50 protein-coding genes (2 of these 50 cut by a window edge) are annotated in these 55,907 nt (G+C 72.6%); 15 read left to right on the top strand and 35 right to left on the bottom strand.

Translation table 11 applies throughout. The annotated features are described in order from the left end of the window. The 3 genes from ACFFF6_RS05260 to ACFFF6_RS05270 all read right to left on the bottom strand — a co-directional run. On the bottom strand, positions 1-870 hold the 5' portion of the coding sequence (locus tag ACFFF6_RS05260; RefSeq protein WP_376978874.1) for an acetolactate synthase large subunit. The gene continues 888 nt to the left of window position 1, outside the view; only the first 870 of its 1,758 coding nucleotides appear in the window; its start codon is at positions 868-870; the stop codon falls past the left edge of the window. A gap of 287 nt (positions 871-1,157) precedes the next feature. Further along, a complete protein-coding gene (locus ACFFF6_RS05265; protein ID WP_376978876.1) occupies positions 1,158-1,817 on the bottom strand; it encodes a LuxR C-terminal-related transcriptional regulator in 660 nt (219 codons plus the stop codon). Then, positions 1,814-3,043: an ATP-binding protein gene (locus ACFFF6_RS05270; RefSeq protein ID WP_376978878.1), complete on the bottom strand. Its 1,230-nt coding sequence runs from the start codon at positions 3,041-3,043 to the stop codon at positions 1,814-1,816. The genes ACFFF6_RS05265 and ACFFF6_RS05270 overlap by 4 nt, the downstream gene beginning before the upstream one ends. Positions 3,044-3,155: 112 nt before the next feature. Between ACFFF6_RS05270 and ACFFF6_RS05275 the strand changes: the two genes are divergently transcribed. The 5 genes from ACFFF6_RS05275 to cobA are packed head-to-tail and all read left to right on the top strand — an operon-like array spanning position 3,156 to position 9,501. Further along, on the top strand, positions 3,156-4,499 hold the full coding sequence (locus tag ACFFF6_RS05275; RefSeq protein ID WP_376978880.1) for a PspC domain-containing protein: 1,344 nt from the start codon (positions 3,156-3,158) through the stop codon (positions 4,497-4,499). Then, positions 4,496-4,801, top strand: a complete 306-nt coding sequence (locus ACFFF6_RS05280) for a hypothetical protein (RefSeq protein WP_376978882.1) — start codon at positions 4,496-4,498, stop codon at positions 4,799-4,801. The genes ACFFF6_RS05275 and ACFFF6_RS05280 overlap by 4 nt, the downstream gene beginning before the upstream one ends. A gap of 46 nt (positions 4,802-4,847) precedes the next feature. Next, the gene (nirB, locus tag ACFFF6_RS05285) at positions 4,848-7,511 is read left to right on the top strand and encodes a nitrite reductase large subunit NirB (RefSeq protein ID WP_376978884.1); all 2,664 of its coding nucleotides are present in this window, start codon (positions 4,848-4,850) and stop codon (positions 7,509-7,511) included. After that, the gene (locus ACFFF6_RS05290; protein WP_376978886.1) at positions 7,508-7,936 is read left to right on the top strand and encodes a nitrite reductase small subunit NirD; all 429 of its coding nucleotides are present in this window, start codon (positions 7,508-7,510) and stop codon (positions 7,934-7,936) included. The genes nirB and ACFFF6_RS05290 overlap by 4 nt, the downstream gene beginning before the upstream one ends. After that, positions 7,933-9,501 (top strand): uroporphyrinogen-III C-methyltransferase, encoded by a 1,569-nt coding sequence (cobA, locus tag ACFFF6_RS05295; RefSeq protein ID WP_376978887.1) that lies wholly within the window; start codon positions 7,933-7,935, stop codon positions 9,499-9,501. The genes ACFFF6_RS05290 and cobA overlap by 4 nt, the downstream gene beginning before the upstream one ends. A 61-nt stretch (positions 9,502-9,562) precedes the next feature. Here the strand turns inward: cobA and ilvD are convergent, their stop codons facing one another. After that, positions 9,563-11,395 (bottom strand): dihydroxy-acid dehydratase, encoded by a 1,833-nt coding sequence (gene ilvD, locus ACFFF6_RS05300; protein ID WP_376978888.1) that lies wholly within the window; start codon positions 11,393-11,395, stop codon positions 9,563-9,565. Between the two features lie 109 nt (positions 11,396-11,504). Here ilvD and ACFFF6_RS05305 point away from each other — a divergent pair, with 109 nt between their 5' ends. After that, positions 11,505-12,365 carry a helix-turn-helix transcriptional regulator gene (locus tag ACFFF6_RS05305; protein ID WP_376978890.1) on the top strand — a complete coding sequence of 287 codons (861 nt, stop codon included), beginning with the start codon at positions 11,505-11,507 and terminating at the stop codon, positions 12,363-12,365. 34 nt (positions 12,366-12,399) lie between these two features. Further along, positions 12,400-13,206 carry a carbon-nitrogen hydrolase family protein gene (locus ACFFF6_RS05310; RefSeq protein WP_376978892.1) on the top strand — a complete coding sequence of 269 codons (807 nt, stop codon included), beginning with the start codon at positions 12,400-12,402 and terminating at the stop codon, positions 13,204-13,206. Between the two features lie 119 nt (positions 13,207-13,325). Here the strand turns inward: ACFFF6_RS05310 and ACFFF6_RS05315 are convergent, their stop codons facing one another. Together ACFFF6_RS05315 and ACFFF6_RS05320 are read right to left on the bottom strand one after the other, a co-directional pair. Next, positions 13,326-14,540 carry an aminotransferase class I/II-fold pyridoxal phosphate-dependent enzyme gene (locus ACFFF6_RS05315; RefSeq protein ID WP_376978893.1) on the bottom strand — a complete coding sequence of 405 codons (1,215 nt, stop codon included), beginning with the start codon at positions 14,538-14,540 and terminating at the stop codon, positions 13,326-13,328. 43 nt (positions 14,541-14,583) lie between these two features. Next, a complete protein-coding gene (locus ACFFF6_RS05320) occupies positions 14,584-15,117 on the bottom strand; it encodes a mycothiol transferase (RefSeq protein ID WP_376978895.1) in 534 nt (177 codons plus the stop codon). 130 nt (positions 15,118-15,247) lie between these two features. Between ACFFF6_RS05320 and ACFFF6_RS05325 the strand changes: the two genes are divergently transcribed. Beyond that, positions 15,248-15,709, top strand: coding sequence for a VOC family protein (locus ACFFF6_RS05325; protein ID WP_376978897.1), 462 nt, complete (start codon positions 15,248-15,250; stop codon positions 15,707-15,709). A gap of 78 nt (positions 15,710-15,787) precedes the next feature. Here the strand turns inward: ACFFF6_RS05325 and gatB are convergent, their stop codons facing one another. The 11 genes from gatB to ACFFF6_RS05380 form a co-directional block, all read right to left on the bottom strand. After that, positions 15,788-17,299, bottom strand: coding sequence for an Asp-tRNA(Asn)/Glu-tRNA(Gln) amidotransferase subunit GatB (gene gatB / locus ACFFF6_RS05330; RefSeq protein WP_376978899.1), 1,512 nt, complete (start codon positions 17,297-17,299; stop codon positions 15,788-15,790). Further along, entirely contained in the window at positions 17,296-18,816 is a 1,521-nt protein-coding gene (gene gatA / locus ACFFF6_RS05335) for an Asp-tRNA(Asn)/Glu-tRNA(Gln) amidotransferase subunit GatA (protein ID WP_376978901.1), read from the bottom strand. The genes gatB and gatA overlap by 4 nt, the downstream gene beginning before the upstream one ends. A gap of 3 nt (positions 18,817-18,819) precedes the next feature. Continuing rightward, a complete protein-coding gene (gene gatC / locus ACFFF6_RS05340) occupies positions 18,820-19,116 on the bottom strand; it encodes an Asp-tRNA(Asn)/Glu-tRNA(Gln) amidotransferase subunit GatC (RefSeq protein WP_376978903.1) in 297 nt (98 codons plus the stop codon). A gap of 32 nt (positions 19,117-19,148) precedes the next feature. Next, positions 19,149-19,952 (bottom strand): GNAT family N-acetyltransferase, encoded by an 804-nt coding sequence (locus ACFFF6_RS05345; RefSeq protein ID WP_376978905.1) that lies wholly within the window; start codon positions 19,950-19,952, stop codon positions 19,149-19,151. Positions 19,953-19,990: 38 nt separating this feature from the next. Beyond that, a complete protein-coding gene (locus tag ACFFF6_RS05350; RefSeq protein ID WP_376978906.1) occupies positions 19,991-20,818 on the bottom strand; it encodes a helix-turn-helix transcriptional regulator in 828 nt (275 codons plus the stop codon). A 9-nt stretch (positions 20,819-20,827) separates the two neighbouring features. After that, a complete protein-coding gene (locus ACFFF6_RS05355; protein WP_376978908.1) occupies positions 20,828-22,132 on the bottom strand; it encodes a TRAP transporter large permease in 1,305 nt (434 codons plus the stop codon). Beyond that, positions 22,132-22,632 (bottom strand): TRAP transporter small permease, encoded by a 501-nt coding sequence (locus tag ACFFF6_RS05360; protein ID WP_376978910.1) that lies wholly within the window; start codon positions 22,630-22,632, stop codon positions 22,132-22,134. The genes ACFFF6_RS05355 and ACFFF6_RS05360 overlap by 1 nt, the downstream gene beginning before the upstream one ends. Further along, positions 22,629-23,627, bottom strand: coding sequence for a TRAP transporter substrate-binding protein (locus tag ACFFF6_RS05365; RefSeq protein ID WP_376978912.1), 999 nt, complete (start codon positions 23,625-23,627; stop codon positions 22,629-22,631). Before ACFFF6_RS05365 ends, ACFFF6_RS05360 begins: the two co-directional genes overlap by 4 nt. 294 nt (positions 23,628-23,921) lie before the next feature. Then, positions 23,922-25,145 (bottom strand): hypothetical protein, encoded by a 1,224-nt coding sequence (locus ACFFF6_RS05370; RefSeq protein ID WP_376978914.1) that lies wholly within the window; start codon positions 25,143-25,145, stop codon positions 23,922-23,924. A gap of 172 nt (positions 25,146-25,317) precedes the next feature. Then, positions 25,318-25,848, bottom strand: a complete 531-nt coding sequence (locus ACFFF6_RS05375; protein ID WP_376978916.1) for an adenylyl-sulfate kinase — start codon at positions 25,846-25,848, stop codon at positions 25,318-25,320. Next, positions 25,841-28,480 (bottom strand): NAD-dependent DNA ligase LigA, encoded by a 2,640-nt coding sequence (locus tag ACFFF6_RS05380; RefSeq protein WP_376978918.1) that lies wholly within the window; start codon positions 28,478-28,480, stop codon positions 25,841-25,843. Before ACFFF6_RS05380 ends, ACFFF6_RS05375 begins: the two co-directional genes overlap by 8 nt. Before the next feature lie 80 nt (positions 28,481-28,560). Here ACFFF6_RS05380 and ACFFF6_RS05385 point away from each other — a divergent pair, with 80 nt between their 5' ends. Beyond that, on the top strand, positions 28,561-29,118 hold the full coding sequence (locus tag ACFFF6_RS05385) for a GNAT family N-acetyltransferase (RefSeq protein WP_376978920.1): 558 nt from the start codon (positions 28,561-28,563) through the stop codon (positions 29,116-29,118). On the opposite strand, the gene ACFFF6_RS05390 is transcribed toward ACFFF6_RS05385, so the two are convergent. Next, a complete protein-coding gene (locus ACFFF6_RS05390) occupies positions 29,087-30,016 on the bottom strand; it encodes a LysR substrate-binding domain-containing protein (protein WP_376978922.1) in 930 nt (309 codons plus the stop codon). The genes ACFFF6_RS05385 and ACFFF6_RS05390 overlap by 32 nt on opposite strands. A gap of 70 nt (positions 30,017-30,086) precedes the next feature. On the opposite strand from ACFFF6_RS05390, the gene ACFFF6_RS05395 reads away from it, so the two are divergent. Further along, on the top strand, positions 30,087-31,166 hold the full coding sequence (locus ACFFF6_RS05395) for a YeiH family protein (RefSeq protein WP_376978924.1): 1,080 nt from the start codon (positions 30,087-30,089) through the stop codon (positions 31,164-31,166). A 115-nt stretch (positions 31,167-31,281) separates the two neighbouring features. Here the strand turns inward: ACFFF6_RS05395 and ACFFF6_RS05400 are convergent, their stop codons facing one another. From ACFFF6_RS05400 to ACFFF6_RS05440, 9 genes are all read right to left on the bottom strand, one after another. Then, entirely contained in the window at positions 31,282-32,400 is a 1,119-nt protein-coding gene (locus tag ACFFF6_RS05400; protein WP_376978926.1) for a hypothetical protein, read from the bottom strand. Continuing rightward, entirely contained in the window at positions 32,397-33,482 is a 1,086-nt protein-coding gene (mnmA, locus tag ACFFF6_RS05405; protein WP_376978928.1) for a tRNA 2-thiouridine(34) synthase MnmA, read from the bottom strand. The genes ACFFF6_RS05400 and mnmA overlap by 4 nt, the downstream gene beginning before the upstream one ends. Positions 33,483-33,704: 222 nt before the next feature. Beyond that, positions 33,705-34,880: a cysteine desulfurase family protein gene (locus ACFFF6_RS05410; protein WP_376978930.1), complete on the bottom strand. Its 1,176-nt coding sequence runs from the start codon at positions 34,878-34,880 to the stop codon at positions 33,705-33,707. Next, positions 34,877-35,800 (bottom strand): hypothetical protein, encoded by a 924-nt coding sequence (locus tag ACFFF6_RS05415; protein ID WP_376978931.1) that lies wholly within the window; start codon positions 35,798-35,800, stop codon positions 34,877-34,879. Before ACFFF6_RS05415 ends, ACFFF6_RS05410 begins: the two co-directional genes overlap by 4 nt. A 7-nt stretch (positions 35,801-35,807) precedes the next feature. Continuing rightward, the gene (locus ACFFF6_RS05420; RefSeq protein ID WP_376978932.1) at positions 35,808-36,809 is read right to left on the bottom strand and encodes a vWA domain-containing protein; all 1,002 of its coding nucleotides are present in this window, start codon (positions 36,807-36,809) and stop codon (positions 35,808-35,810) included. Next, complete coding sequence (locus ACFFF6_RS05425; RefSeq protein WP_376979322.1) at positions 36,806-37,822, bottom strand: vWA domain-containing protein; 1,017 nt, start codon at positions 37,820-37,822, stop codon at positions 36,806-36,808. Before ACFFF6_RS05425 ends, ACFFF6_RS05420 begins: the two co-directional genes overlap by 4 nt. Beyond that, the gene (locus tag ACFFF6_RS05430; protein WP_376978934.1) at positions 37,819-38,331 is read right to left on the bottom strand and encodes a hypothetical protein; all 513 of its coding nucleotides are present in this window, start codon (positions 38,329-38,331) and stop codon (positions 37,819-37,821) included. Before ACFFF6_RS05430 ends, ACFFF6_RS05425 begins: the two co-directional genes overlap by 4 nt. Next, on the bottom strand, positions 38,318-39,214 hold the full coding sequence (locus tag ACFFF6_RS05435) for a DUF58 domain-containing protein (RefSeq protein ID WP_376978935.1): 897 nt from the start codon (positions 39,212-39,214) through the stop codon (positions 38,318-38,320). Before ACFFF6_RS05435 ends, ACFFF6_RS05430 begins: the two co-directional genes overlap by 14 nt. Positions 39,215-39,229: 15 nt before the next feature. After that, entirely contained in the window at positions 39,230-40,303 is a 1,074-nt protein-coding gene (locus ACFFF6_RS05440) for an AAA family ATPase (protein WP_376978936.1), read from the bottom strand. Between the two features lie 175 nt (positions 40,304-40,478). On the opposite strand from ACFFF6_RS05440, the gene glgX reads away from it, so the two are divergent. Genes glgX through glgB form a run of 3 tightly spaced genes read left to right on the top strand, consistent with a single transcriptional unit; the run spans position 40,479 to position 47,116 of the window. Beyond that, the gene (gene glgX / locus ACFFF6_RS05445) at positions 40,479-42,737 is read left to right on the top strand and encodes a glycogen debranching protein GlgX (RefSeq protein WP_376978938.1); all 2,259 of its coding nucleotides are present in this window, start codon (positions 40,479-40,481) and stop codon (positions 42,735-42,737) included. A gap of 51 nt (positions 42,738-42,788) precedes the next feature. Then, positions 42,789-44,867: an alpha-1,4-glucan--maltose-1-phosphate maltosyltransferase gene (locus ACFFF6_RS05450; protein ID WP_376978940.1), complete on the top strand. Its 2,079-nt coding sequence runs from the start codon at positions 42,789-42,791 to the stop codon at positions 44,865-44,867. A gap of 44 nt (positions 44,868-44,911) precedes the next feature. Further along, positions 44,912-47,116 (top strand): 1,4-alpha-glucan branching protein GlgB, encoded by a 2,205-nt coding sequence (gene glgB / locus ACFFF6_RS05455; RefSeq protein ID WP_376978942.1) that lies wholly within the window; start codon positions 44,912-44,914, stop codon positions 47,114-47,116. Positions 47,117-47,208: 92 nt separating this feature from the next. On the opposite strand, the gene ACFFF6_RS05460 is transcribed toward glgB, so the two are convergent. From ACFFF6_RS05460 to ACFFF6_RS05470, 3 genes are read right to left on the bottom strand one after another with little or no spacing between them, the layout of a single operon-like run. Further along, positions 47,209-48,090 (bottom strand): co-chaperone YbbN, encoded by an 882-nt coding sequence (locus ACFFF6_RS05460; RefSeq protein WP_376978944.1) that lies wholly within the window; start codon positions 48,088-48,090, stop codon positions 47,209-47,211. A 35-nt stretch (positions 48,091-48,125) separates the two neighbouring features. Beyond that, positions 48,126-49,214 carry a DUF8094 domain-containing protein gene (locus ACFFF6_RS05465; RefSeq protein ID WP_376978946.1) on the bottom strand — a complete coding sequence of 363 codons (1,089 nt, stop codon included), beginning with the start codon at positions 49,212-49,214 and terminating at the stop codon, positions 48,126-48,128. Further along, the gene (locus ACFFF6_RS05470) at positions 49,211-50,071 is read right to left on the bottom strand and encodes a hypothetical protein (RefSeq protein ID WP_376978948.1); all 861 of its coding nucleotides are present in this window, start codon (positions 50,069-50,071) and stop codon (positions 49,211-49,213) included. The genes ACFFF6_RS05465 and ACFFF6_RS05470 overlap by 4 nt, the downstream gene beginning before the upstream one ends. 138 nt (positions 50,072-50,209) lie before the next feature. Between ACFFF6_RS05470 and nucS the strand changes: the two genes are divergently transcribed. Both nucS and ACFFF6_RS05480 read left to right on the top strand, forming a co-directional pair. After that, the gene (gene nucS, locus ACFFF6_RS05475) at positions 50,210-50,920 is read left to right on the top strand and encodes an endonuclease NucS (RefSeq protein WP_376978950.1); all 711 of its coding nucleotides are present in this window, start codon (positions 50,210-50,212) and stop codon (positions 50,918-50,920) included. A 15-nt stretch (positions 50,921-50,935) separates the two neighbouring features. Beyond that, on the top strand, positions 50,936-52,174 hold the full coding sequence (locus ACFFF6_RS05480; RefSeq protein WP_376978952.1) for an N-acetylglucosamine-6-phosphate deacetylase: 1,239 nt from the start codon (positions 50,936-50,938) through the stop codon (positions 52,172-52,174). Positions 52,175-52,489: 315 nt separating this feature from the next. Here ACFFF6_RS05480 and ACFFF6_RS05485 read toward each other — a convergent pair whose 3' ends face one another. The 5 genes from ACFFF6_RS05485 to atpA form a co-directional block, all read right to left on the bottom strand. Continuing rightward, positions 52,490-52,927: a DUF2550 family protein gene (locus tag ACFFF6_RS05485; RefSeq protein ID WP_376978954.1), complete on the bottom strand. Its 438-nt coding sequence runs from the start codon at positions 52,925-52,927 to the stop codon at positions 52,490-52,492. A 19-nt stretch (positions 52,928-52,946) separates the two neighbouring features. Further along, the gene (locus ACFFF6_RS05490; protein ID WP_376978956.1) at positions 52,947-53,219 is read right to left on the bottom strand and encodes a F0F1 ATP synthase subunit epsilon; all 273 of its coding nucleotides are present in this window, start codon (positions 53,217-53,219) and stop codon (positions 52,947-52,949) included. Continuing rightward, on the bottom strand, positions 53,216-54,673 hold the full coding sequence (atpD, locus tag ACFFF6_RS05495; RefSeq protein WP_376978957.1) for a F0F1 ATP synthase subunit beta: 1,458 nt from the start codon (positions 54,671-54,673) through the stop codon (positions 53,216-53,218). Before atpD ends, ACFFF6_RS05490 begins: the two co-directional genes overlap by 4 nt. A 52-nt stretch (positions 54,674-54,725) precedes the next feature. After that, positions 54,726-55,640 carry a F0F1 ATP synthase subunit gamma gene (locus ACFFF6_RS05500; protein WP_376978959.1) on the bottom strand — a complete coding sequence of 305 codons (915 nt, stop codon included), beginning with the start codon at positions 55,638-55,640 and terminating at the stop codon, positions 54,726-54,728. A 72-nt stretch (positions 55,641-55,712) separates the two neighbouring features. Continuing rightward, positions 55,713-55,907 carry the final stretch of a F0F1 ATP synthase subunit alpha gene (atpA, locus tag ACFFF6_RS05505; RefSeq protein WP_376978961.1) on the bottom strand. The gene runs 1,428 nt beyond the window's last position, so only the last 195 of its 1,623 coding nucleotides appear in the window; its start codon lies beyond the right edge, outside the window; the stop codon is at positions 55,713-55,715.

The following is a 55,907-nucleotide window of genomic DNA, read 5'->3' on the forward strand; positions in this document are numbered from 1 at the left end:
GCGGCCGGTGACGCGGTCGTCGAAGCGGGCGCCGATCGCGATGATCAGATCCGCCCGCTGCAGCGCGGACACCGCGGAGACGGAGCCGTGCATGCCGGGCATGCCCAGGTGCTGGGGATGCGAGTCCGGCAGGACGCCGCGGCCCATGAGCGTGGTGACGAAGGGGGCTCCGGAGACGTCCACCAGATCCCGGACCTCCGCCCAGGCACGCCCACGCAGCACGCCGCCGCCCAGCAGGAAGACGGGGCGCTTCGCCTCGAGGATCAGCTGCGCGGCCTCGCGGATCTGCTTGTTGTGCGGGGACGGGGCGGCACGGTAGCCGGGCAGGTCCAGCTCCTCGGGCCAGGAGAACTCCGTGGTCGCCTGCTGGGCGTCCTTGGTGACGTCCACGAGCACGGCGCCGGGACGGCCGGTCGAGGCGATGTGGAAGGCCTGCTTGATGACCGAGGGGATCTGCGCCGGATCGCTGACCAGGAAGTTGTGCTTGGTCACGGGCATCGTCATCCCGACGATGTCCGCCTCCTGGAAGGCGTCGGTGCCGATGAAGCTCGAGCCGACCTGCCCGGTGATCGCCACCATCGGGATCGAGTCCATCTGGGCGTCGGCGATCGCGGTGATCAGATTGGTGGCGCCGGGACCGGAGGTCGCCAGGCACACGCCGACCTTCCCGGTCGCATGCGCGTAGCCGCTGGCCGCGTGCCCGGCGCCCTGCTCGTGGCGGACCAGGATGTGGCGGAGCTTCTCCGCGTCCATCAGCGGGTCGTAGGTGGGCAGGATCGCGCCGCCGGGGAGGCCGAAGACGACCTCGGCGCCGGCGTGCTCGAGCGATCTGATCAGTGATTGGGCACCGGTGACGGTCTGGGCTGTCATCGGATCTCCTTCGGTCGTCGCGGGTGGGGCACTGCAGTCGGTCGGGCTGTCGTCCTGCTCGTCCCCCGCTCGCTCCCCGGAGGGAGAGGTCCTCCCGTGCGGGCACGAAAAAGCCCCTCGGCCTGAGGGCTCTCGAGGGGCGCGCGGGACGACTCGTGGTCGGACGTGGCGTCAGCCGCGCTCGATAACTACGAGAAGGATCGTCTGCATGCCGCCACTGTAGTGACCCGTCGCGCGCTCCGGCAAGGAGTCCGCCATCCGGACAGGTCCGAGGGGCCGGGCCCGGGCTAGAGCAGGCGGCGGGCGAGCGCCCAGCGGGTCAGCTCGTGCCGGGAGGAAAGCTGCAGCTTCCGCAGGACGCTCGACACATGGGTCTCGACGGTCTTGACGGAGATGAACAGTTCCGCCGCGACCTCCTTGTACGCGTATCCCTGGGCGATCAGGCGCATGACCTCTTGCTCGCGGCCCGTCAGCCGGTCCAGCTCCTCATCGGTGCGCGCGGTCTCCCCGCCGACCGCCCCGAAGGCGTCGAGCACGAAGCCCGCGAGGCGGGGCGAGAACACGGCATCGCCGCCGGCGACGCGGCGCAGGCCCTCGGACACCTCCGGTCCCGAGGAGCTCTTGGTCAGATAGCCCCGGGCCCCGGCCCGGATGACCCGGACGACGTCGTCCGCCGCATCGGACACGCTCAGGGCGAGGAAGACGACGCCGGGGGCCTGACCGGCGCTGCGCCGGACGACCTCCGCTCCGCCCCCGCCCTCGCCTCCGGGCAGGTGGACGTCCAGCAGCACCGTCCGGGGCCGCAGGCGCACGATCTCCCGCACGGCCCCGTCGACGTCTCCGGCCTCCCCGAGCACCTCGATGTCCGGGTCCAGGTCCGCGCGCAGACCGGCGCGGAAGATCGAATGGTCATCGACGATCAGGGTCGTGAGCGGGGATGTGGTCATCTCTCCTCCTCGGAGACGGTCGTGGACGCGGGGACGCGCGGCAGGGTCAGGACGACGCGGGTGCCCGTGCCGCCGGGGCCTCGACCCAGGCGGGCGCTCCCGCCGCTGCGGTGCATGCGTCCGATGATCGAGGCGCGCACCCCGTACCGCTCCGCGGGGACCTGGTCGAGGTCGAAGCCTGGCCCCCGGTCGGAGACGGTGATCTCGATCCGCTCCGCCGAGGCCTCGGCGTAGACGCTCACGGTGCCGCCGGCGTGCCGGGCGGCGTTCAGCATCGCCTCGCGGGCCGCGGCCACGAGCGGCTCCGGCGCGACGGGCACGGGGACGCCGGTCGTCACCACATCGATCCGCACGGCGTGGTCCTCCTCGCAGCGCCGCGCCGCGGCGATCAGCTCGGAGGCGAGATCGCCCCGCCCGGGGGCGGACTCCGTGAACAGCCAGGCCCGCAGCTCCTGCTCCTGGGCACGGGCCAGGCGCGAGGCCTCCGAGCCCGGTCCGGCCTTCTGCTGGATCAGGGCGAGCGTCTGGAGCACCGAGTCGTGCAGATGCGCGGCCACCTCCGCCCGCTCGAGCTCCCGCGCATGGGCGGCCCGCTCCTCGGCGAGGTCCCGGGCGAGGCGCAGGGCGCCGGGGGCGACGGCGACGCCGATGCCGAGCAGCACGGCCGCCGCGGCCACGAGGACGGTCCAGACGTTGGGATCCTGCTCGGACAGGAAGAACATGAGCACGCCGAGGACCACGAGGGCGAGAGCGCCCATCGCCCGTGCGGGGCGCGATGAGCGCCCGGCGATCTCGCCGCCGCGCATCTCGCCCACCTGCCGCCATGCCAGGCCCACCCCCACCAGCACCACCACCGCGGGGATGACGGAGGCCAGCGGGACGGGCGCGCCCAGGCGGGAGGCGATCATGGCGCCGCCGGCCACGAGCAGCGCCAGACCCAGCAGGATCTCGGCGACCGGGGCGCGGCGGACCGCGCCCGGCACGGCGGCGCTGCGGGCGGGCCGATCCGGCACGGCGGCCTGCCCCGCTCCGCTCGGGGCCAGGGGCGTGGTCGCCCACAGCCAGGCGTACAGGAGCAGACCGGCCCCGCCGCACGGCACGAGCACGCAGAGGATCCCCCGCACGAGGGAGGGCGGGCACCCCAGATGCGCGGCCAGGCCCGCGCAGACGCCGCCCACGGCGTGCACGCGGGGCCGCAGGATCCTGGGGGCCGACGATGCGATCACCGGTCCATATAAGCAGGCTTCCCGCCCCGGCCGGCCGCCGGAGCCGGATCCCGGGGTGTTCTCAGGGGCATCCCCGATGGTTCCCGGGCGCGGGATCAGGAACGCTGTACCCATGACCACGTCCCATGACCCCGGAAGCTCCACGGACCGCGAGGAGCCGCGCCCGCCCGGACCCGGCGGCTTCTTCAGCTGGATCCGCTCCATCCATCTGCGCCGCGGGCACGACCGCTGGATCGCCGGCGTCTGCGGCGGCGTCGCCGAGCGCACCGGGCTGGACCCGATGCTCGTGCGCGGGATCGCCCTGGTGGTGGCCCTGCTGGGCGGTCCCGTCCTGATCCTGTACGCCATCGCCTGGCTGCTGGTCCCCGATGCGGAGGACGCGATCGTCCTCGAGCGGACGATCGGAGGGATCTTCGATCCGGTGCTCCTCGCGATCGCCGGACTCGTCGTCCTGGGCTCGCTGCCGCTGGGACAGGGCCTCTGGTGGCGCGGCGCCCCCGCCTGGTGGGGCATGCCGGACTGGCTCGAGCGGATCCTCGCGACCGGCTGGACCGTCGTGCTGCTCGCCGTCGTCGTCTGGCTCGTCGTCGTCCTCGCGCGCCGGTCACGGCCCGGCGAGATGCGCATGCCCACCGCGAGCACCGCTCCTCGCACGGACCCGCCGCCGATGCCCCGGGCCGCCGCCCCGGCTCCCGCGAGCGGTGCAGCGCGCCCTGATCCCGCCGTGCTGCGGGCCGAGGCGCAGCGGCGCAGCGCCGAGGCCCATCGTCGTCACCAGGAGCGCATGCGGGAGCGCAACGCCCGCTGGCGCGCCCGTCAGCCCTCCGCCGCGCTGCTCGCGGTCAGCCTGGGGCTGGCCCTGGTCGCCGGTGCTCTCGCGGCCCTGTCCGCGACGCTGTACGGCTGGACCGCGCAGCCCTGGGTGCTCGGGCTCGCCGTGTTCCTCGCCGTGGTCGCGATCGCGATCGTGGTCGCCGGCATCCGGGGGCGCGAGAGCGGCTGGCTGGGCCTTTTCGCCTGGATCGCCGTGATCGGTCTGGTCCTCACCGCGGTCGTCCCCGCCGGGACGCGCATCTCCCCCTTCGGCGACACGATCTGGGAGGTCGCGGCGGACGCATCGCCCGGCCCGGAGCGGTTCGCGATGATCGCCGGGAGCCCGACCCTCGACCTCACCGGGATCACCGACCGGTCCCCCGAGCAGGTGGAGATGTGGCTGGGCGCCGGCTCGGCGCACGTCCTGCTTCCCGCCGACGAGCCCGTGCGGGTCGAGGTCGACGGACTCGTCACCGGGATCGAGGCGCCGGAGGGCCAGGACTCCCGCGGCTCGGGGACGCTGCTCGCCTCGAGCACGATCGAGAGCCCCGCCGCCCGCAGCGCGGCGGAGGAGGACATCACCACCGTGCACGTGCGGATGCTGCTGGGCTCCGCCGACATCGAGATCCAGGAGGCATCATGACCGAGCACCCGCCCATCCCCGCGACGCCGCCCGAGCCCGCGACAGCACCGGATCCCGCGCTTCCGCCCCGCGTCCAGGGACCGCTGTTCAGCACCATCCTGTGGGGCCTGGTCCTGCTCGTGTTCGCCGCCGCCGTGCTCGCCTCGCTCCTGCCCGGGCTGTCGTGGGACCCGGCTGTGCTCGCGATCGGCGCCCTTGTCGCGCTGGGCCTGCTGCTCCTCCTCGCGGGGCTCGCCGCCGCCCTGCGCCGCGACCCCGGACCCGGGACCAAAGCCCCTGGTGACGGCCCGGACCACCCCTAGCATCGAAGGGTCCTCGCCGTTCCGCCCGAGAGGTCCGTGAGCACCCATGAGCACCGTCCCCGCCACCTCCCCGCTGTCCCCCGCCCCCTCGGCCCCGCCGCTGGAGGGCGAACGGATCCTCGTGATCGGCGGCGGGATGACCGGTCACCGCCTCGTCTCGCGCCTGCGAGCCCTCGACCCCGAGGGCACCTGGCGGCTGACCCTGCTCGGAGAGGAGCCTCGGCCTCCCTACGACCGGGTCCACCTGTCGAACTGGTTCGTGGGACGCAACCCCGAGCTGCTGACGCTCGACCCGATGGTCTGGGACGATCCGCGCATCACGCTGCGGACCGGCGATCCGGCGGCGAGCATCGACCGGGAGGCCGGCACCGTGACCACCGCCTCCGGTGCCGTCGTCCCCTACGACCGGCTCGTGCTCGCCACCGGCTCCTGGGCCTGGGCTCCGCGGGCCGAGGGCAGCGACCTGCCCGGCACCTTCTCCTACCGCACCCTCGAGGACGTCGAGCGCCTGGCCGAATGGACGGCTCTGCGCGGCGCCGCCCTCGGGCGCCCCGCGCGCGGCATCGTCGTGGGCGGGGGCGTGCTCGGCCTCGAGGCGGCCGCGGCGCTCACGCGCCTCGGCGCGGAGGTGACCGTGGTCGAGTTCGCGGACCGGCTGATGGCGGTCCAGCTGGACCAGGGCGGCGGCGAGATGCTCCGCCTGCTCATCGAGGACCAGGGCATCGCGGTGCGCACCGGTGTGGGCGCGGCCCGCTTCCTGCCCGCGGGGGACGGCCCCATCGGCACCGCGGAGCTGACCGACGGCACCTCCCTCCCGGCCGACGTCGTCGTCTTCTCCACCGGCATCCGCCCGCGCGACCGCCTCGCCCGCGAGGCCGGGCTCGCGATCGGCGAGCGCGGCGGCGTCGTGGTGGGCGACTCGTGTCAGACCTCGGACCCGCAGATCTGGGCCATCGGCGAATGCGCCTCCTTCCAGGGCTCCTGCGCCGGGCTCATCGCCCCGGGCAATGACATGGCCGATGTCGTGGTCGATCGCTTCCTCGGCGGCGAGCGCACGCATCGGCGCGCCGAGGACGGCACGAAGCTCAAGGGCGTGGGCGTGGACGCCGCGGCCTTCGGGGACGTCAATGCCGTCACGGCGGGCGCGCTCGAGGTCAGCTTCGTCGATCCGGTCCACCGCATGTACCGCAAGCTCGTCATGTCCGATGACGCGCAGGTGCTGCTGGGCGGTGTGCTGGTGGGCGACATCTCGCTGTTCTCGCAGTTGCGGCCGATGATCGGCCGCCGTCTGGGCGCGGACCCGTCGGCGCTGATCGCCCCCGAGGGGACCGCGATGAGCGACATGGACCTGCCCGATGACGCGGTGGTGTGCTCCTGCAACAACGTCGCCGCGGGGACGATCCGGTCCGCCGTGACCGAGCAGGGCGCCCGCACCGTCGGGGCGATCAAGGCGTGCACGAGCGCCGGGACCGTGTGCGGCTCGTGCGTGCCCACGCTGACGAAGCTGCTGAACACGGAGCTGGAGAAGAACGGCATCACCGTCTCCCGCGCCCTGTGCGAGCACTTCCCGGTCTCCCGGCGCGAGCTCTACCAGCTGGTCAAGGACGGCGGCCACAGCACGTTCTCGGAGATCGTCGCGGCGTTCGGGACGGGCCGCGGGTGCGCGGTGTGCCGCCCCACGGTGGCCTCGATCCTGTCGACTCTGGGCTCGACCTCCGGGCAGCTCCACAGCCCGGTGGGCACCCAGCTCGGGGCGCTGCAGGACACGAACGACCACGTCATGGCGAACATCCAGAAGGACGGCACCTACTCGGTGATCCCGCGGATGCCGGCCGGGGAGGTCACCCCGGAGCAGCTGCTCGTACTCGCGCGGGTCGCTCAGGACTACGGGCTCTACCTCAAGCTCAACGGCGCCCAGCGGATCGGCATGTTCGGGGCGCGCCTGGATCAGCTGCCCGCGATCTGGCGGCGGCTCGTCGACGCGGGCCTCGAGTCCGGCCACGCCTACGGGAAGTCGCTGCGGATGGTGAAGTCCTGCGTGGGCCGCACCTGGTGCCGCTTCGGAGTGCAGGACTCGACGACCATGGCGGTCCGCCTCGAGAGGCGCTACCGGGGGCTGCGCTCGCCGCACAAGATCAAGGTCGGCGTCTCGGGCTGCGCGCGCGAGTGCGCCGAGGCCCGGGCCAAGGATGTCGGCGTGATCGCCACGCACAAGGGCTGGAACCTGTACGTCGGCGGCAACGGCGGGGTGCAGCCGGCCCATGCGCAGCTGCTCGTCGAGGACCTCGACGACGAGGCGCTCGTGCGCTGCATCGACCGCTTCCTGATGCTGTACGTGCAGGAGGCGGACCGCCTCCAGCGCACGGCGCGCTGGGTGGAGGAGCGCCCCGGCGGCCTCGAGGAGCTGCGCCGGGTGATCGTCGAGGACTCCCTCGGCATCGGCGAGGATCTCGAGGCGCAGATGGAGCGCCACGTCGAGACCTACACCGACGAATGGGCGCAGACCCTCGAGGACCCCGAGCGGCTGAAGAAGTTCGTCAGCTTCATCAACGCACCGGACGTGTCCGATCCGGACCTCGCCTACGTCCCCGAGCGCGGGCAGGTCCGCCCCGCCGGGCCCGGCGACCCGATCTCCGATCCCGATCCGCGCCGGGCACGTGACCTGGTGCTGCAGAGCATCGCCGGACCCGAGCAGGAGGACCTGTCATGAGCATCGAGAACCCGTCGGCTCCGGGAATGGTGGAGGTGTGCGCGGTCGCGGACCTCGCACCCGAGCGCGGCTGCGCGGCGCTCGTCGCCGGACGGCAGGTCGCCCTCTTCCTGCTCGAGGACGGAACGGTGCACGCCGTCCAGCAGCGCGACCCGTACTCGGGGGCCAATGTGCTCTCCCGCGGGCTGGTCGGCAGCCATGCGCTGCCGGCACCCCCGGGAGAGGAGCCCCGGGTCGTGTCCACGCTCTCCTCCCCCATGTACAAGCAGGTCTGGGATCTCGGCACCGGTGCGGTCCTCGACGCCGGCGGCGGGCAGCTGCTGCCGATCGCCGTGCACGACGCCGAGGTACGGGCGGGCCGGGTCCTGGTCTCCGTGCAGCCGCGCCCCCTCGTGGAGGCCGAGGAGCCTGAGGAGGACGCATGAGCGGGACGCTTCCCGACGTCGCCGCGCTCTCGGGCGCGGTCCTCGGGCCGGGGCAGGTGGCCCTCGTCGGTGGGGGCCCCGGGGCGCTGGACCTCATCACGGTGCGGGGTCTCGCCCTGCTGCGGCAGGCCGACGTCGTGATCGTGGACCGTCTGGGTCCGTCGACGCTGACCGGTCTACTGGGCCCGGACGTGCAGGTCATCGAGGTCGGCAAGGCCCCGGGCCGGCACACGATGCAGCAGCGTCGGATCGGCGAGCTGCTGGTCGCGGAGGCGGAGGCCGGGCACCGGGTGGTGCGGCTCAAGGGCGGGGACCCGTTCGTGCTGGGCCGCGGCGGCGAGGAGGTCCTGGCCTCCCGGGCCGCCGGCATCGACGTGCAGGTGGTGCCGGGGGTGACCTCCGCGATCGCGGGTCCCGCCGCCGGGGACGTCCCGGTCACGCATCGGGGCGCCGCCGTCGCGACGCACATCGTCAACGCCCATGGCGACCTGGGACCGGCGGATCTCGCGGCCCTGCGCGATCCCGGCACCACGACCGTGCTCATGATGGGCGTGGAGTGGCTGCCCCGGCTGGTCGCGCAGGCGCTGCTGGCCGGGATCGACGCGGACACGCCGGTCGCGGTCGTGCAGGAGGCGACGCTCCCGGGGCAGCGGACCGTCCGCGGGGGCATCGGGACGATCGTGGAGGTCGTCCGGGCGGCCGGGATCGGCTCCCCCGCCGTGATCGTCGTGGGCCGCACCGCCGCCGAGGGCTTCCTGGCGCCGCCGCGTCTCGAGGAGCCCCGCCGCGGCTCCGGGCGCGAGGCGCTTCCGCCCGAGCCCTCCCCCGCTGCGAGACGGCCTGCATCGGGGCCGGTGCTCATCGGCTGCGCCCACGGGACGCGCAGCCGGGCCGGGCGCGACGTGGTCCGTGCGCTGCTGATGCGGGTGCGCGCGCTGCGGCCGGACCTCCCGGTGCGGGAGGCGTACGTCGACGTGCAGCTGCCCGCGGTCGGCGACGCGGTCCGGGAGCTGGCGGCCCCGCTCTCCGAGGTCCGCACCCGGGAGCCGGAGGCGCCGACCGCGGTGGTGGTGCCGCTGCTGCTCTCGACCGGCTTCCATGTCGCCGAGGACATCGGCGGGGCGGTGGCCGGTCGGTCCGCGGTCGCGACCGAGCCGCTGGGGCCCGACCCCCGCCTCGCACAGGTGATGGCGCAGCGCCTGGCCGAGGCCGGGCTGGAGGACCGGGACGCGGTGGTGATGGCCGTGGCCGGGACCCGGCAGGCGGCCGGTCAGACGATGGCCGAGCGCATGCAGGTCCTGCTCGCCCGCGAGCTGGGGCGGGAGGTGCACCTCGGCTTCATCGCCGCGGCCCGGCCGGACGTCCCCGCGGCGATCGACCGGGCCCGCGCCGCCGCGGCCCCCGCCGGCGGCCGGGTCGTGATCGCCCCGTACCTGCTGGCGCCCGGGTTCTTCCACGACCAGCTCGCCGAGGCCGGGGCCGATGCGGTCGCCGCGCCGCTGGGAGAGCATCCACTGGTCGCCGACGTGGTCCTCGACCGGTACGCGGCGGCGCTCGGCGAGTAGACCACGGCGGCGGCCCCGCACGCAGCAGGGCCGCCGCCATCGCGGTCGGGGTCAGGGCCGGTCAGTCCAGCGGTCGCCGGGTCGCACCGTACGTCGCCGAGCGCACCAGGTGCGCATACACCTTGAGCGCCTGGGTGACCGTGCGGTCGCGGTTCTTCGGGCGCCACGGCAGCGGGCCCATGGCCGCGCGGCGCCGGTCCAGCTCCTCCTGCGGCACGTCGAGCTCGAGCAGGCGCTTGTCGACGTCGAGGATGATGCGGTCGCCGTCCTCGATCAGGCCGATGGTGCCGCCCTCGGCCGCCTCCGGGGAGATGTGGCCGATGGAGACGCCGCTCGTCCCGCCGGAGAAGCGGCCGTCGGTGATGAGCGCGCAGTCGCGTCCCAGGCCCCGCCCCTTGAGGAAGGACGTCGGGTAGAGCATCTCCTGCATGCCGGGGCCGCCCTGCGGGCCCTCATAGCGGATGACGACGATGTCCCCGGCCTTGACCGTCTTGTCGAGGATCTTCTGGACCGCCTCCTCCTGGGACTCGCACACGACCGCGACGCCCTCGAAGTGGAAGAGGTCCTCGGTGATGCCGGCGGTCTTGATGATCGCGCCGTCCTCGGCGAGGTTGCCCTTGAGCACGCACAGGCCGCCGTCCTTGGTGAAGGCGTTCGGCACGGAGCGGATCACGCCGTTCTCGTCGTCGACGTCCAGCTCCTCCCACATGTTCGTGGTGGAGAAGGCCTGGGTGGTGCGCACGCCGCCGGGGGCCGCGTGGAAGAAGGCGCGGGCCTCCTTCGTGACGCTGCCGCCGCGGATGTCCCAGTCCGCGAGCCAGCTCTGCAGGTCCGGGGAGTGCACGGAATGGACGGAGTGGTCCAGCAGGCCGGCGCGGTCCAGCTCGCCGAGGATGGCGGGGATGCCGCCGGCGCGGTGGACGTCCTCGATGTGGGCGGTGCCGTTGGGGGCGACCTTGGACAGGCACGGCACCGAGCGGGAGAGCCGGTCGATGTCGTCCAGGCCGAAGTCGATCTCGCCCTCGATGGCGGCGGCGAGGATGTGCAGCACCGTGTTGGTGGAGCCGCCCATGGCGACGTCCAGGCTCATGGCGTTGGTGAACGCGGCCTTGGTGGCGATGTTGCGCGGCAGGACGGACTCGTCGTCCTCGCCGTAGTAGCGCCGGCACATCTCGACGATGGTGCGGCCCGCGCGCAGGAACAGCTCCTTGCGCAGAGCGTGGGTCGCCAAGGTGGTGCCGTTGCCGGGAAGCGAGAGGCCCAGCGCCTCGGTGAGGCAGTTCATGGAGTTCGCGGTGAACATGCCGGAGCAGGAGCCGCAGGTCGGGCAGGCGTTGTCCTCGATCTCCGCGAGCTGGGCGTCGGTGACCGAGTCGTCCACCGACAGGGAGATCGCGTCGACGAGGTCGAGGCGGTGGTCGACCACGCCCTCGACGGGCTTGCCGGACTCCATCGGCCCGCCGGAGACGAAGATGACCGGGATGTTCAGGCGCATGCCGGCCATGAGCATGCCCGGGGTGATCTTGTCGCAGTTGGAGATGCACACGATCGCATCGGCGCAGTGGGCGTTGACCATGTATTCGACGCTGTCGGCGATCACGTCGCGGCTGGGCAGCGAGTAGAGCATGCCGCCGTGGCCCATGGCGATGCCGTCGTCCACGGCGATGGTGTTGAACTCGCGGGCGATGCCGCCCGCCTCCTTCACCGCACCGGCGACGAGGTCGCCCATGTTCTTGAGGTGGACGTGGCCGGGCACGAACTGGGTGTACGAGTTGGCGATCGCGATGATCGGCTTCCCGAAGTCCGAGGTCTCCATGCCGGTGGCGCGCCACAGGGCGCGGGCGCCGGCCATGTTGCGGCCGTGGGTCGAGGTGCGGGAGCGAAGCTGGGGCATGAGAACCATTAGGCCACGCCAGCGCTGGGAGCACCAAGACGGTCTCACTCCTAGTACTGGGACTGATAGGTTTCGTGGCCCGGGACAGATGCGGCAGGAAGGAGCGCCGATGCCGACCGCCGACCCGCTGCGCAGGGAGCTGGGCGCGTTCCTGCGGGGACGTCGCAACGCCGCCGTGCGCGCCGACTACGACCTGCCGCCCGTGGGCCGCCGGCGCACGACGGGGCTGCGCCGCGAGGAGATCGCCTTCCTCTCCGGGGTGTCCGTGACGTGGTACACGTGGCTCGAGCAGGGCCGGGACATCAACCCCTCCCGGCAGGTGATCGACGCGGTCGCGCTGAACCTGCATCTCACCCAGGCCGAGCACGACTACGTGCTGGGTCTCGCGGGCTTCTCTCCGCACCCGCGACCGGTGCTCGCCGAACCGGAGCCGGTGCCCGGCCATGTGCAGCTGCTGCTGGACGCCCTGGACCCGGCGCCGGCCTTCGCGCTGACCCCGCACTGGGATCTCGCCGCCTGGAACACCGCCTACCAGGGCCTGTTCCCGGGCGTGCTCGACACCCCGCCGGAGCGGCGGAACCTGCTGCTGTTCATCTACCTCGACCCGCGGGTGCGCTCGATGCTGCCCCAGTGGGAGGACACCAGCTCGCGGTTCCTGGCCGAGTACCGGGCCGAGTCCGGCGGGCGGGTCTCCGGGGCGGAGCACGTCCGTCTGGTCACGCATCTGCGTGCCGAGAGCCCGGAGTTCGCGCGCGCCTGGGATGCGCAGGCGGTCGAGCGCTTCGCCTCGCGCCGCCGCGTCTTCGAGCACCCGGAGGCGGGACACCTCGAGTTCGAGCAGGTGAACCTCCTCCCCCAGGACGCCCCCGAGCTGCGGATCATCAGCTACCTGCCGGCGGCCGGCACGGACGCCGCGCGGCGCGTGGAGCTCCTGCAGGAGCTGGGACGCGACCGCGGGGACGGGGCATGAGGACCGTTCGGCGCCTCTGCCGTAGCCTCGCAGCATGACACCTGCCTCCGTCCTGCGCGCCGCCGCCGTCCAGCTCTCTCCCGGCGAGGATCTCGCCGCGAACCGCGCGGCCGCCTCTGCCGCGGTCGCCGACGCCGCCGAGCGCGGGGCCCGCCTGGTCGTGCTGCCGGAGTACGCCCAGTTCTTCCATCCGGACCTCGCGGGCCACGCCCCCGCGGCGGCGGAAGCCCTCGACGGCCCCTTCGCGACAGCTCTGCAGGAGGTCGCCGCCCAGGTGGGCGCAGTCGTCGTCGCCGGGCTCGTCGAGCACACCGAGGACGGCGGTGTGGCCAACACGCTGATCGCCGTCGACGGCGCCGATGTCCTCGCGACCTACCGCAAGGTGCACCTGTACGACGCCTTCGGCACCCATGAGTCCGACTGGTTGATGGCAGGAGAACCGGACCAGACCCCGGTGCTCGACGTCGACGGACTGCGCATCGGCCTGCAGACCTGCTACGACCTGCGCTTCCCCGAGTCCTCGCGGCGCCTGGTCGACGCCGGGGCGGAGGTGCTCGTCGTCCCGGCCGAGTGGGTGCGCGGGCCGCAGAAGGAGCATCACTGGCGCACCCTGCTGACCGCCCGGGCCATCGAGAACACCGTGCACGTGATCGCCGCCGATCACGCCCCGCCCGTGGGCGCCGGCTGCTCGATGATCCTGGACCCGATGGGCGTCACCCTCGCGAGCCTCGGCGAGCAGCAGGGCACGGCTGTCGCCGACCTCGATCCGCAGCGCACCGCGGACGTGCGCCGCACCAACCCGAGCCTCGCGAACCGCCGCTACCGCATCATCCCTCGCTGACGGTGCGGGCGGGATCCCCTCCTCCGATCGTCCGGAGACCCTTCGCGACCGGGCGGACCGCTCCCGGACCCCGCAGAGCGTGACCGCGCCGTCCCGACCCGTCGATCGAGCACGCGCAGCTATGCGCGCAGCGACCGCAGCCGTGCGGCCGCGTCCTCCAGCACCGCATCGGACTTGCAGAACGCGAAGCGCAGGATGCTGCGCAGGTCCGTCCGCTCGCTCCGCGCGAAGGCGGACAGCGGCACGGCCACCACCCCGACCCGCTCGGGCAGATCCCGGGCGGCCGCCACCGCATCGGGCAGGCCCAGCGGCGCGGCATCGGCGAGGGCGAAGTATCCGGAGGCGGGGACGGTCACGGTGAAGCCCGCCTCCTCGAGCGCATCCACCAGCAGGTCCCGCTTGGCGCGGTAGCTGCCGCGCAGGCCCGTGAAGAACGGGTCCGGCAGGCGCAGACCGGTCGCGACCGCGGGCTGGAACGGCGCCCCGGAGACGAAGGTCAGGAACTGCTTCACGGCCATGACCTGCTCGATCAGCCGTGCCGGGCCGCTGACCCAGCCGATCTTCCAGCCGGTCACGCTGAAGACCTTCCCGGCGGAGGAGATCGACAGGGTCCGCTCGGCGGCGCCGGGCCGCGTCGCGATCGGCACGTGCGGGACGTCGTAGGCGAGATGCTCGTAGACCTCGTCGGTGACGATGAGCGCGTCGTGCCGGTGGGCGAGGTCGACGATGCGGTCCAGCAGCTCGAGGCCGAGCACGGTGCCCGTCGGGTTGTGCGGGGAGTTCACGAGGATCATCCGCGTGCGAGGCCCGACCGCCGCGCTCAGCTCGTCCAGATCGGGCTGGAAGTCCGGCGCGCGCAGCGGGACGGGCACGATCCGCGCCCCCGCGAGCGCGGCGAGGGCGACATAGGCGTCGTAGTAGGGCTCGAGGACGACGATCTCGTCCCCGGCCCGCAGCTGCGAGAGGAGGGTCGCGGCCAGGGCCTCGGTCGCCCCGGCGGTGACGAGGATCTGCTCGGCCTGGAGATCGAGCCCGTAGAAGCGACGCTGATGCTCGGCGATCGCGGCGAGCAGGTCGGGTTCGCCGCGACCCGGGGAGTACTGGTTCACGCCCTCGCGGATCGCACGGATCGCCGCCTCGGTGACCTCCGCCGGGCCGGCATGGTCGGGGAAGCCCTGGCCCAGGTTGAGCGCACCGGTGCGGTGGGCGAGCGCGGTCATCTCCGCGAAGATCGTCGGCGCCGGGGAGCCGTCCGCGCCGAGAAGTCCGGCAGCGGCGGCGGCGCGGCGCCAGGGGGCATCGGCTGCATCGGCGGGAGCGTGTGCGTCGTTCACCTGCGCCACGCTACGGGACGCGCCGCCGCGAGGACGGGGCCGCTCACGGCGGGTCGTTGCCCACCAGGCCGTCGATCGCCTCGCGGATGATGCTCGTCTGCCCGGTGTGCAGGAGGTTCTCCTCGAGGATGTCCACCAGGCGACGACGCCTGCTCACGACCCAGCCGGGATCGTCGGTGCAGGCCACATCCAGCCCGCCGTCGGCGACGAGCCCTGCCCATTCGGCGCGGCAGCGGGCGATGGTCCCGTACCAGAGCTCGTAGAGCTCCTGCGGGCTCGCGTCGAGCGCATCCGTCCATTCGGCGTCGTACGACTCCCAGGGCCGGTCTCCTCGCGCCGGCGGGCCGGGCTCGCGGCCCGCCGCGGAGGCGGTCCACATCTCCTCGACCTTCGCGAGATGGACGAGGGTCCCCGCGATGCTCACGCCCGAGGGCGGATGCTTCGCGTACAGCTGCCGCGCGTCCAGACCGCCGGACTTCCAGGCGAACTGCCGGTGCACCCGGTCCAGCGCGAACAGCAGCATCGCCGCCTCGGGGCCCTGCAGGCACTCCTGGATCGGGATGTCGGTGTAGTCCATGCCGGGACACTACTCCCCGGGATCCGCTCGGACGAGGGCCCGCGATCTGCGGACAGCTCCTGTCCGCCCGGTACGCGAGGATGGGCTCGAACGACGGACCGCACAGACCGCCCTGTCCGATGGAGGAACCATGAGCGCCACGATCCAGATCACCCTCGACGCCCGCGATCCCGCGGCCCTCTCGGCGTTCTGGAAGGAGGTGCTCGGCTACGTGCACCCCGGCCCGCCCGGGGTGGAGCTCGCCCCGGGGGACGATCCGCTCGCCGCCTGGGCCGCGTTCCTCGAGCGCTCCGGCGTGCCCGAAGAGCAGCGCAACAGCGCCTCCGCCCTGGAGGACCCCGAGGGCCATGGCCCTCGGTTCTTCTTCCAGCGCGTGCCCGAGGACAAGGTCGCGAAGAACAGGGTCCACGTCGACGTGCGCACCGCCGAGGGGCTGCAGGGGGACGAGCGCATGGCCGTCCTCGAGAAGGAGTGCGAGCGCCTCATCGCCCTGGGCGGTCGGCGCCTGAGCCGGTTCGAGCCCGAGGCGCCGATGAGCGCCGGCTTCATCGTCATGGCCGATCCGGAGGGCAACGAGTTCTGCCTCGACTGATGAGCGGCTCCCGCCCTGCCTGTGCAGGGCGGGAGCCGCTCATGTCCCGTGCACGACCATCGCCGGCCGTGCGGGCGCTCAGCCCTCCGTGACGCCCAGCTTCTCGAGGATGATCTCGCGGACGCGGGCGGCATCGGCCTGGCCGCGGGTCGCCTTCATGATCGGGCCGATGAGGGCGCCGATCGCCTGGACCTTGCCGCCGGTGATCTTCTCGACGACACCGGGGTTGTCGGCGATCGCCTGGTCGACAGCGGCGGTGAGCACCGAGTCGTCGGAGACGACCGCGAGGCCCTCCTTCTCGACGATCGCGGCGGGATCGCCGGCACCGCCCAGGACCTTGCCGAGCACCTGCTTGGCGATCTTGTCGTTGATCTTCTTCCCGTCCACGAGGCCCTGCAGCTCCGCAACCTGCGCGGGGCTGACGCCGAGGGCGTCGAGCTCGACCTCGCGCTCGTTGGCGACGCGGGCCAGCTCGCCCGTCCACCACTTGCGCGCGCTCGGCGCGGAGGCCCCGGCGGCGACGGTCCGCTCGATGAGGTCGAGGGCGCCGGCGTTCAGCACGTCCCGCATCTCGAGGTCGGTGAAGCCCCATTCACCCAGCAGCCGGCGGCGGCGCGCCGCCGGAAGCTCCGGCAGGGAGGCGCGGATCTCCTCGACCCATTCGCGGCTCGGCGCGACCGGGACCAGGTCCGGCTCCGGGAAGTAGCGGTAATCCTCGGCATCGGACTTCACACGGCCCGAGGAGGTGTGCCCGGTGTCCTCATGGAAGTGCCGGGTCTCCTGAATCACGGCCCGCCCCGCGTCGAGCACCGCCGCCTGGCGGGAGATCTCGAAGCGCACGGTCCGCTCGATCGACCGGAACGAGTTGACGTTCTTGGTCTCGGTGCGCGTGCCCAGGGGCGCCTCGGGCGAGGTGCGCAGGGACACGTTCACATCCGCGCGGACGTTGCCGCGCTCCATGCGCGCCTCGGAGACGTCGAGAGCCCGGAAGATGTCCCGCAGCGTCCGCACATAGGCGGCGGCGACCTCCGCGGCCCGCTTCCCCGTGCCGGGAATCGGACGCGTCACGATCTCCACCAGGGGCACGCCCGCGCGGTTGTAGTCCACGAGGGAATGGGTCGCGCCCTGGATGCGGCCGGTGGAACCGCCCACATGGGTGTTCTTCCCGGCGTCCTCCTCCATGTGCGCGCGCTCGATCTCGACGCGGACGATCTCCCCGTCCTCGAGCTCCACGTCGACCCAGCCGTCGTGCGCGATCGGCTCGTCGTACTGGGAGGTCTGGAAGTTCTTCGTCAGGTCCGGGTAGAAGTACTGCTTCCGGGCGAAGCGGCAGGACTCCGCGATCTCGCAGTTCAGCGCCAGACCGATCCTGATCGCGTACTCGACGGCCTTGCGGTTCACCACCGGCAGCGTGCCCGGCAGGCCCAGGGACACCGGGGTGATCGCGGTGTTGGGCTCCGCGGCGAAGATGTTCGGTGCACCGTCGAACATCTTGGTGGCAGTGCCCAGCTCCACATGGACCTCGATGCCGAGCACCGGGTCGTAGCGGTCCAGGGCGTCCTCGAGGTCGACCAGCTCCACGGCGCTCATCGGGCGCTCCCTTCGTTCGATGCGCTCAGCTCCGGGGCCTTGGCCAGCAGCGGGCCGCCCCAGGCGTCCTCGAGCAGCGCCTCGAGGGCGCCGCCCACGCGGTACAGGCGGTCGTCGGCCCGGGCCGGGGCGAGGAACTGGATGCCCGCGGGCAGCCCGTCCTCCGCCAGGCCCGAGGGCAGCGAGATGCCGGGGACGCCCGCCAGGTTCGCGGGGATCGTGGCGATGTCCCCCAGGTACATGGCCAGCGGGTCCGAGGTCTTCTCCCCCAGGCCGAAGGCGACGCTCGGCGCGGTCGGGGAGGCGAGCACGTCGACCTTCTCGAAGGCGGCGGCGAAGTCGCGCTGCACCAGGGTGCGGACCTTCTGGGCGCTGCCGTAGTAGGCGTCGTAGTAGCCGGCCGAGAGCGCGTAGGTCCCCAGCAGGATGCGGCGCTTGACCTCGTCGCCGAAGCCCTGGCCGCGGGTCGCCTTCATGACCGCCTCCGCCGTCGGCGACTCCTCGGGGACGACCCGCAGGCCGAAGCGCATGCCGTCGAACTTCGCGAGGTTCGAGGACGCCTCGGAGGGCATGATCAGGTAGTAGGCGCCCAGGGCGTAGCGGAAGTTCGGGCAGGACAGGCGGATGATCTCCGCGCCGGCCTGCTCCAGCTTCTCCAGCGACTCCTCGAAGCGGGCCCTCACCAGGGGGTCGAAGCCCTCGCCCTCGAGCTCCTCGATCACGCCGATGCGCAGGCCCGTCACGTCCTTGCGACGCGCCGCCTCGGTGAAGGAGGCGAAGCCGCCGTCCAGGGAGGTGGAGTCGCGCGGATCGTGCCCGGCGATGAGCTCGTGCAGCAGCGCCGAGTCCTCGACGGTGCGGGTCACGGGGCCGGCCTGGTCCAGGGAGCTCGCCATGGCGATGAGGCCGTAGCGGGAGACGGAGCCGTAGGTGGGCTTGACGCCGACGGTGCCGGTGACGGACGCGGGCTGGCGGATCGAGCCGCCGGTGTCGGTGCCGATCGCGAGCGGCGCCTCGTACGCGCCGACCGCGACGGCGCTGCCGCCGCCGGAGCCGCCGGGGATGCGCTCGCGGTCCCACTGGTTGCGGGTGGGGCCGTAGGCGCTGTTCTCCGTGGAGGAGCCCATCGCGAACTCGTCCATGTTCGTCTTGCCGAGGATCGGCAGGCGCGCGGCCCGCAGCTTCTCGACGAGGGTCGCGTCGTACGGCGGGATCCAGCCCTCGAGGATCTTCGAGGCGGCCGTGGTGGGGATGCCCTGGGTGACCACGACGTCCTTGACGGCGATCGGCACGCCCGCGAGCGGGTGGAGCTCCTCGCCGGCGGCGCGCGCGGTGTCGACCTCGCGCGCGGTGGCGAGGGCGTCCTCGCTGCTCACGTGCAGGAAGGCGTTCAGGTCGCCGTCGACGGCGGCGATGCGGTCCAGGTGGCCGCGGGTGAGGTCCTGCGAGGACACCTCGCCGGCGCGGAGCGCGGCGGCCTGCGCGGCCGCGGAGGCGCGGATGATCTCAGCGGTCATGGGTCACTCCTCCCCCAGGATCTGCGGCACGCCGAAGCGGCCGTCCTCCGGGTCGGGGGCCCCGGACAGGGCCTCCTCCTGCGTGAGGGTCTCGGTGACGACGTCCTCGCGGAAGACGTTCGTCATGGGGATGGGGTGGCTGGTGGCGGGCACGTCCGCGGTGGCGACCTCCGACACGGATGCGACAGCGTCCATGATGGCGTCGAACTCCCCGGCGAAGCGGGAGATCTCGTCATCGGTCAGCTGGATCCGTGCGAGGTCGGCGAGGCGTGCGACGTCGTCTCGTCCGATCGTTGGCATGGCTCCAGTCTAGGTCGCCCGCGGCGCCCGCCTCACCGCAGGCGGTAGTGATACCCGCCGAAGCGGGTGAAGCCGAGCCTCCGGTACAGGCGCAGAGCCGCGGGGTTGTCGGTCTCGACCTCGAGCAGCGCCTGCTCGGCGCCGGCCTCCGCGGCGGCCGCCAGGAGCGTGTGCATCACGGCGCGGCCGAGGCCCCGGCGTCGATGCCGCGGATCCGTGGCCACGCAGTTCACGATCGCGCAGCGGCGGCGCCCCTGGTCCACGAGAGCGGCCCTGCCCACCGCGACCGCCCCCTTCGCCGCCTCGCCGTCATCCACGGCAGGAAGGGCCGCGTGGATCGCCGGGGTGCCGGCGAGGATGTCACGGACGGTATCGCGAGCGCGCGCTCCTTCCCGGGAGAAGAGCCGCCAGCCGGAGGCGAACCAGTCCTCGGGCAGGGGGCCGATGTCGATCCGAGCCGTCGGATCGGCTCTCGGCAGGTCGCTCCCGAGGAGCGGGAGGGCCAGCAGGTCGCAGGAGGGGCCGGTGCCATAGCCGCGTGCCGCGAGGAGCGCGTCGAGGCCGAGCGGCTCCATGTCCTCGAAGACCCGGAACACGGGCGCCTGCGCGGACAGCGCGCACAGCTGCTCGATCCGGTCGATGGCCGATCCGAGGGCCGCGGGATCGCGCGGCGCGTCCAGGGCCACGGCGCTGTTGGCACGACGGGTGATGCCCCGGGAGCGCAGCAGGGCGAAGCCCTCGGCGTCGATGCGGGCGAGGGGACGCCAGCCGCCGAGGAGGGTCTCGACGAGGCGTGCCCCCTGCGGGGCGTCAGGGGCGGCGGGACGGCGCGGCATCGGGCGATCCTATCCGGGCCGGTGCACCGGCTGCGCCCCTAACCGGGCCGGTGCACCGGCCGCGCGCGCCGCTCCTCGCGCGGGGTGATGCCGGTGCGATCGCGGAACACCCGGTTGAAGTGGGTGACGTTGCGGAATCCGACCTGCGCCGAGATCTCCCCGATGGGCCGCTCCGTCTCCTGCAGGAGGCGGCGCGCCTGGTCGACGCGGAGGGCGTTGACATAGGAGATGACCGTGGTGCCGGTGTGGCGGCGGAACTCCCGGGCCAGGTGGAAGCGCGAGACGTAGAAGATCTCTGCGAGGTCCTCCAGCTCGATGTGCTCGGTGTAGTGCTCGTGCAGGTGACGGATGATCGCGGCAGCACGGGCCTCCCGTTCCGCCGCGATCGCGTCGATCTCCTGCTGCCGCTGGAGGACCACGAGCAGCTGGGTCAGCAGCAGGCCCATCTCGTCCTGGGCGCGGTCGCCGAGCCCTTCCTGCAGCTGGATCATGCGCCGCACGATCAGGGAGACCGTGGAGGCGTCGGCGGCCCCGGGGCGGCACACGCGCACCTGGGCCAGGGCCCGTCTGCGCACGTCCTCGAGCAGCACGGCCTCCGGCAACCCGTAGACGACGACCCGCCGGAACGGCACCCCCGGCGGGCTGTAGGAGAAGTGCTCGTCGTGCGGCGGGAAGGTGATGATGTCCGGGGTCGTGATGCGGTGCACCTGCCCGCCCGACCAGTGGTCGCGCTGGCCGGCCTCGAGCACGTAGGCCTCGAGGAACTCGTGGCGGTGCGGGCGGTCCATGTTGTCGTCGACGCCCTGGACCCGGGCGACGGCGACCTGCCTCCCGCCCGCCATGAGCTCCGCGGCGATGTCCTGCATGGGATGCGCCTAGCCCAGCAGCCCCAGCATGCCGGGGATGCCGAGGGACAGGACCGGCACGTAGGTGATGAGGACGAGGAGCCCGACCAGTGCGAGGACCTGCGGGATCAGACGCGGCACCACGGACTCGATGGTGGTCCCGGAGACCCCGGTCGCCACGAACAGGACCGATCCCACCGGCGGGGTCATGGTCCCGATGCACATGGCGAGGATCAGCACCATGCCGAAGTGGACGGGGTGCATGCCCAGGTCGGTCGCGATCGGCAGGAAGATCGGGGTGAAGATCAGGATCGCCGGGGTGATGTCGAGGAACATCCCGACGATCAGCAGGATCACGAGCATGAGCGCGAAGATCAGGATCGCGTTGCTGGTCGCGCCGAGCAGGGCGCTCGTGATCGCGCCCGGGATGCCGGTGAAGGCCATCACCCAGGCCATCGCGGAGGAGGCCGCGATCAGCAGCATGACCACGCCCGTCGAGCTCACGGTGCGGCGCGCGATCTGCACGAGCGCCTCCCGGTCCAGCGCCCGGTAGAGGAAGGAGAGCACCAGGCAGTAGACCACGGCGACGGCCGCGCCTTCGGTCGCGGTGAAGGCGCCGGCGATGATGCCGCCGACGACGACGATGACCAGCAGCAGCGAGGGCACCGCGCGCAGCAGGACGACCAGCGCCTCGCGCGGGGTGACGCGCTGCGTGCTGCGGTAGCCGCGGCGGCGGGCGACGATGAACGCGACGACCATGACGACCAGGCCCATCAGGATGCCGGGGACGTACCCGGCCATGAACAGGGCCGAGACGCTGACCCCGCCGGCGACGGTGGCGTAGATGATCGCGGCGGTCGTCGGCGGGATCAGCAGCCCCACGGAGGCGGAGGCGATGTTCACGGAGGTCGAGTAGGCCGGGTCGTAGCCCTCGGCGCGCTGCCGCTCGTGCAGGGTGCCGCCGATCGCGGCGGCCGAGGCGACGGCGGACCCGGAGAGCGAGCCGAACAGCATGTTCGCGAGCACGTTCGTGTGGGCGAGGGAGCCGGGCACGCGGCCGGCGATCACGAGCGCCAGATCGATGAGGCGCTGGGCGATGCCGCCGTTGTTCATGATGTTGCCGGCGAGGATGAACAGGGGCACGGCCAGCAGCGAGAAGCTCTCGACCCCCAGGTTCATCTGCTGGCCCACCACGTAGGTCGTGGCCGTCCAGGGAAGGATCAGCAGCGCGGTGGAGAACGCGGACACGAGGATGCTCGCGGAGATCGGCACGCCGAGGAAGAGCAGGACGAGGAAGATGCCGAAGAGCGCTCCGGCAGCCAGCAGCGGATCCATCAGGACTCCTCCATCGGGGTCGAGTCGACGTGATCGCGCACGTCCTCGACGATGTTGACGATCTGGACGAGGGCGATGAGCGCGCCGGAGATCGGCGAGATCAGGTACACGAGGCCGCGGGAGATGCCCAGCAGCGCGGAGATGTCCTCGCGGGACTCCCAGGCGAGCATCCCGCCGCCGATCCCGAGGAGCAGCACGGCCAGAGCGAGGATGAGCACGTCGGTGGCGAGGATGAGGATGCGGCGGCCGCGCTGCGGGAGGCGGTCGCGCAGCAGGACGAGGCCCATGTGGTCGCGGTGCAGGCAGGCGTAGGCGGCGGCGATGAAGGACACCCAGATGAGGGCGTAGCGCACGAGCTCCTCGGTGAAGGCGACGGGGCTGCCCAGCACGTATCGGGAGAAGACCTGGATGAGCACCAGGGCCGTCATGATCGCCAGGAGCGCCATCGCGGCCCAGACGAGGCCGGAGCTGAGCCCGCGGCGCAGGGACGAGATGGTCATGCGGATCCCTCCTGGAGGACGCGGTCGATGGTGTCGATCAGCTCGGCGACCTCGGCGTACTCGGTCGCGAAGCTCTGCGCGACCTCGGCGGTGGCCTCCTGGAAGGCGGTGCGATCGACGTCGTCGAGGAACTCGACGCCCATGGCGATGGCGTCCTCCTCCGCCTGGGCGACGCTCTCCGCCCAGGCGTCGCGGTGGGCGAGGCTCGAGGCGCGGGCGGCGTCGACGACGAGGTCCCGGTCCTCCGGGGAGAGCCGTTCCCAGGCGGCGCTGCTGATGAGCAGGACGTCGGGAATGCAGGTGTGGCGGGTCCGCGAGAAGACCTTCGCGACCTCGCCATGGGCGCTGTCGGTGAGCACGGTCTCGTTGCTCTCGGCGCCGTCGATGAGGCCGGTCTGCAGACCCGTGTAGGTGTCGCCGAAGGACATGACGACGGGCGCGCCGCCGAGGCTCTTCATCATCTCGGTCTGGGAGCGCATGTCCTGGATGCGGAACTTGAGCCCGCGGAGGTCCTCGGGGGTGAGGATCGGCGTGCTCTTCGTATAGAAGGACCGCATCCCGGAGGTGTAGTGGGTCAGCCCGATGAAGCCGAGGTCGGCGCTGGAGCGGTAGAAGTCCTCCATCTCCGGGGAGTCCATGACGGTGTGCATGTCCTCCTCCGTCTCGAAGAGGAACGGCAGGCCGAACGTGTGGTAGCCGGCGTGCAGGCTCGCCAGGCTCGGGCTGGCCGCGCGGACCAGGTCGATGATCCCCTGGCGCATCTGCCCGATCACGGCGCCCTCGCTGCCGAGCTGCCCGCTCGCGAAGATCTCGACCGTGATCCGGCCGGAGCTGCGCTCGGCGAGGTCATCGGCGAAGCCGCGGATGGCGACCGAGGTGGGGTGCTTGTCGCTCAGGCTGTGGGCGAGGCGGAGCACGACGGGCGTGTCCGGACCGCCGGCGGCCGGGGTGCGGGCGGTGCAGGCGGCGAGCGGCGCCGCCAGGGCGAGCGGCACCGCCAGCGCCGTTCGTCGTCTCGGTCTCGGACCGTGGTGCGGCGTTCTCATGCTCCCGTGCATGACGCATCCCTCCATCGGAATCGCGGGTTCCGCCGGGTATGCGGCCGGTGCGCTCCCCGCGTCGGGAGGCTCCAGCACGGATCGTGCGCAGGGGCGGAAGGTTCCCTTCGAGGGTATGGGCGGGCCGTCCGCTTTTCCTTGACGTTTCGTGTTCTCCCGGCCCGCGGAGTGGACATATCGTGCTCCCTCGTCCTGCGGGAGGGGTGCTCGGCGCGGAGAGCCCGGCGCGGATCAGGAGCTGTAGTCCGCCTGCTTCACGGCGAAGACGGTGCGATCCCCGACCTCCTCGCGCAGGCTCCACAGGAGATCCGGCCCGTCCGGGTCCTCCCAGTAGCTGAGGGACTGCCCCCACGAGACCCAGGCGTAGGAGGACATGGCCCCCTTCCCGGTCCAGTGATGGAGGGTCTTGCGCCGGGAGTCGTTGAACCACCAGCGGCGGTTGTGGGAGCCGACGCCGTTGAGGTTCTGCAGCGGGACCTCGAGCGCCTCGGTCGCCGCGGTCCGCGCGGCGAAGGTGTCCGTGCCCGGGGCGAAGGGGAAGCGGACGGCGCGGGTCGTCCCGCCCGGGTACTGCGGGCAGGAGTCGCAGCGGTACTCGGTGGCGACCAGGGAGCGATCCGCCCGGTCCAGCGAGATCGTCGAGAACAGCAGGGGCTCGGTCCCCTCCGCGGTGCGTCGCCGGATCGTGCCGACCTGGGGCAGGGCGAAGGCGTGCCGATGGGCACGGAATGCGCCGTCCACCCGCCCGATGTCCGCATGAGGCCCTGCGGTGTCCGCGCGGAGGATGCGCCGCATGTCGAAGACCCGCAGGCCCTTCTCGGTGTCCGCGACGTAGAGGTGGTCGCCGAACCAGACGATGCCGCCGGCGTGCACGGGCACGTCGCGGAAGCTGGGCTGTGCCGGGGTGCCGGTCGGCTCGACGAGGAGCACGCGCCGGTACCGGTTCGGGTGGTCGGCGTCCCAGTCGATGAGGGTGATCCGGCTGCCCTTCGGGGACTTCTCGTAGAAGCTGACCGCGATCAGCTGGCGTCCCCCGTAGCGGCCGCCGTCCGCGGCGCCGACGGCGTCGCGGCTGGTGGCGATCCCCTGCGGGTAGGTGCTCTCGTCGTCCTCGTCGCCGGGGGCGAAGCGGAAGCCGTGGACCTGTCCGGTGATCGCACGGGCCGGGGTCCGCCGATGGTTCGCGGCGTCCATGACCTCGCCGATGCTCGCGCGTCCTGCCTGGGCCAGGAGCGCGTCGACGCGGAGATCGTCCTCGGACTCGACCTCGAGGACGAAGTCGGAGGCGAGGATCCGTTCGGGGCCGTCGGCGGCGAGCGCCGGCGCGGCGGTCAGGGTCGCGGAGCCGGCGCCGAGCAGGGTGCTCGCGCCGAGCAGGCCGGCGCCGCGCAGCAGGGAGCGCCGGCCGAGGGCGGGACGCGGGGGGAGGTCGGGGTTCTGGTCGGTGGTGCTCATCCTCGAGCTGCCTTTCCTCGCCTGCGGTGAAGCAGTGGTGCAGTGGGCGGGCATCCACCGTGGCAGGACGCGGGGCGCATGTCGAGGGATCGCCGCGGATCCCCTCCGAAGGTCGGGGATCCGCGGGCCGTGACCCCACGACGGACGGATTCCCCGGCCCGGCCGATCGTCGTCAGTCCCAGCCGACCTCAGCGAGCACCCGTTCGGCGACGGCCGAGGGCGCCTCCGCCGCGACGGGGACGACGTGGTCGGCGACCGCTCCGGCGATGAGGATCGCGTCGAGCTCCCCGCTGCGGGCCAGGTGCCACTCCCGGGCGGCGCCGGGCTCATGCCGGCTGCGGAGCCGTTCCCGCACCCGGTCGAGCTCCACGGCGAGCCGGCAGACGACCGGGGCCGTGCCGCCCAGGGCGCGTGCGAAGTCCGCCCGCTTGTCCTGGTCCTCGAGCACGCCCGCGAGGACGAGGCGTCGTGCGCCGGCCCGGCGGTAGTTCGCCGCCACGTCCCGCAGGTTCGCCATCTGCACGGCTTCGCCGAAAGGGTCCGCGGGCGGATGCGGCCACTGCCGACGGATCTCGTCGAGGTCGATCACCGCATGCGGTATCCCGCGATCCTGCAGCAGCTCCCCGATCGCGAAGGCGGTGGTCGTCTTCCCGGCGCCGACCGTGCCGGTGAGCAGCAGGGTCTCCGGAGCGTCCTCAGGCATCCTCCCGCACCGCCTCCTGGTCGTCGGGCTCCTCGATCCGACCGGAGTCGGGACCGGGGGTGCCGCTCGCCTCGGCCTCGGCATCCTGGCCCACCGCGGTGTCGTCCTCCGGGGCCGGCAGCGCGTCGAGGCCTCCCTCGAGGATGGCGCGGAACCCGGCCTCGTCCGTGATGGGGACACCGAGGTCGCGGGCCTTGTCCGCCTTCGAGCCGGCGTTCTCGCCCACCACGACGACATGGGTCTTCTTGGACACGGAGCCGGAGGCCTTGCCGCCGCGGGAGATGATCGCCTCCTTCGCGCCGTCGCGCGTGAAGCCCTCGAGACCGCCGGTCACGACCACGGTGACGCCCTCGAGGGTGCGGACGAAGCCCTCCTCGACGTCGTCGGCCATCCGGACGCCCGAGGCCGCCCAGGCATCCACGAGCTCCCGGTGCCAGTCGACCTCGAACCACGCCCTCACGGCCTCGGCGATGATCCCGCCGACGCCGTCGGTGTCGGCGAGCTGCTCGACGCTCGCCTCGCGGATCGCGTCCATCGTCCCGTAGGCGGTGGCGAGCGACCGCGCGGCGGAGGGGCCGACGTGACGGATCGACAGGGCCACGAGCACGCGCCACAGCGGCTGGGACCGCTTCTGGGCGAGCTGGGCGATGAGCTTCTCGGTGTTCGCCCCGGGGGCGGGCTCCTTCGTGAGCGTCCAGCCGCCCTTGGTCTTGTAGTGCTTCCACAGGGGCCGGGACCAGAAGGCGGGAGTCACGGTCCAGTCGCCGGTGGGCTCGCCGTCGCGGCGCACGGGCTGCCAGACGTCGACATCCTCGAGGAGGCCGGTGGTCAGGTCGAAGAGGTTCGCCCCGGTGGTGACGACGGGCTGCTGCGGCGGGGGCAGGAGGTGCTCCTGCTCGGCCGTGATCCGCAGCATCGGCACCCCGCTCGGGTCCGTGCCGGGCACGCCGTTGCGCAGGGTGACGAAGGCCGGGCTGTCCAGGTCCGCCGGGTCGCGCAGGGGAAGGAACACGGCGTGCCCGGCGCGGAGGGCGGCGAGCGCCTCGGGACGGCGCTTGTCCGGGTCCGTCAGGGCGATCGCGCTCTCCTCGCCGAGGGAGTCGATGTCGAAGGCACCCCGGGAGGCGGCATGCTCGATGCGCCCGGTGACCTGGGCCGGGCAGTCCTTCGTGTTGGGGCAGCGCCAGTCCTTGTCGCCCTCCTTCTCCGGGCGGATCTCGGTGCCGCAGGCCGGGCACGCGGTCGGCATGACGAAGGGCGTCTCGCTGCCGTCGCGCAGCGCGAGGACCGGGCCGACGATCTCCGGGATGACGTCCCCGGCCTTGCGCAGGATGATCGTGTCCCCGATCAGCACCCCCTTGCGCTCGACGTCGAACTGGTTGTGGAGGGTCGCGTACTCGACGGTCGAGCCGGCGACGGCGACGGGCTCCATCACGCCGAAGGGCGTGACCCGTCCGGTGCGGCCCACCTGCACCTGGATGTCCAGCAGACGGGTGGTGACCTCCTCCGGCGGATACTTGTAGGCGATGGCCCAGCGGGGGGCGCGGGAGGTGGAACCCAGGAAGCGCTGCTCGGAGAAGGCGTCGACCTTGATGACGATGCCGTCGATGTCGTGCTCGACGTCGTGCCGGTGCTCCCCGTAGTGGTCGACGAACTCGAGGACCTCCTCGACGCCGTCGAGCACCTTCATGTAGCGGCTGGTCGGCAGACCCCAGCTCGCGAGCAGCTCGTAGATCTCCGACTGGGACCCGACCGGCGGGTCGGGCCAGGCGCCCACCCCGTGCACGGTCAGCGAGAGCGCGGCCAGACGGGCCGTCCCGGCCTCGAGCTCGAGGCCGTCCTTGCGGTCCACCAGCTGCCGCAGCCCGCCCGCCGCGGCGTTGCGCGGATTCGCGAAGTAGGGGAACCGGCGCTCGGCCCGGCGATGCTCGAGCTCCTCGTCGAAGGCGCGACCGGAGGCGGCCCGGGACTCCCAGCGCAGGCGGGCCTCCGCGACGGCGCGCTCGCGCAGCTCCTCCTGCAGGGCGTTCAGCCGGGCGAAGTCCGCCGTGGAGATGAACACCTCGCCGCGCACCTCGACCAGGGCGGGGTGCCCCTCGCCCGCCAGGCGCTGCGGGATCTGGCGGATGTGGGCGGCGTTGAAGGTGACGTCCTCACCGGTGCGGCCGTCTCCCCGGGTCGCCGCGGAGGTGAGGACCCCGTGCTCGTAGCGCAGGGAGATCGCGAGGCCGTCGATCTTCAGCTCCGTGAGCCAGCGCACGCTCCCGCCCAGCTCCTCGCGCGTCTTGACGCACCAGTCCTGCAGCTCCTCGCGAGAGAACACGTTGTCCAGGCTCAGCAGGCGCTCGGCATGCTCCACCGGGGCGAGCTCGCTGCTCACGGCGCCACCGACGGTGCGCGTGGGCGAGTCCTCCCGGGCGAGCTGGGGATGCTCCGCCTCGAGGGCGCGCAGCTCCTGCTCGAGCTGGTCGTACTCGGCGTCGGACAGCGTGGGGGCGTCGTGGACGTAGTACTCCTCGCGCGCCTGCTCGATGCGCGCGGTGAGGGCGGCGATCCGCTGCTGCGCGCCGTGGTCCGTGGACGGCGGCGCGGGCGTGGACTCGGGCTGGGGCTCCGGCTGGGTCTGGCTCACACGCCCATTGTTCCGCACGGGACGGACATCCGCTCCCCCGGGGAGGGAGAGGGAGGGAGGGCGCCCTCTACGCTGGGGGGATGAGCATCCCCCACTCCGCGGACCGCCGGGAGATCCGTCTCGCCGGTCCGGACGACGTCGCCGCTCTGCACGGGATCGAGGCCGCGGCCGACGCCCTCTTCGAGGACCTCTTCGGCCCGGCGCCCTTCGGCGAGGACTCCGCGGCCGACGGCGCCGAGCGGATGGCCGAGCCGGGCTTCGTGCTCGTCGCCGCCGAGGAGCCCGGAGGACCGGCGATCGGCTTCGCCCATGTGCTCGCACCGCTGCCCGGACTTCCGGCCGATGCGCATCTGGAGCAGCTCGCGGTCGACCCGGCGCATCTGCGACGCGGACACGGACGCGCGCTGGTCGAGGCCGCGGTCGCGGAGGCGGCCGCGCGCTCGGCGGTGCGGATGACGCTGCGCACGTATCTCGACGTGCCCTGGAACGCCCCGTTCTACGCGGCCTGCGGCTTCATCGCGATCGACCCGATCGACGCGGCGATCCATCGGCAGATGATCCGGACGGAGGAGGAGATCGGCCTGTTCGCGCACGGCCCCCGCACCCTCATGGCCCGGGATATCGACCCGCCTCGCTGAGGGCCTGCAGCGCTCCGTCCAGCCGCGCGGGCCGCGGCCCGTCCCACACCGCCCGCAGCGCGCGCTGCAGCGCGAGCCCTCGCACCGGGATCCGCACCAGGCGGCCCTCGCGCAGGTCCGCGGCGACCACGAGCTCGCTCAGCAGCGCCGGGGCGGTGCCGGCGGCCGCCGAGGTGCGCACGGCGGCGTTGGAGTGGAGCACCAGCGCCGGGGCGACCACCGGCAGCGGGGCGAGCGCTCGCGCGAGGACGTCCCGCGTCCCGGATCCCTCCTCCCGGACGATGAGCGGCGTGCCCGCGAGCTCGGGCCCGCCCACCCCCTCGCGACGGATCAGCGGATCCAGGGCCCAGGGATGCTGCGGGGCGACGACCGCGACCAGGCGGTCCGTCCCGATCACCGTCGAGCCGAGACCCGTGGGCTCATCGGCCCCCTCGATGAATCCGAGGTCGGCCCGCCCCCGCCGCAGCGCCGCGAGCACCGCCTGGGTGTTGGCGACCTCGAAGGAGATGGGCACGTCCGGCAGGTCCACGGCGAGGGCGGCGAGGAAGACGGGCATGAGGTGCTCCGCGATGGTCTGGGAGGCGAGGATCCGCACGCGGCCCTGGCCGGTGGCGGCCCGGACCTGCTCGACGAGGGCGTCGGTCGCGTCGAGGACCCGCCGGGCGTGCTCGATGGCGACCTGGCCCGCGGGGGTCGGCTCGCTCCCCCGCGCGCCGCGCACCAGCAGGCGGGTGCCGAGCCGGCGCTCGAGCCGTGCGAGGCTCCGGGAGGCGTTGGGCTGCGCCAGGCCCAGCGCGCTCGCCGCCGCGGAGAGGCTGCCGAGCTCGGCGATCGTCACGAGCAGCTCGAGCGCATCGAGGTCGAGGCGGGAGGTGCGGGTGAGGGACGACGTGGACATATCGCCGATGATATGGCTCTTGGCGGATTGCGGTCTACCGGTCCGGCCCGAGCCCCGCGAGGCTGGACGCATGCCCGTGACAGAACCCCCCGATACCGTGTCCCCGCCGGCCTCGGACCCGGCCGTCCCCGCCCCCGCACGCCGCACCGCGGTGCTCCCGGGTCTGATCCTCAGCCTGGCGATCGGCGCCGCCGCGGTCGGCGTCTCCACGCTCGTCCCGGCGGCCTCCGCCGCGCTCATCGCGATCGTGCTCGGCGCGCTCGGCGCCAATCTCCGCGCGCTGCCGGCCGCGCTGAAGCCGGGCCTGGATCTGAGCGCGAAGACCGTCCTGCGCATCGGGATCGTGCTGCTGGGCCTGCAGCTCGCCCTCGGCGACGTGATCGCGCTGGGTCCGGCCACGCTGCTGGTGATCGTGGCGGTCGTCGGGCTCGGGATCGGCGGCGGACTGCTCCTGGGCCGTCTGCTCCGTCTTCCGAGGGACCTGACCATCCTCATCAGCTGCGGCTTCTCGATCTGCGGAGCGGCCGCGGTCGCCGCCGTCAGCGGGGCGCTCGGCGGCCGGGAGGACGAGGAGGCGACCGAGCGCCTCGAGACCCGCACGGCGACGGCCGTCGCGCTCGTCGTCGTGTTCGGGACGCTCATGATCCCGCTCCTCCCGCTCGCCGCCCGCCTGCTCGACCTGGATGCGGCCGTCGCCGGTACCTGGGCCGGCGCCTCGATCCACGAGGTCGCGCAGGTCGTGGCCGCCGGCAGCATCCTGGGCGGGCCCGCGCTCGATGCCGCGGTGCTCGTGAAGCTGGGCCGCGTGCTGCTGCTCGCCCCCGTCATCGCCCTGCTCGCCCTGAGCCTGCGCTCGGGAGGGCGCGGCGATGCGACCGCCCGGGGGAAGCGCCCCCCGCTCGTGCCGCTCTTCGTGATCGGCTTCCTCGCCGCCGTCCTGCTCCGCTCGATCGGGATCGTCCCGCTCCCCGTGCTCGACGCCGCGCAGCTGCTGCAGGCGGTGCTGCTGGCCGCGGCCATGTTCGCGCTCGGCACCGGGGTGCGCATCAGCCTGCTGCGCCAGGTGGGCGGGAGGCCCGTGGTCCTCGCCGTCCTGCTGACCCTGCTGGTCGCGGCGATCGGCCTGGCAGGGGCGATGCTGGCCCGCTGAGGTCGGAGCCCGGACCGCGCCGAGGGGCACGTCCTCTCCGGTGGTCCGGCGAGCCGACCCGCGCCGCGGCCGCGGCGCCCGGATCAGGTCGCGACGGAGCGACCTGGCCCGGACGTCATCCCTGCACCCGCTCCGCCCAGGCGGGAGCCACCCGCAGCACCCGGACGAGGTCCGGCTCCGTGAGCAGGCTCGATCGCGAGGGCTCCGCGCCCGGATCCTCCTCCCGCCGCAGCGGCCGATGCGCGAGCAGCGTCATCCCGGTCAGCTCGCGATCGGCGTAGCCGAGACGTCGGAACGACTCCCCCAGCAGGTCGAGGGCCGGCTCGACACGCGCGGGATCCACGACCGCGGCGAGCTCGACGCCCTCCTCGCGTGCCTGCGCGAGACCCTCCCACAGCCGCCGCCCGGCGCCGCCTGCGAGCGGACCGATCTCCTGCGGCGGGACCGCGAGCGACCGGGCCCCCGCCGTCCGTGCGGCCTCCAGCGGCTCGGCGAGCGCCGGCAGCAGGAACCGCACCCGTGCGGGACCGGTCGGCTCCGGCGCGGGCCAGGCGGCGTCGAGAGCCTCCAGGAAGGAGCGCCACAGGCCGCCGATCTCCGGGGCCGGCAGAGCGGGGTAGCGGCGATAGCCCGAGGGCGTGGGCACCAGTCCCTGATGCACGGCGCGCACGGCGTCCTCGCGCAGCAGCAGGCGCGGTCGCGCGCCGGGGACGATGGCGGCGACCCGTGCCAGCTGCTCGGCGACGCCCTCGGCCAGCAGCACGGGCAGGTCTCGCAGCGCCCCGCGGTCGGCGAGGGTCCGCTCCCCCGAGGCGAGGAAGGTCGCGGCGGCGAGGCTGACCGGTCCGAACGTCGTGAGCACGAGCGGCCCCTCGTAGCCCAGCAGTGCGAAGCGGGCGTCCTCCGTGGTGCGTGCCCGCAGCTCCTGGGCGCGGCGCCAGGCATGGCCCGCTCCCGGCCCCACCCGCCAGCCGTAGGAGGTGAGGTCGCCGGTGGCTCCCGCCAGCAGGGCGAGGGAGGCGGGCAGCAGCTGGTCGGCGCTCTCGGTGCCGAGCGCGGCAGGCAGGAACAGCTCCGTCGCGATCTGCTCCTCGAGGTCGTCGCCCAGCAGCGCGCGCAGGCGGGTCAGCGCCTCGAGCCTGCCCTCCCCCGGGGCGGGGGCGAAGGTCCCGTCTCCGGCGATCCCGACCAGGGGCATGCCCGCGCTCTGCGCCCGCGTGCCGTGCGCGCTCACGCCCGGCGCTCCAGGGTCGCGGAGGCGATCACGCGGTCCCCGTCGTACAGGACGAGCGCCTGCCCCGGGGCGACGCCGCGCAGCGGCACGTCGAGGGCGACCTCGAGCAGTCCGTCCCCGACGGGCAGGGCCGCGATGCGGGCGGGGACCGCCTCGCCGTGCGCGCGGATCTGGGCGCTGACCACCCGGCCCTCCGCCAGGGGCTCGAAGACGAGCAGGTCTCGGGCCAGCAGAGTGCGGGTCGAGAGCAGCTCCGCCGCCCCGACCACGACCTGACGGGTCTCGGGCCGCACATCGAGCACATAGCGGGGTCGCCCGTCGGCCGCCGGACGGTCCAGGCCCAGGCCCTTGCGCTGGCCGATGGTGAAGCCGTGGGTGCCGCGGTGCGTGCCGAGCACCTCGCCGCCGGCGTCGAGGATCTCCCCGGGCGCCTCGCCCAGGCTGCGCTCGAGGAAGCCGCGGGTGTCACCGTCGGCGATGAAGCAGATGTCGTAGCTGTCGGGCTTCGTCGAGACGCCCAGGCGCCGCTCCCGGGCCTCCGCGCGCACGGCCTGCTTGTCGGGCATGTCGCCGAGGGGGAAGAGGGAGGAGCCGATGGCCTCCGGCCCCATCACCGCCAGCACGTAGGACTGGTCCTTGGCGCTGTTGCGGGAGCGGTGCAGCGAGGGCGCTCCCCCCGGGCCCTCGGCGCGGATCGAGGCGTAGTGGCCGGTGCAGACGGCGTCGAAGCCCAGCGCCTTCGCCCGCTCCAGCAGGGAGGCGAACTTGATCCGCTCGTTGCAGCGCACGCACGGGTTCGGGGTGCGCCCGGCCGCGTACTCGGCCAGGAAGTCCTCCACCACGAGGTCATGGAAGTCGTCGGAGAGATCCCACACGTAGTACGGGATGCCGATGCGCTCGGCGGCGACGCGGGCGTCGGAGGCGTCCTCGACGGTGCAGCATCCGCGCGAGCCGACCCGCGTCTGCGAGCGGTCCTTCGACAGGGCCATGTGGACCCCGACCACCTCGTGCCCGGCCTCGACCGCGCGGGCCGCCGCCACGGCGGAGTCGACGCCGCCGCTCATCGCCGCCAGGACCTTCATCGGGATCCTCCTCCTACCACGGTGCCTCCGTGCTCGCTGCGGGCCGATGCGCGGGCCCGGCCACGGAGTCTATGCGCCGTGGCCGAGCGGCTCCGGCCGCGCGTGATCCGGGGAACACCGAGGACGGGGCACGTCGGCGGCGGACCGCGGAGCAGGTGCCCGCGGAGCAGGGGCCGGCGGAGCTCCGGGCGTGGTGCGCCGCCTGCGGCGCCCCGGGCCGGCTCAGCACAGGGCGCCCACCGCGCGCGCTCTCTCGAGCGCCTCCGGCAGCCCGGCCAGCAGCACGTCCACGTCCTCGGGCACCGATGTCCATCCGAGCGAGAAGCGCAGCACGCCGAACCCCTGCTGGGGAAGACCCATCGCCTCGAGCACGTGGCTGCCGCGATGGACGCCGGCGCTGCAGGCGGAGCCCCCGGAGGCGTCCACGCCGCGCTCGTCCAGCAGGAACAGCAGCGCGTCCTGGTCCGCCCCGGGGAAGGCGACGTGGACGATGTGCCCTGCCTGCGGGACCTCGGCCGGGGCGGTGAGACGGGCGTCGGCATCGAGACGGGCGATTCCCTCCCTCAGACGGTCGGCGAGGCCGCGCAGGCGCGCGGACTCCGTCTCGGCCTCGGCGAGCACCTCGTGGAGGGCGGCCGCGAAGGCGGCCGCCTGCGCGGCGTCGAGGGTGCCCGAGCGCACGCCGCGCTGCTGCCCGCCCCCTGTGGACAGGGCCACGAGCGGGACCCCGGGATCTGCGACCAGCAGGCCGACTCCGACCGGAGCGCCGATCTTGTGCCCCGACAGCGACATGAGGTCGACCGTGCCGGGCTCGGGCAGGGGGACGTGCCCGAGGGCCTGGACGGCGTCGGTGTGGACGATGCCGCCCCGGGCCCGGGCGCGCTCCGCGATCGGGTCGAGGTCCTGACGGATACCGGTCTCGTTGTTCACGAGGGCCGCGCTGAGGACGCTCACCGCTCCGTCGGCGAGATGCTCCTCCAGGGCGGGGAGGTCGATCGCCCCGGCACCCGTCACGGGCAGCTCGCGGGTCTCGATGCCGGGCCCCAGGGAGCGCGCGGTCTCCAGCACGGCGACGTGGTCGCTCGCGCAGACGGCGACGGCGCGCCGGGCGGGATCGGCCTGCTGCGCGGCGAGCGCCGCGCCGCGGATCGCGATGTTGTCCGCCTCCGTGCCCCCGGAGGTGAGGATCAGCCAGGAGCGCCTCACCCCGAGATCCGCGGCGATCGACTCGAGCGCCTCGTCGAGCACCGCGCGGGCGCGGCGACCCGAGCCGTGGACGGAGGTGGGGTTGCCGAGCACCGCGGATGCCTCGAGGAAGGCGTCGCGGGCCGCGGGCCGCAGAGCGGTCGTCGCCGCATGGTCGAGGTAGGCACGGCGGGCGAACCGCGGACCGGTCACCAGGGGCGCTCCGGATCCTGGGGCGTGCCCGGATCGGAGGACTCCCCGTCGCCCTGGTTGGCCTCGCGGTTGCGCTCCTCGAGCTCGTCCTCCTTGGGATTGCCGGAGGTCTCGCCCTGGGTCGTCGCCTCCTCGGGGTCACCCGTCCCCTCGGGATCCTCGTGCTTCGGGGAGCCCGGATCCGGCGGGGAGCCCTGTCCCTCCTGACCGCCCTCCTGTCCGCCCTTCTCGCGGGCGTCGGGATCGTTCCCGGCCTCCTCGTCGGCCTTGCGGCGCTCCTCCTCGACGCGCTCGTGGTTGCCGTCCGTGGTCTCCTGGTCCTCGTTGCCGGTGCCGCTTCCGCCGGAGCCCTCGCCCTCGCCGCCGCCACCCTGGCCCTCGCCCTCGCCCCCGCCGCCGCCGGAGGCGCAGACGTACAGCATCTCCTCGGCCTCGAAGAGGCGGTCGGCGCGCTCGGCCGGATCCTCGATGAGCACGGCCTGGCGCTCGATGGAGATCGCGAGGTTGTTGAGGATCTTGCACTGGGCGTGCATCGGCTGGTTGAGGTCGGAGGAGCTCTGCCACTCCTCGAGGGCCAGGCGCAGCTCCGCCTCCGCGGCCGCGTCCTCCCCCTGCTGGAGCAGGTTCGTCCCCTTGGTCAGGTGCGGGAGGTACGGCTCGAACCAGTTCACGACCCAGACGGGCGCGAGACGCTCGACCGCGACCTGGTACTGCTGCTTGCCGTAGGCGCTGTCCTGCCATGCCTGCGTGAGCGGCATCGACACGAACTTCATCGCGAGCAGACCCAGCAGGAGCAGCGGGACGGCGAGGATCGCGAAGCAGATCAGCCGGATGCGGCGCAGCCGTCCCACGTCCAGGCCGAAGTCCTGGGGGCGGCGCGGCTCCTCCTGGGCGAGCGGACGATGCTCGAGATCGGTCATCGGCGGTTCAGAGCTCCTCTGCGACAGGGACGTCGCTGCGGTCGATCCGCCGCGGCAGCCGGTAGGTCATCGCCCCGAGCTCCCAGATGAACAGGCCGGTCAGCGGTATCGCGGCGATCCAGTACCAGTCCTCGAAGCTGGGGACGCGCGCCGTCGACTCGATCGGGACGGGACGCAGCTCGATCCCCTCCCGCGTCCCCTCGATCGGCTCCTCGGGGTCGGTGCGGTGCAGGTAGGGGACGCCCATCTGCCCCGCGATCGTCTCGAGCTGCTGCTCGTCGATCGAGGACCGTCCCTGGGCTCCCGAGGAGTCGGTGATGTACTCGCCGTCCTTCTCGCCGCCCTCCACGCGCATCGGCCCGCCCTCGGCCGTCCCGTAGCCGAGCACGGCGCCGCCGTCGATCATCGACGCCACCGGGGTGAAGGGCTCGGACTCCTGCCCGTCGGTGTTCTCCCCGTCGGACAGGACGTAGACCAGGCGAGAGGACTCGGGGTCGTCGCGCTTGGCCTCGGACAGCGCCGTGAGCAGCGGCACCAGCGGACGGTCGACGTTGGAGCCCTGCGAGTAGGCGGTCGGCTCCGTCGTGAGGGTGTCGACCCAGCTGAGGGCGGCCCCGGCATCGGTCGTCAGCGGCAGCTGCTTCGCCGCCGTCGAATCGAAGCCGATGATCGAATAGCGAGCGCCCTCCGTGTCCGCCATGATGCGGGCCATGTCCGCCTTCACGCCCTCGAGACGGGGTTGCCCGTCCGCATAGTCCTCCGCGTTCATCGAGCCGGTGCGGTCCACCACGAAGAAGATGTTCGCGTTCATCCGCTCCGTCTGCTCGCCCTCGATCGGGGTGACCGGGCGCAGCGCGACCACGCAGATCAGCAGCACCATGAGGAGCCGACGCAGCCAGGCGATGCGCTGGCGGCGCCGCCGGATCAGCAGCACGACGCAGAGGATCGTCATGGCCAGGCCCAGCGGGATCGTGAGCCACAGCGGGATGAGGTGCTCGAGGGTGATCATCGGCTCCTCCATCCCAGCACGAGCACGGCGACCAGCGCCAGCAGCGTCACGACGAAGCCGAACATGGGGTGGTCCGTGCGGATCACCGTCGGGGAGGCACCCATCTGCTGGGCCTGGGTGCGCTGGATCTGGTCGATCATGGAGGGCACCGCATCGGGGTCCGTGGTCTGGAACAGGCCGCCGCCCACCTCCTCGGTCGCCGCCTTCAGCTCCTCGAAGCAGGTCTGCGTGCACTCGAAGGAGCCCGGGTAGATCGTGTACAGGTCGATCCCGCGCGAGGAGACCGACTGCGCCGCCTCGTCGAGCGAGAAGATCGGCTCGCCGTTGACCTCGTTGTCCGTCGCGAAGATGATCGAGCGGCTGCGGTCCGCCTCCGCCTGGTCGAACAGCAACCCGCAGGAGGCCAGGCCGTCGGGGACGATCGAGGCCTGGTCGTCGATCCCGCGAGTGCCTTCGATGAAGTCGACGTAGCTGCGGACCTTCTCCTCCGGATAGTCCTTCGTGCCCAGGCGATACCCGTTCTCGTCGAAGTCGATGGCCTCGGCTCCCCGGGCGAGCTCGCGCCGGATCAGGTCGTAGTCGTTGGTCAGCGGGAAGACGGTGCGGCTGGTGGAGTTGAAGATCGACAGGGCCACCCGCTCGCCGCCGAACGAGTCGACCATGGTCGAGAAGGTCTGCAGGATCTCCGTGTCGTACTCGTACATCGACCCGGAGACGTCCAGGCACAGGACGATGTCGCGGTTGGCGAAGTCGGGCGTCTCGATGCGCTCGGTCGCCACGCGCCCGGACAGCACGGCCGCGCCGATCACGCCGAGAACGGCCACGCCGACCTGGGCCGCGCGGACGACGCGCGCGGTGCGCTGGGCGCGCACGAAGCTGGGCAGCCTCTCGAGGAACGAGGTGTTGGCCACCAGCACCGGGGAGCGGCGCATGGCCCGACGGTTCCAGAACGTGATCGCCCAGACCGCGAGGCCGGCGATGAGCAGGAGCAGGGTCGCCCACCAGAAGGTCATGACCACCGGCGGATCACCTCCCGGGCGCGGAGAACGGACTCGCCGAGCTCCGCATCGCTCGCGGCCGCGAAGTCCGGCTCGTAGAGGCGGGCGATGAGCCGGCCCACGTCATGGGTGCGATCGTCGGCCAGCAGCGTCGAGACGTCCTGGCTGGTCACGTCGTGACCGGTGGTCGACCGGACGAAGCGGCGCATGACGGCGGTGAGCTCATGGTGTCCGGCCCGTGCCGTGAGCTCCCCGGACTCGTGGCGCTCGGCGATCGCGTTGACGGAGCGGAGGAACTCGGCCTTGAGGTTCTCGGTGTCCGCGGGGCGGGTCCGGTAGGCGCTGCGGGCCAGCACCGAGCGGGAGATGCGCAGCACCCCGATCACGAGCGCGGCGATCACGATCAGGCACAGCACCGCGAGGATCAGCCAGGCGACCGAGTACTGCGGCGGGTCGACGATCTGCTTGGGCTCGGCCAGGAGGGGGAGCACGGGACGCAGGAGGAGCAGCTCAGGCGCGGGCATGGCGGTACTCCCTCGCGCGGAGCATGGCGATCATGTCGGGGACCACGGTGGTCTCCCCCGCCGTGAGCACATGCGTGACGTGGAGCCGGTCGAGCATCCGGGAGATCTCCTCGCGCCGGGTGCGTCGGAAGGCCTCGACATCCCGCGCGACCTTGGCGCTGTGGCGGGACAGCTCCGAGATCTCGCGGGGATCGTTGATGTCGACCACGTCGTGCTCCTCGTCCTGGCTCTGCAGAGGGTCCCCGTCCCCGATCCGCACCACCATCACGTCATGACGGGTGGTCAGGCGGCGCAGGATCGAGAAGTCCTCGAGCAGCGGGTGCGCCTCGTCGGTGATGATCGTCATGAGCGTGGCGCGGTTCGTGACGCGGAACGCGCGCTCGAGCAGCCAGGAGGAGTCCGGGGCGGGCCCGGCGGCGGTCGTGGTCTGCTGGACCGTGCGCAGGAGCAGCTCGAGATGGCCGTCGCTCGACCGGGCCGGGAGCTGCGAGGGCCGCCGCTCCGAGCCGGCGACCAGGCCGACGAGATCGCCGTTCTTCTGCGCGAGGAAGCAGACCAGGCCCGCCGCCGTCACCATCGCATCCCTCTTCGAGCTGCCGTCCGCCGCGGTCGCGGCCATCGCCGAGGAGGTGTCCGCCACGATCGAGAGATGCCGCACCCTCTCCTCGTTGAACTGGCGGATCAGCGGCTCGCCCGAGCGGGCGGTCGCCTTCCAGTCGATGTCGGAGATCTTGTCGCCGGGCTGGTAGTACTTCAGGTCGTCGAAGTCCTCGCCGCTGCCCTTGAAGAGGGAGCGGCCGCGGCCCTGGATGAGCCCGCGCGCGCGGCCCGAGGTGTACAGGTCCACGCGGGCCTTGACCCGGGTCAGCAGCGAGGTCGCCATGGAGGGGACCTGCGCTCAGGGCATCGGCACGGCGTGGAACACCGCGTCGATGATCTGCTCGGGCTTGATCCCGCCGGCGAGGGCGTCGAAGGTCAGCACGAGGCGATGGCGCAGGACGCCGTAGCGCATGGCGCGCACGTCGTCGGGGGTGACGTAGGAGCGTCCGTGCAGGAGCGCATGCGCCTGGCCGACCCGCATGAGCGCGAGGGAGCCGCGGGGGCTCGCGCCGACGCGCACCGACTGGGTGAGGTTCGGGACCGGCCGCGGGCCGGATCCGCGGGTGGTGAAGACCAGATCGATGATGTACCGCTTGACGGCCTGGTCGACGTAGACGGCATCCACCATCCACTGCAGGAAGCGGATGTCGTCGAGGCTCACGCTCGCGATCGCCTCCGCGGGAGCGGCGAGGCTCCCGCTCGTGGAGCGGTCGAGGATCTCGTGCTCCTCGGCGGGGCGCGGGTAGGTGAGCACCTCCTTGATCAGGAAGCGGTCCATCTGCGCCTCGGGGAGGACGTAGGTGCCCTCCTCCTCGATGGGGTTCTGGGTGGCGAGCACCATGAACGGCGAGGGGAGCTTGTAGACCTCGCCGCCGATCGAGGTCTGGCGCTCCTGCATCGCCTCGAGCATCGCGGACTGGGTCTTCGCGCTCGAGCGGTTGATCTCGTCCAGCAGCACGACGTTCGCGTGGACGGGTCCCAGCTGGGTCGTGAAGGTGCCGTTGCCGTAGTTGAAGATCTGGGTGCCGATGATGTCGTTGGGCATCAGGTCCGGCGTGCACTGGATGCGCGAGAAGGAGCCCGTGATCGCCGAGGCGAGGGCGGAGGCGGCGGTGGTCTTCGCGAGGCCCGGCACCGACTCGAGCAGCACGTGGCCGCCCGCGGCGAGCGCGGCGAGCAGGGTCAGGCGCAGGTTCTCCTGGCCCACGACCCGAGAGCCGAAGACCCTGCTGATGGTGCGGACGATCTCGCTCGAGCGCTCGAGATCCGCCGGGGAGATCGTGGCCGCGCCGGGGGCGAAGCTCGTCCTCCCGCCGGAGACGGCGGGCTGCGGGGCGTGCCCCTCGGGTCGCTGCTGCGGCTGCTGGCTCATGTGGTGCGGTTCCCCATCCGTCCGGAAGGCTTCTCCGGTGCCCGGGCCCAGGCCCGCACCCCGCGCCGGTCGGTCCGGGCACGGATAGCACCGGGGACGATCCTAACCATAGGAGCCCCCGGAGGAGCTGGAGGCGCGGGCGACGACGCACCGCGGCCGGTGCGAGGATGTGTCCGTGCATGTTCATCCCACGTCATCGTCCGATATCCCTGCCGGCCCGCCCTCCGGCCCCGGTCTGCGCGTCGACCGCAGCGGCCGCGGCACGTTCGCGGTGGTCGCCCCCCGCGCGGAGGCCGTGGACCTCTGCGTGCGCCGCGGCAGCGCCGAGACCCGCCATCGCCTGCGCCGGGTCGACGGCGGTCTGCACTGGGATCAGGTCGAGGACATGCTCCCGGGCACGGAGTACGGCCTGCGCGTGCACGGCCGCTGGGACCCGGCGTCGGGGCAGCTCGCGAACCCGGCGATGCTGCTGCTGGACCCGTACGCGCGCGGGATCAGCCATGCCTCGCCCCTGCTGTCGACGATGTTCCCGCACGAGGTCGACGCGATGCTCGAGCCCGCCTCCGACGTCCTCGTGCCCAGCACCGTCGACTCGGGGCCCTCCGCGGTCTGGTCGGTGCATCTGGACGACGACGCCTTCGACTGGCAGGACGACGCCCCGCCGCGGACCCCCTGGACGGACACGGTCCTGTACGAGGCCCATGTGAAGGGGACGACGGCCCGGCATCCGCGGGTCCCGGCGGCCCAGCGCGGCACCTATGCGGGGCTCGGGCATCGGGCGGTGACCGACCATCTGCGCGAGCTGGGCGTCACGGCGGTGGAGCTGCTCCCCGTCCATGCCGCCATGGACGAGGCGCATCTGACACGGCTGGGGCTGACCAACTACTGGGGCTACTCGACGCTGTCCTTCTTCGCGCCCAATCCCGCCTATGCGACCGCGGCCGCCCAGCGCGCCGGGGCGCAGGCGGTGCTCGACGAGGTCCGGGCCATGGTCCGCTCGCTGCACGCCGCGGGCCTCGAGGTGATCCTCGACGTCGTCTACAACCACACCGCCGAGGGCGGCGCCCTGGGACCCAGCCTCAGCCTGCGCGGCCTCGACAACGCGGAGTACTACTGGCTCGCCGACGGCGCCTTCCTGGACGTCACCGGGACCGGCGGCACCCTCGACCCCCGGTCGATGCACGTGATGGACCTCGTGCTGGCCTCCCTGCGGTACTGGGTGCAGGAGGTCCATGTCGACGGCTTCCGCTTCGATCTGGCGACCGCGCTGGCCCGCGACGACAGCGGCTTCCGGGCCGATCATCCGCTGCTGCGCGCGATCAGCACCGACCCGGTGCTGCGCGAGGTCAAGCTGATCGCGGAGCCCTGGGACGTGGGCTCCTACGGCTGGCGGACAGGAGGATTCCTGCCGCCGTTCGCCGAATGGAACGACGCCTTCCGCAACGATGCGCGCAGCTTCTGGCTCGCGCATCCGCGCGAGCGCGCGGCGAGCGGCGACCCCGCGATCGGAGGGGTGCGCGATCTGGCCACTCGGCTCGCGGGGAGCAGCGACCTGTTCACCTGCCAGGATCCGCCGGGGCTGCCCCGATCCCGGAGCCTGCGCTCCCCCTGGGCCTCGGTCAACTACCTCACGGCGCACGACGGCTTCACCCTCGCGGACCTCACCGACTACGACCGCAAGCACAACGAGGCCAACGGCGAGGACGGGCGCGACGGCACCGACGACAACCGCTCCTGGAACCACGGTCACGAAGGACCGGTCACGCCGGGGACCCCCGAGGGCGAGGAGATCCTCGCCCGCCGACGACGCACCCGCCGGGCGATGCTCGCGACCCTCCTCCTCGCGAGCGGCACCCCGATGATCACGGCCGGAGACGAGTTCTCCCGCACCCAGCAGGGCAACAACAACGCCTACTGCCAGGACAACGAGATCTCCTGGACCGACTGGTCCCTCGCCGCGGGCGCCGACTCCCACATCGGGACCGTCCGGGCTCTGACCCGGCTCCGGCGGGAGCTGCCGCAGCTGCGCTCGGCGGCCTTCCCGCGCCCCGCGGACCCGGCGCGGCCGGGCCCGGACCAGGTGGCCTGGTTCAGCCTGCAGGGCGAGGTCCTCAGCCACGAGGACTGGTTCGATCCGCGCCGGCACGTGCTGCAGATGCTCCGGCCGGCCCCGGATCCCGGGGGACGTCACGCGCTCGTCCTGCTCTCCGGAGCGGACCGGGATCTCGAGCTCACGCTCCCCGGCGCGCCCTGGCCGCAGGGGGCGTGGACCGTCGTGCTGGACACCTCCCGGGAGGACTCCGAGGTCGATGCGGCCGGGCAGCGCGAGGTCGTCCTGGGAGACGACGGCCGTCGGCGCCTCCTGCTGCCCGCCCGCAGCGTGCTCGTCCTGGTGATCGAGGACACAGAAGGGGCCTCCGAGCGGCTACCCTGAGCGCTGACGGCACGTTCCCGCCGTCCTCGCCCCGATCCGGCAGGAGCAACGATGACCGCGTCGAGCCACGCATCGGCCACCGCACCGACCCCCGCGACGACCGCCCCCGGCGCCCCCGCCCCGGCAGGGCTCGACGCCGGTCTCGGACGGATCCCGATCATGCTGGTCGAGCCGGTCGTCGACGCAGGTCGCTTCCCGGCCTCGGCCGCCGAGGGCGAGCGGGTCGCCGTGACCGCGAACGCCTTCCGCGAGGGCCATGACGCGATGGGCGTCCAGCTGCATCTGACCGCTCCCGACGGGACCGAGGAGGTCCTCCCGCTCGAGTCGATCAACCCCGGTCTGGACCTGTGGCGCACCCACATCGTCGCCGGCGCCCCGGGCCACTGGTCCTTCCGCATCGAGGCCTTCAGCGCCCCCTACGACACCTGGGCGCATGTCGCGGAGGTCAAGATCCCCGCCGAGATCGACGTCGACCTCGTCCTGGCCGAGGGCGTGCTCGTGCTGAGCCGCATCGTCGAGGAGGCCGAGGGCGGCGCCCGTCCCGCGAGCGATGCGACCCTCGCCCGCGCCGCGATCGACGCGCTGCGCAGCGCCTCCCTCTCCCCGCAGGCGCGCATCGCCCCGGCCCTCGCCGCAGATCTGCGCGCGGTCATGCACGCCCGCCCGCTGCGCGACGGCGTGACCGTGTCGGGCCCGTACCGGCTGATCGTGCACCGTCGCCGGGCGCTCGTCGGCTCCTGGTACGAGTTCTTCCCCCGCTCCGAGGGGGCCCGCTTCGACCCCGCGGAGGGCGGCTGGCGCTCGGGCACCCTCGCCTCGGCGACGGCGTCCCTCGACCGCATCGCCGCCATGGGCTTCGATGTCGCCTACCTGACCCCGATCCACCCGATCGGCTCGACCTTCCGGAAGGGGCGCAACAACACCCTGGACGTCGTCGAGGGCGACCCGGGATCGCCGTACGCGATCGGCTCGGCCGAGGGCGGGCACGAGGCGATCCATCCCGATCTGGGCACGGTCGCGGACTTCGAGGCGTTCACCGCCCGCGCCCACGAGCTCGGCCTCGAGGTCGCCCTGGACATCGCCCTCCAGTGCTCGCCCGATCATCCCTGGGTCGCCGAGCATCCGGAGTGGTTCGTGGTGCGCCCGGACGGGACGATCGCCTACGCCGAGAACCCGCCCAAGAAGTACCAGGACATCTACCCGCTCAGCTTCGACACCGACTACGCAGGCCTGTACACCGCGATCCGGGACGTGCTCGAGCTGTGGGTCTCGCGCGGCGTCACCCTCTTCCGGGTCGACAACCCGCACACCAAGCCGGTCCGCTTCTGGGAGGAGCTGCTCGCCGAGTTCGACCGGGAGCATCCCGAGGTCGTCTTCCTCGCCGAGGCCTTCACCCGCCCCACCATGATGCACACCCTGGGCAAGGTGGGCTTCCACCAGTCCTACACGTACTTCACGTGGCGCCACACGCCCCAGGAGCTGCGCGAGTACGCGCTCGAGCTCGCGGATGCCGCCCGGTACATGCGGCCCAGCTTCTGGCCCACCACCCACGACATCCTCACGCCGTTCATGTCCGAGGGCGGTGCCCGCGCCTTCCGTCTGCGCGCGATCCTCGCCGCCACCCTCTCCCCCACCTGGGGCATCTACTCGGGCTACGAGCTGGTCGAGGACGTGCCGCGTCCCGGTGCGCAGGAGCAGATCGACAACGAGAAGTACGAGTACAAGCCGCGCGACTACGCCGCCGCGCTGCGCGAGGGCCGGTCCCTCGAGCCCCTGCTGACCCGGCTGAACACGATCCGCCGCGACCACCCTGCGCTCCAGTCCCTCACCGACGTCGACTTCCACGAGGCCGATGACCCGCAGGTCCTGGTCTTCTCCAAGCATCTGCCGGCGGAGGCGACCGGGACCGGCGCCCCCGACACCGTCCTCGTCGTGTCCCTCACCGAACATGACCGGGACTGCGCGACCACGATCCGCCTGGACATGTCCCGCCTCGACGTGCACGGCCCCTTCGAGGTCGAGGACCTCCTCACCGGGGAGCGCTTCACCTGGGACGCGGAGCCGTACGTGATCCTGAGCGCCGCATCCCGCCCCGCCCATGTGCTGCGCGTCGTGCGCGCACACCCCTGACCCCGATCGACCCTCGACCGGACCCTCGACGAAGGAGGCCCATGATGACCGATCAGAGCGCTGGGACCGCCCCGCCCATGCCCCTCGGGGCCCATGAGCTCGGGGCGACGGCCACCGGCTCGTATCACGATCCGCATTCCGTCCTGGGTGCGCACGGCTACGACGGGGCGGTCACCTTCCGTACCCTGAAGCCGCTCGCCCATGCGGTCGCGGTCGTGCTCGAGGACGGGGAGGTCGTGGATCTGGAGCATGAGCACGACGGCATCTGGGTGGGCGTGCGCGAGGCCGCGGAGGTCCCCGAGAGATACCGGGTCCAGGTCACCTGGGTGCAGGGCGAGGAGCCGGTGTTGCTCGAGGAGCCCTACCGCTTCCTGCCCACGCTCGGCGATCTCGACCTCCATCTGATCGGCGAGGGTCGGCACGAGGAGCTGTGGCGGGCGCTCGGCTCGCACGTGCGGGAGGTCGACGGCGTGGCCGGCACGTCCTTCGCGGTCTGGGCCCCGAACGCGCGGGCCGTCCAGGTGATCGGCGCCTTCGACGGCTGGGACGGGCGCGGGCATGCCCTGCGGTCCCTGGGATCCTCCGGGGTATGGGAGCTGTTCGTCCCCGGCGTGGGCGACGGCGAGATCTACAAGTACCGGATCCTCGGGGCGGACTCCGTCTGGCGGGAGAAGGCGGACCCGATGGCGCGCCGCACGGAGGTGCCGCCGGCGACCGGCTCGATCGTGACCACGAGCAGCTTCGACTGGGATGACGACGCCTGGCTCGCCGCCCGTGCCCAGTCCGATGCGCTGAGCGCGCCCATGTCGATCTACGAGGTGCACCTGCCCAGCTGGCGCCCGGGCCTGGGCTACCGCGAGCTCGCCACCGAGCTGGTCGACTACGTCGTCGAGATGGGCTTCACCCATGTCGAGCTCATGCCGCTGGCCGAGCACCCCTTCGGCGGCTCCTGGGGCTACCAGGTGACCGGGTACTACGCCCCCACCTCGCGCCTGGGCTCCCCCGACGACCTGCGCGCGCTCGTGGACGCCCTCCACCGCGCCGGCATCGGCGTGATCATGGACTGGGTCCCCGCGCACTTCCCCAAGGACGAGTTCGCCCTCGCCCGCTTCGACGGGACGCCGCTGTACGAGCATGCCGATCCGCGTCTGGGAGAGCACCCCGACTGGGGCACGTACATCTTCGACCTGGGTCGGCTCGAGGTGTGCAACTTCCTCGTCGCCAACGCCCTCTACTGGCTCGAGGAGTTCCACGTCGACGGCCTGCGCGTGGACGCCGTCGCCTCCATGCTCTACCTCGACTACTCGCGCGAGGAGGGCCAGTGGCTCCCCAACCGGCACGGCGGGCGGGAGAACCTCGAGGCGATCGCCTTCCTGCAGGAGACCAACGCCACCGCGTACAAGCGCGCCCCCGGGATCGTCATGATCGCCGAGGAGTCGACGTCGTTCCCCGGGGTCACCCGTCCCACCGATGCGGGCGGTCTGGGCTTCGGCTTCAAGTGGAACATGGGCTGGATGCACGACACCCTGGAGTACATCGGCCTGGATCCGATCCACCGCCAGCACCATCACCACGACCTGACCTTCTCCCTGATCTATCAGTACTCGGAGAACTTCGTGCTGCCGATCTCCCACGACGAGGTCGTGCACGGCAAGGGCTCCCTGCTGCGCAAGGCCCCGGGTGACGACTGGCAGCAGGCCGCGACGATGCGCGCCTACCTGACCTTCCAGTGGACGCACCCGGGCAAGCAGCTGCTGTTCATGGGCAGCGAGTTCGCCCAGGGCACCGAGTGGTCGGAGTCCTCGGGCCTGCCCTGGTGGCTGCTCGAGTACCCGCTGCACCGCGGCGCCCAGCAGCTGGTGCGCGACCTCAACCACCTCATGCGCTCCCATCCCGCGCTCTACGAGCGGGATCAGGACCCGGCGGGGTTCGAGTGGCTCATCGGCGACGACGGCGAGCACGACACGGTCGCCTTCCTGCGCCGCGACGGGCAGGGCGAGCCGCTTGCCGTGGTCGTGAACTTCTCGCCGACGCCGTGGCACGAGTACCGGATCCCGCTGCCCGAGGGCGGCTCATGGCTCGAGGTCCTCAACTCCGATGCCCCGGTCTACGGCGGCAGCGGCGTCGGGAACCTGGGACGTGTGCATGCCGAGCGGGTGCCGATGCACGGGCGCGAGCACTCGGTGCGGCTGTCTGTCCCGCCGCTGGGCGCGGTCGTGCTGGCCCCGGAGCGTCACGCGCAGGCCTGAGGAACGGCAGAAGCTCGAGCGGCGGATCCGCCGCCCCGATCGATGATCGGAGGAGGCGGATCCGCCGCTCGGCTGCCGGTGCGGGGCGGCTGCTAGAAGAGGAGGTTCGCCAGGCGCTTGCGGGCCGGGGGGACCCGGGGGTCCTCGGAGCCGGCGACCTCGAACAGCTCGAGCAGCCGGGTGCGCAGCACGTCCTTGGTCTCCGGGTCCGCGCCGCGCAGCAGGTCCAGGAGCCGCGCGAAGGCGTCCTCGACGTGCCCGCCGAGCATGTCGAGGTCGGCGACCAGCAGCTGTGCGTCGAGGTCGGTGCGGTCCTCGGCGGCGGCGGCGCGCGCCGCGTTCAGGTCTGCGTCCCGGGTGCGGCGCATGAGCTCGACGGTCGCGAGCCCCGCCCTGGCCTCGGCGTCGGCCGGGCTCTGCCGCAGCTGCTCCTCGTAGGCGGTCACCGCGGCGTCGAGGTCGCCGCGATCGATCGCGTCGTAGGCCGCCTGGACGAGCGGGGCGACGGGCTCCGGCTCGGGATCGGCGGTCTCTCCGGCGGCGGAGACATCCATCCCCTGCTGCTGCGCGACCTGCACGACCTGGTCGATCAGGGCGGTGACCTCGGCCTCGGGCAGGACCGATTCCACGATCGGCTGCAGCTGCCCGCCCAGGAGCAGCAGAAGGGTCGGCAGCTGACGCACGCGCAGCGCCTCCGCGACGCGCGGCTGGGAGTCCGCGTCCACGGTGGCCAGACGCACCGCGCCGCCCTTCGCGTCGACGGCCGCGCGCAGCGAGCCCAGGAACGCCTCGGCCTCGGGCACGCGTCCGCTGGTCACCAGCAGCACTGTCGCGACCTGCTGCGAGTCCTGGATGATCTGCTCGAGGCTCTGCTCGGTCACGGCGACCTCATGCTCGGCGGGGGTGCCCACCGGCTCGCTGGGAGCAGGGTGCCGCAGGGCGGCGAGATCGGGGATGCCGTACGGATCGGTCATGGGGGTCCTTCCACGAGACGTCGGAGAGAGGAGGGTCAGGAGCCGGAGGCCCCGAGCAGGGTGCGGGTCGCCGCGATCGGCTGGATCTGCGCATCGGAGTCCGCGGGCGGGATGTACAGGCCCACGACGGTCGAATAGTCCCGCACATAGGTCTTGGTGAAGGTCTTCGTGCCCGCGAGGGCCGTGTAGACGTTCTCCTCGCTGTAGCTGACCTTGGCGCCGTCCTTGATCGTCACCGTGCGCTTCGAGGTGTAGGTCGCCATCACGACCGCACCCCCGTCCTCGGTGCGCAGCCCGATGAAGTCGCCGTCCTTGACGGAGTAGGCCTCGTGGATCGTCGCCGCCTGGTCCCGCTCGACCCCTGCGTTCAGCGCCGTGCGCTCCTCCTGGATCTGGGCGTGGGTCTCGGTCTGGAACGGATTCGCCGCCAGCAGGTCCTCCGGATCGGAGGCGTCGCCCGAGGCGAGGACCTTCGCGTAGAGCGCGAGAGCATCGGCGGGGCTCAGCGACAGGTCCGCGGCGTCGAGCGCGACGGGCTCGGTGCCCACGGCGTCGGCGGGCACGGTCGGCATGTCGATGCCGACCGCCTGCTGCGCCCACCCCCACGTGGTGTAGGGGGACGTCGCATCGGCCTGCTGCAGGGGGACGAAGAACGGCACCCCGGAGGGGCCGGCGTCGGGCACGAGAGCGATCGCCGAGCGCGGGAACTCGGTCGAGGTCGAGGTGATGACGACATCGGCGGCGGTGCCGGGGAAGGAGGCCAGCTGCGCAGCCCAGTCCCCGAACGTCCCGATGATCTCGTAGGTCCTGGTCCGCTGGTCGACGGCGGTCCCGACGATCCTCGGGGCGAGCAGGCCCGCGTCCTTCGCGGCGTCGGCGGCGGTGATCGCGGCGGAGATCTCCTCGATCACCGGCCCCAGCTGGGCGGCCCCGGCGACCGGGGTCGGAGCGGCGAGGGAGGGGCCCGAGGGCACCGCCGGCGGCGGTGCGGGCTCCGAGCAGGCCGCCAGGACGGTCCCGGCGAGCAGGGCGCCCGCGCCGGTGAACAGGCTGCGGCGGGCGAAGCGCGAGCGCATGGACATGGTCCCTCCCGGGGCGGCGGGGACGGGGCGGCGGGCGCTCATGCCTGCTCCCCGTCGCGGTGGGTGCGGGTCATGGGGGTCTCCTCCGCCGGAGGCGCGGGATCGTCCTGCGGGAGGTCGGCCTCGCCGTCCTCCTCCGGCCGCGTCTCCTCCTCGGCGGGTGCCCCGCGCCCCGGCACCGGCAGGGGTGCGGAGGCGGTGGCCGGGGCCGGCTCACGGGCCGTGATCTCGTCCTCGGCGCTCGCGAGCTCCTGCTCGGCCGGCTCCTCGCGGCGGCGGCCGCGGAAGGCGAGGACGAACCAGATGAGGCCGATGACCGCGACGGTCGCTCCACCGGCGTAGGCATACGGGACCCAGGCGTTCTTCGCGTCGACGGGCCAGGTGATGGAGATCCTCTGCGCGCCCGCCGCGGTCCCGTCGGTGACCACCAGGATCGCCCGGAAGGGCTGCTCGTTGCCCGCGCTCGTCTCCCCCGCGCGGAACTCGGCGACGTCCAGGGTCGCGGGGCTCGGGGACGTGTCGACGCTGCGCCACAGGTCCGAGGACGTCGGATCGGCGATCTCCGCGGCGCCGTCGGGGTTCACGACCTCGGTCGACAGGGTCGTCCAGTCCGGGACGCCGGTGATCCGGGTGTAACGGGTGCTCTCGAGGTAGGCGGCGATGTCGTCGTTCGCGGCGGTGATGAGCGAGACGTCGGAGGCGCCGGTGATCGTCACCGTGCCCTCGTCCCCGCCGACGTACAGCACGCCGGGATCGATCACGACGGCGGGGCCGGCGTCGGCCAGGTCGACGACGGCGGTGTGCTCGGTCGAGGGAGCCCAGGTGGTCTCCCCCAGACGGCCGACGACGAGGCCGGCGAGGCCCAGGAGCACGAGGACCGCGGCGAGGATCTTCTGCACGGGGGAGATCTCCTTCAGGGTGGGGACGTCACCACGATACGAGCGTGCGCGGGCGCGCGTGGTGCGGACGTGACAGTTTCCACCTGCGGGCGCCCGCGCCTGCCTCGGTCGCGGTCCGGGCTGACGTACGCTGTCGGGGTGCGTCTTGTGGTTGCGAAGTGCTCTGTCGACTATGCGGGCCGGCTGACGGCCCACCTGCCCCTGGCCCTGCGCCTGCTGATCGTGAAGGCCGATGGCAGCGTCCTGGTGCATTCCGACGGCGGCAGCTACAAGCCCCTGAACTGGATGAGCCCGCCGTGCACGGTCGCGACGGAGACCCGCAGCGCCGTGGAGGCCGCCGCGGACCCGGACGGCATCGACTGGATCGAGCAGTGGCAGGTCACCCACGCCAAGACCGGCGACACGCTGCGGGTGCGCCTGCACGAGGTGCTGCAGGACTCCTCCCACGAGCTGGGCGTCGATCCTGGTCTACAGAAGGACGGCGTCGAGGCGCATCTGCAGGCCCTGCTCGCCGCCAACATCGACACCCTCGGAGAGGGATGGAGCCTCGTGCGGCGCGAGTACGCGACGGCGATCGGCCCCGTCGACATCCTCGCCCGGGATCCGGAGGGCGGCACCGTCGCGATCGAGATCAAGCGGCGCGGCGAGATCGACGGCGTGGAGCAGCTGACCCGCTATCTGGAGCTGCTCAACCGCGATCCCCTCCTCGCGCCGGTGCGCGGCATCTTCGCCGCCCAGGCCATCAAGCCGCAGGCGAAGGTCCTCGCCGTCGATCGCGGGATCGACTGCGTGACCCTCGACTATGACGCCCTGCGCGGGATCGACGACGTCGAGTCGCGCCTCTTCTGATCCGGAAGGACTGCCATGACCCCCACGACCCCTGCGGGGAACCCCGCATCCGAGCCCGCCCTCGCGGTCGACATCGCCCTGCACGGCACGGCGGTGCTGGGCGAGCGGGTGCTGCCCGGGGCGCTGGTCCTCGTCGCGCAGGAGCGGATCGTCTATGCGGGCCCGGCGCATCGGGCTCCCGCCCATCGGGCAGCGGAGCAGGTCGAGCATGGCGGGCTGATCCTGCCGGGTCTCGTGGACGTGCACAACCACGGCGGCGGCGGGGTCTCCTTCCCCGACTGCGAGGATCCGCAGCAGGCGCTCGTCGCGGTGCAGGAGCACCGCCGCCATGGCACCACCACGATGCTCGCCTCCCTCGTCACCGCGGACCCCGCGACGCTGCGCGCGCGCGTGGGCATGCTCGCCCAGCTCTTCCGCGACGGCGAGATCGCCGGCGTGCACCTCGAGGGTCCCTTCATCTCCCCCGCACGCAAGGGCGCCCAGAACCCGGCGCACATCACCGGCGGGGACGCCGAGCTGGTCGCCGAGCTGTGCGCGCTGGGCGGAGGCGCCGTCGCCTCCATGACGGTCGCTCCGGAGGCGGAGGATGCGCACGCCGTGCTCGACGCGCTCGCCGCGGGAGGTGCGGTCCCCTCGCTGGGGCACACCGATGCAGGCAGCGAGATCATGACCGCGGGCATCGCCGCGGCTCGTCGCGCCCTCGCGGCGCCGCACGGGCGCTCCGCGCTCCCCAGCGCCACCCATCTGTTCAACGGGATGCGTCCCATCCACCACCGCGATCCGGGTCCTGCGCTCGCCGCGCTCGACGCCGCGGCCCGTGGAGAGCTCCTGGTCGAGGTGATCGCCGATGGCGTCCACCTCGCCGCGGAGACCGTCGCCCACGTCTTCGCGATCGCGGCCCCGGGCTCGGTCCTGCTGATCACCGACGCGATGGCCGCTGCCGGCATGCCGGACGGCCAGTACAGCCTGGGCGCCCTGGATGTCACCGTCGACGGCGGCGTCGCGACCCTCACCGAGGGCGGCTCGATCGCCGGCGGCACCGCGCATCTCCTGGACGTGGTCCGCTTCGCGGTCCAGGAGGCCGGCGTCGACCTGGGCACCGCCGTCGCTGCCGCGAGCCGCACCCCGGCGCGGCTGCTCGGCGCCGAGGGCGAGATCGGCGAGCTCACCGCCGGGGCGCGAGCCGATGTCGTCCTGGTCGACGAGGATCTTCAGGTCCTCCGCGTGCTGCGCGCCGGCCGCGACGTGGTCTGACCCCCGACGAGGTGGCCTGACCCCCGACAAGCCAGAATCCCCCCGGTCAGCCACATCCCCGGTCACCCCCGCGCCAGCACCACCACCGCTGACCGCCGATGAGCCAGAACCGTCACGATGTGCGCCATTCCCGGTCACCCGGGAGCGCCACAGCGGAAGCGCGCCGGATCCCGCCACCAGCACGACGGCTGACCGCATCCGAGGCACAGCGGCACCCCGGCGACAGCCCCTGACCGTATCCGAGGCACAGCGATCGCCCCGGGCGTGGATTGACCGTGGTCGAGGCACAGCGCTCATGCTGTGCCTCGACCACGGTCAATCGGCGTCGCCGTGCACGAGGCCCATCGGCGCGGCCTCGAGCCACGCGTTCAGCGCACTCGCCGAGGAGCTCGCCATGATCATCCGGACCCGCGGCCCCCCGCGCAGGGTGAGGGAGACCATGACGAAATCCTCTCCCCCCGGAGTCTTCTCGCCGATGATGCTCCGGGCCTCGGAGACGATCTCCGCGCGGCGCATCCGCTTCTCGGGCCGCAGCCGCCAGGACAGGGCCCGGAACCAGTGCAGCTCATCGGTCGTGTACCGCATCAGCCCCTGCTGCCAGTTCTCGCGGCCCCGCACGCCTCGCCGCCACAGGACGCAGTCGAACACTCCGCGCAGGCGGGACACATGCACCTGACGCAGCACCAGGGCGATCGCCGCCAGGACGACGAGCGCCCCGATCACCAGGGCGATGATCGGGGCGCTCGTTCGCATGTCAGGGAGGAGTCCGGCGTCAGTTGGCCGCGACCGCGCGAGAGGCCTGGTCCACGGCGATGGTCACCACGTCCTGGTCCATCGACACGAACCCGCCCTCGACCTCGCGGACGGTGACGGAGCCGTCCTCCGCGATGATGCGCACCGACCCGCGGTCCAGGATCGCGAGGGTGGGCTGCATGCGCGGGAGGATGCCGAAGGAGCCGTCGACCGCAGGCACGACGACCTGCGCCGCGGTCCCGGTCCAGACGGTCCGGTCCGAGGTGACGAAGGTGACCTCGAGCGAGCTCACTGGCCGAGCTCCTTCTGGATGCGATGCCAGTTCTCCAGGACCATGTCGATGCCGCCGACGTTGAAGAACGCCTGCTCGGCGATGTGGTCGAACTCGCCGTCGCAGATGCCCTTGAAGCCCTCGATGGTGTCGCGCAGGGCGACGTCCGAGCCGTCCACGTCGGTGAACTGCTTGGCCATGTGGGTGTTCTGGGAGAGGAACTGCTGCAGGCGGCGGGCCCGGTTGACCGTGACCTTGTCCTCCTCCGACAGCTCGTCGACGCCCAGCATCGCGATGATGTCCTGCAGCTCCTTGTTGCGCTGGAGGATCTGCTTGACGCGGACCGCCGTGTCGTAGTGCTCCTGGCCCACGTACTGCGGGTCCAGGATGCGCGAGGTCGAGGCCAGCGGATCGATCGCCGGGTACAGGCCGCGCGAGGCGATCTCACGGGAGAGCTCGGTCGTCGCATCCAGGTGGGCGAAGGTGGTGGCCGGCGCCGGGTCGGTGTAGTCGTCGGCCGGGACGTAGATCGCCTGCATCGAGGTGATCGAGTGGCCGCGGGTCGAGGTGATGCGCTCCTGGAGCACACCCATCTCATCGGCCAGGTTCGGCTGGTAGCCCACGGCCGAGGGCATGCGGCCCAGCAGCGTGGAGACCTCGGAGCCGGCCTGCGTGAAGCGGAAGATGTTGTCGATGAACAGCAGCACGTCCTGGCTCTGCACATCGCGGAAGTACTCCGCCATGGTCAGCGCCGACAGCGCCACGCGCAGACGGGTGCCCGGCGGCTCGTCCATCTGGCCGAAGACCAGGGCGGTCTTCTCGATGACGCCGGACTCGGTCATCTCCTCGATGAGGTCCCAGCCCTCACGGGTGCGCTCGCCCACGCCGGCGAACACGGAGACGCCGTCGTGGTTGTTGGCCACGCGGTAGATCATCTCCTGGATGAGGACCGTCTTGCCGACGCCCGCGCCGCCGAACAGGCCGATCTTTCCACCCTGCACGTACGGGGTGAGGAGGTCGATCGACTTGATGCCGGTCTCGAACATCGTGGTCTTCGACTCGAGCTGGTCGAAGTTGGGGGCCTTGCGGTGGATGGGCCAGCGCTCGGTCACCTGGAGGGTCTCGCCCTCGGGCAGGTTCAGGGCGTTGCCGACCGTGTCGAAGACGGTGCCGAGGGTGACGTCGCCGACGGGCACCGAGATGGGAGCGCCGGTGTCGGTCACGGCCTGGCCGCGGACGAGGCCGTCGGTCGGCTTCAGCGCCACGGCGCGGACCATGCCGTCGCCCAGGTGCTGCGCGGTCTCGAGGGTCAGCGTCGAGGCCTCGAGGCCGGCGCCAGATGCCTCGATGACGGTGGTCAGCGCGTTGTACATCGCGGGGATGTTCCCGGGCGGGAACTCGATGTCGACGACGGCGCCGGTCACACGCGCGACGCGGCCGGTCGCGGTGGCGGTGTCGGGAGCTGTGGTGGTCATGTGCGTAATCTCCAAAGGGTCGGGCCGGCGCGAAGAAGCGCGGGGCGAGGTCTCAGCGCTCTGAGCGTCCGGATCCGGCGAGGGCGTCGGCGCCGCCGACGATCTCCGTGATCTCCTGGGTGATCTCCGCCTGCCGCGCGGAGTTCGCCAGACGGGTGAACTTGTTGATCTGGGTCTGCGCGTTGTCCGTGGCGGTCTTCATCGCGCGCTGCCTCGAGGCATGCTCCGAGGCCACCGACTGCATGAGCAGGTTCACGATGCGCGACTCGACGTAGCGCGGGATGAGGTCGTCCATGACCGCGGTCGCGTCCGGGGCGAACTCGTACAGCGGGAAGGTCTCGTGCGCGTCGGTGTCCGCGGCGTCGACGACGGCCATCGGGACCAGGCGCGTGGCGCGTGCGACCTGCTGGAAGCGGCTGGCGAAGCGGGTGCCGACCAGGTACAGCTCGTCGACGTGGACGGCGGGGTCCTCGCTGAGCAGCGCCTCCGTGAGCACGCCCGCGATCTCCGCGCCGAGGGCGCCGAGCTGGTCCTCCTTGTAGGGGGTCCAGGCCTGCTTCGGGGGCCGGTTGCGGAAGCGGTAGTACGTCTCGCCCTTGCGTCCGACGACGTACATGTCCACGGTCTTGCCCGCGTCGCGCAGGCTGTTGGCGAGCTCCTCCGCCTCCCGGATCGCGTTGGGCGAGTACGAGCCCGCCATGCCGCGGTCGGAGGTGATCAGGAGGATCGCCGCGCGCCCGGTGAGGCTGCGGTCCTGCTCCAGGAAGGGGTGGGCGAAATCGGTCGAGTGCGCTCCGACCGCGCCGATCGCCTGGGTGATGGCATCGGCATAGGGGGTGGTCGCGAGCACACGGGCATGCGCCTTGGCGATGCGCGTGGCGGCGATCATCTCCTGGGCCTTGAAGATCTTCTTCATGCCCTGGGCGGATCGGATCCGCTTCTTGTACTCCCTCTGCTGGGCTCCCATGTCTCTCCTCGTGCGTGGCGTGAACCGGCGTCCGCCGTGCCCGCCCCGGCGGGGCGGGCACGGATGATCGGATCAGCCGCGGACGATGCTCTCCTGGTCGATGTCCTCGCTGTCGAGGCGACCGTGATGATCGGTGACGGGCTCCTTGCCCTTCCCGGCGAGGAAGTCCTTCTTCGCGTCCGCGAGCAGCGTCGTGAGCTCCTCCTCGGTCGAGGACTCGAACTTGCCGCTGGTGCGGATCGCCTCGAGGGCGGAGCCGTTGTGACG

This window comes from Brachybacterium hainanense (genome assembly GCF_042434575.1).
Classification (GTDB): Bacteria; Actinomycetota; Actinomycetes; order Actinomycetales; family Dermabacteraceae; genus Brachybacterium; species Brachybacterium hainanense.

What these genes read in the sequence shown, in the direction of transcription:
- ACFFF6_RS05265 (WP_376978876.1), bottom strand. Translation starts at nt 1,817, where the DNA reads ATGACCACATCCCCGCTCACGACCCTGATCGTCGATGACCATTCGATC.
- ACFFF6_RS05275 (WP_376978880.1), top strand. Translation starts at nt 3,156, where the DNA reads ATGACCACGTCCCATGACCCCGGAAGCTCCACGGACCGCGAGGAGCCG.
- ACFFF6_RS05280 (WP_376978882.1), top strand. Translation starts at nt 4,496, where the DNA reads ATGACCGAGCACCCGCCCATCCCCGCGACGCCGCCCGAGCCCGCGACA.
- nirB (WP_376978884.1), top strand. Translation starts at nt 4,848, where the DNA reads ATGAGCACCGTCCCCGCCACCTCCCCGCTGTCCCCCGCCCCCTCGGCC.
- ACFFF6_RS05290 (WP_376978886.1), top strand. Translation starts at nt 7,508, where the DNA reads ATGAGCATCGAGAACCCGTCGGCTCCGGGAATGGTGGAGGTGTGCGCG.
- cobA (WP_376978887.1), top strand. Translation starts at nt 7,933, where the DNA reads ATGAGCGGGACGCTTCCCGACGTCGCCGCGCTCTCGGGCGCGGTCCTC.
- ilvD (WP_376978888.1), bottom strand. Translation starts at nt 11,395, where the DNA reads ATGCCCCAGCTTCGCTCCCGCACCTCGACCCACGGCCGCAACATGGCC.
- ACFFF6_RS05305 (WP_376978890.1), top strand. Translation starts at nt 11,505, where the DNA reads ATGCCGACCGCCGACCCGCTGCGCAGGGAGCTGGGCGCGTTCCTGCGG.
- ACFFF6_RS05310 (WP_376978892.1), top strand. Translation starts at nt 12,400, where the DNA reads ATGACACCTGCCTCCGTCCTGCGCGCCGCCGCCGTCCAGCTCTCTCCC.
- ACFFF6_RS05320 (WP_376978895.1), bottom strand. Translation starts at nt 15,117, where the DNA reads ATGGACTACACCGACATCCCGATCCAGGAGTGCCTGCAGGGCCCCGAG.
- ACFFF6_RS05325 (WP_376978897.1), top strand. Translation starts at nt 15,248, where the DNA reads ATGAGCGCCACGATCCAGATCACCCTCGACGCCCGCGATCCCGCGGCC.
- gatB (WP_376978899.1), bottom strand. Translation starts at nt 17,299, where the DNA reads ATGAGCGCCGTGGAGCTGGTCGACCTCGAGGACGCCCTGGACCGCTAC.
- gatA (WP_376978901.1), bottom strand. Translation starts at nt 18,816, where the DNA reads ATGACCGCTGAGATCATCCGCGCCTCCGCGGCCGCGCAGGCCGCCGCG.
- gatC (WP_376978903.1), bottom strand. Translation starts at nt 19,116, where the DNA reads ATGCCAACGATCGGACGAGACGACGTCGCACGCCTCGCCGACCTCGCA.
- ACFFF6_RS05345 (WP_376978905.1), bottom strand. Translation starts at nt 19,952, where the DNA reads ATGCCGCGCCGTCCCGCCGCCCCTGACGCCCCGCAGGGGGCACGCCTC.
- ACFFF6_RS05350 (WP_376978906.1), bottom strand. Translation starts at nt 20,818, where the DNA reads ATGCAGGACATCGCCGCGGAGCTCATGGCGGGCGGGAGGCAGGTCGCC.
- ACFFF6_RS05355 (WP_376978908.1), bottom strand. Translation starts at nt 22,132, where the DNA reads ATGGATCCGCTGCTGGCTGCCGGAGCGCTCTTCGGCATCTTCCTCGTC.
- ACFFF6_RS05360 (WP_376978910.1), bottom strand. Translation starts at nt 22,632, where the DNA reads ATGACCATCTCGTCCCTGCGCCGCGGGCTCAGCTCCGGCCTCGTCTGG.
- ACFFF6_RS05370 (WP_376978914.1), bottom strand. Translation starts at nt 25,145, where the DNA reads ATGAGCACCACCGACCAGAACCCCGACCTCCCCCCGCGTCCCGCCCTC.
- ACFFF6_RS05375 (WP_376978916.1), bottom strand. Translation starts at nt 25,848, where the DNA reads ATGCCTGAGGACGCTCCGGAGACCCTGCTGCTCACCGGCACGGTCGGC.
- ACFFF6_RS05385 (WP_376978920.1), top strand. Translation starts at nt 28,561, where the DNA reads ATGAGCATCCCCCACTCCGCGGACCGCCGGGAGATCCGTCTCGCCGGT.
- ACFFF6_RS05390 (WP_376978922.1), bottom strand. Translation starts at nt 30,016, where the DNA reads ATGTCCACGTCGTCCCTCACCCGCACCTCCCGCCTCGACCTCGATGCG.
- ACFFF6_RS05395 (WP_376978924.1), top strand. Translation starts at nt 30,087, where the DNA reads ATGCCCGTGACAGAACCCCCCGATACCGTGTCCCCGCCGGCCTCGGAC.
- mnmA (WP_376978928.1), bottom strand. Translation starts at nt 33,482, where the DNA reads ATGAAGGTCCTGGCGGCGATGAGCGGCGGCGTCGACTCCGCCGTGGCG.
- ACFFF6_RS05415 (WP_376978931.1), bottom strand. Translation starts at nt 35,800, where the DNA reads ATGACCGATCTCGAGCATCGTCCGCTCGCCCAGGAGGAGCCGCGCCGC.
- ACFFF6_RS05420 (WP_376978932.1), bottom strand. Translation starts at nt 36,809, where the DNA reads ATGATCACCCTCGAGCACCTCATCCCGCTGTGGCTCACGATCCCGCTG.
- ACFFF6_RS05425 (WP_376979322.1), bottom strand. Translation starts at nt 37,822, where the DNA reads ATGACCTTCTGGTGGGCGACCCTGCTCCTGCTCATCGCCGGCCTCGCG.
- ACFFF6_RS05430 (WP_376978934.1), bottom strand. Translation starts at nt 38,331, where the DNA reads ATGCCCGCGCCTGAGCTGCTCCTCCTGCGTCCCGTGCTCCCCCTCCTG.
- ACFFF6_RS05435 (WP_376978935.1), bottom strand. Translation starts at nt 39,214, where the DNA reads ATGGCGACCTCGCTGCTGACCCGGGTCAAGGCCCGCGTGGACCTGTAC.
- ACFFF6_RS05440 (WP_376978936.1), bottom strand. Translation starts at nt 40,303, where the DNA reads ATGAGCCAGCAGCCGCAGCAGCGACCCGAGGGGCACGCCCCGCAGCCC.
- ACFFF6_RS05450 (WP_376978940.1), top strand. Translation starts at nt 42,789, where the DNA reads ATGACCGCGTCGAGCCACGCATCGGCCACCGCACCGACCCCCGCGACG.
- glgB (WP_376978942.1), top strand. Translation starts at nt 44,912, where the DNA reads ATGACCGATCAGAGCGCTGGGACCGCCCCGCCCATGCCCCTCGGGGCC.
- ACFFF6_RS05460 (WP_376978944.1), bottom strand. Translation starts at nt 48,090, where the DNA reads ATGACCGATCCGTACGGCATCCCCGATCTCGCCGCCCTGCGGCACCCT.
- ACFFF6_RS05465 (WP_376978946.1), bottom strand. Translation starts at nt 49,214, where the DNA reads ATGAGCGCCCGCCGCCCCGTCCCCGCCGCCCCGGGAGGGACCATGTCC.
- ACFFF6_RS05480 (WP_376978952.1), top strand. Translation starts at nt 50,936, where the DNA reads ATGACCCCCACGACCCCTGCGGGGAACCCCGCATCCGAGCCCGCCCTC.
- ACFFF6_RS05485 (WP_376978954.1), bottom strand. Translation starts at nt 52,927, where the DNA reads ATGCGAACGAGCGCCCCGATCATCGCCCTGGTGATCGGGGCGCTCGTC.
- atpD (WP_376978957.1), bottom strand. Translation starts at nt 54,673, where the DNA reads ATGACCACCACAGCTCCCGACACCGCCACCGCGACCGGCCGCGTCGCG.
- ACFFF6_RS05500 (WP_376978959.1), bottom strand. Translation starts at nt 55,640, where the DNA reads ATGGGAGCCCAGCAGAGGGAGTACAAGAAGCGGATCCGATCCGCCCAG.